Here is a 53,910-nt window from a genome sequence, read left to right as displayed (position 1 = left end):
CACGACCCCGACAGAGTCGCCGAGTACGCGCCCGCGCTCGCCTCGCGGCTCGAACGCGGCACTCCACACGCCAAGTATTACGCGGCGCGAGCGGCGGCCGACCTCCCGCCGGAGGACGCGCCGGACTCCCTTCTCGACGCGCTCGTGGCGGTCGCTCGCGACGGTGGACAGCGCGCGAGCGGCGCCGCTGTAACTGCCCTCGAACGCGTCGCCGAGGCCGACCCCGAGCGCGTCCGTGAGGCAATCTCCGACGCGTATCCCTCCGTCGACGCGACCAGCGATGTCGACGACCTCATTGGCGAACTGACGGGCACTACCGGCGCCAACGCTGTCAACGACTTCGTGGACGCTATCAACGAGGTACTGGAACACCTGCGTGACTTCGAGGGACAGGACCCACCCCTTGACGACCCGCCGCTCGGGGACGAGGCAGCGGACCAACTCCGGCGCACGTTCGACGACGCCACCGACACGCCGCTCCCGGCCCAGCTCGCCACCGAGGCCCGACGCATCGTCGACGTACTCAACGGGCGGCTGAACGCCGAAACGCACGGGTGGAGCCACCCGGAGCCGGTCGACGAACGCGACGGAGACGAGTGCCGGTATGCCTGCGACCACCCCGACGTCGACGGCCGCTGGAACTGCGACCGGTCGACCCACGGCGAATCAGAGTACTGCATCTTCCACGCGAGCGTGACCGAGAAGTCCCACAGTGACGTCCGGGAGGCCCTCCTCGGGGAACTCAACGAGTCGGATAACACTCCGCGGTTCGTCGGCTCGCGCTTCGAACGCCTCGACTTGTCGTATCTTACCCTCGACACCGCCAGCCAGCGCCCCCTCGACTTTCGGGGCGTCCACGTGCTGGGACAGTGTAACTTCACGCAAACCCGCTTCGAGCATGCCGTCTCGTTCGCCGACGCGACGCTGTTCGGCGCGGACTTCAGCCACGCCGACTTCGGGAGTACCGCGAACTTCGACGGCGCCAGCGCCGTCTCGTTCACGTTCGACGGCGCGACGTTCGATGACACGGTGACGCTGACGGACGCGTTCGCGTTCACGGCGGCGTCCTTCCGGGACGTGCTCGCGCGCAACCGGGTGGAGTTCTCGGACGCCGACTTACTCTGTGCAGTCGACTTCTACGACGCGACCATCCGCGGGAAGCTACTGGCCTCAGACGCGACGTTCTACGACCACGCGGAGTTCTCGGGGCTGACGCTTGACGACAGCGGGCTGTTCACCGACGCCGAGTTCTACGAGGACGTGGAGTTCTTCAACGTCACGACCGAGGGGAGCCTGCTCTACCAGAACGCGACCTTCCACGAGGACGCGGACTTCGACGCGGCCGATTTCGGGGACACGCTCAGCTTCTTCGGGTGCACCTTCCACGGGGACGTCGACGTGAGTAGTTCGCGTGTCGAGGGCGTGTTCAACCTCGGCGACGCGTCGGTCGCCGGTGAACTGAACTGCTACGACATCTCGGTAGACGACGCCGTCCACGCACCGGACGCGACGTTCGAGGGCGAAGTCACGTTCGAGCAGTCGACAGTCCGGGGAATGTCTGTGATGGCTACCGAGTTCCGCGGCCCCCTCACGTTCGAGGCCGCGGACCTCCTCGGCGAGTGCGTGCTCCTTCGCTGCACCGTCACCGGCGAGACGTCCTTCTACGGGAGCACCTGCCGGGACGGCCTGCTGCTCGACAAATCCACGTTCGAGTCCTACGTGGACATCAGGCAGGCGTCGATAGCGTCGCTGAGCGCGCTCGACACCAGCACGACGGGTGACAGCGGGTACTTCGACGCCGTCGGCGCGACTGTCGACGACGGAGACATCCGGTTACCGAGATCGAACACGCCCGCCTTCGACTTCACCGAAGCGACCCTCGGCACGGTACGAATCTGGACCGAAGCGCCCTCGGTGACGGTGCTCGACCACGTGAAGCTCATGAACACGAGCTACGAGGGGTTCGATTTCGGTCCGTTCAAGGACGAACTGACCGCGAACCAGTGGCGCATCCACGAAACGGCGGTGGACCTGCAGCGTCCGGAGACGGAGCCCGCGGACCGCGTCGCGGAACTCCGCGAGCTGTTCGGGGCCTTGACCGAGGACAAACCGATAAACTACCGGGAGGATATTCTGGAGAGCCTCTTGGACGAACTGAACGTCCCGGTAGAGGCTGTCGAATCGCTCGTGGCGGACGACTCCGAGGACCTCTCCGCGGAGACCGTCGAGGAACTCGCGGAGGCCGGGATGGGGCCGCTGATCGACCCCGAGACACCGACCGAGTCGCCGCGTGAGGAAACCCCGTCCATCCTCGAGAACACGTACCTGAAGGCACGGAACGCTGCAGCCGGCGCCGGCGACCTCACTGCCCGCCGCGGATTCTTCATCAACGAGATGCGGTACCGACGCCGGCGGCACGGGGAGGCGGCCGTAGACGGTGACGGGGGACTGTTCGAGCGAGGGCGGGCGGCCGGCCGGTGGGCGGGGAACTGGCTGATGGGTGCGACGACGGGGTACGGCCACAAACTTAGTCGCGTTGGCGTGGCGTCGGCCGCTGTCGTCACGCTCTGGGCGGTGTTCTACACCGCGCTGTCGGGAATCAGCGGCGGGAATCAGTTGAACACGCCCGGCGTGTCGAAGTGGTCGGCACTGGCGACGCCGGAGGGAGCGAGCGTCTTCGTGGAGAACCTCTACTTCAGCGTAGTGACGTTCTCCACGCTCGGATTCGGGGGTGTTCGCCCTGTCGGAACGGCGGCGAGACTCCTAGCGGCGGGGGAAGCGATGCTTGGTGCGCTCCTGACCGCGCTGCTCGTCTTCGTTCTGGGGCGCCGCGTCGCCGGCTGAGCGGTTCGGTCGGCGTCGAGAACCCAGCGGCACCGAGTCACCTCCGCTGTCAGTAGAGTTCGCCGCCCAGCGGCACGTCCTCGTCCGGCCCGACGAGCACGGGGTTGCCGTCCGCGTCCGGCACGCCGACGGTCAACACCTCCGACTCGTACCCGGCGATGTTGACCGTGCCGAGGTTCGTCGCGCACAGCACCTGTCGGCCGACGAGGTCCTCGGGGTCGTAGTTGTAGCCCGTCTGAGCGGCCGACTGGACGACTTCGTCGCCGAGGTCGACTTCGAGTTTCGCGAGTTCGGGTTTGCGGGCGTCCGGGAACGGTTCGGCGGCGACGACTTCGCCGACGGCGAACGTCGTCTCGAAGAGGTTCGATGGCACGCCCGAGGCCACGACGCCGGGGGCCAAAACGGTTCGGGACCAACTACTTTCCCGCCGCCCCGCCAAGGGATAGGTATGGGTCTGACACTCTACGAACTGGACGGCTGCCCGTACTGCGAGAAGGCCGCGGACGCGCTCGACGACGCGGGCGTCGACTACGAGACGGTGTGGGTGGACGCGATGCACTCCGAGCGCAACGAGGTCAAGCGCGTGAGCGGCCAGCGCGGCGTCCCCGTGCTCGTGGACGACGACCACGGCGTGACGATGGCCGAGAGCGAGAACATCCTGACGTACGTCGAACGAACGCTCGCATGAAAATCTACACGCGCCGCGGCGACAGCGGGCAGACGGACCTCCGTGACATGACGCGGGTGTCCAAGACCAGTCCCCGCATCGAGGCGTACGGCACCGTCGACGAGGTGAACGCGCTGCTTGGGACGGTTCGACCGACTGGCGTCGACGAACTCGACGAGTACCTGGAGGCCGCGCAGAACCACCTCCACGTCGTGCAGGCGGACCTCGCTAATCCGGAACCCGACGAGGGCGACCCTGTCGTCGACGACGAACACGTCGACGAGGTGGAGGCGTGGATCGACGCCTGCGAGGAACAACTGGAGCCGCTGGAGTCGTTCGTGCTGCCGGGCGGCAGCGACGCGGGCGCGAGCCTCCACCACGCGCGAGCGGTCTGCCGGCGCGCGGAGCGCCGGGCGGTCGCGCTCGCCGACCACGAGGACGAGGTCAACGAGACCGCAATCGCGTACCTGAACCGGCTCTCGGACGCGCTGTTCGTGTTCGCGCGGCTGGCGAATCTGAGAGCGGGTGTCCGCGAGGAGTCGCCGTCCTACTGACGACGTGCGGACGAGATGATGCCTTCGTCCCGGTGCGGGACGTGGTTGTGCCGACGGGTGACAGGCTGGGACAGACGCGGTCGGACGGCCGGCGGCGTCCGCCGCACGAGTTTTAGGTTACCCCAAAACAACTAAAATCTATCGGTGGCGGGCATCGCCGCGTGGTTTCGTGCTCGCGCCCCCGCGACGACTAAACGCAAGTCTTAATGGCGGCCTGCGGGTACTACTTGGTGTACGGGTCGGTGGTCTAGTCCGGTTATGACGGCTCCTTCACACGGAGCAGGTCGGCGGTTCAACTCCGCCCCGACCCACTTCTACCGAAACAACGACCGCGAGCGACCAGCGTGTCGCTCGCGTCGTTCGAGGGTGTGTGCGGTCGGAAGGAGTTGAACCCTGCGAGTCGCGCGCAGCGTAGCGAGCACGTCTCGCTCCGGTTCAACTCCGCCCCGACCCACTCCTCTGATACTCGCACCGCGAAGCGACGCGTGTGTCGCTTCGCGTGAGATAACTGCCGTGGGTGGGCCGCGGAGTTGAACCCTAGCAGACGCAGCGCCGAGCGGAGCGAGGCGACCGTCTTCTTCCGGTTCAACTCCGCCCCGACCGTCTCGCTTCGATTGAACCCCAGCTACTCCTCGTACGGTTCGTGCGTCGCTTCCCAGCCGTCGAGCGTCGGTTCGATGTCGGTGACTTCGTAGAAGCGAATCCCGCGCTCTTGTTTCGTGCGGACGGGCGTGTCGTAGTGGTCGGCGGTGTACTCGAAGTCGTCGTCAGTGTCGTCGACGAACGCGCGGTGGTCGGCGAGGCGGTCGGCAGCGAATTCGCGGGAGAGCGCGGGGGCGTCGCGGATGCGGTCGTCGAAGGCGTCCGCGAGGCCGGCGTCGCGTTCGACGCCGACGGAGTGCCGGCCTGCGATGGCGGCGGCGAGGCTCGTGGTGCCGGTCCCCCAGAAGGGGTCGAGGACGGTGTCGCCGTAGACGGAGTACATGTTCACGAGGCGATAGGGGAGCGCGAGCGGGAACGCCGCCGAGCGCTCGCGCAACTCGGGCTCGGCGAGCGTCTGGTGCTCGCCGTTGAGGTCGTCCCAGACGTCGGAGAACCAGCGGTTGCGTTCCTCCCAGAAGTACGCGGCCTCGTAGCGGCGGTCAGCGCGCGGTTCGAACTCGCGGCGCTGGCCGTTCCGGAAGACGAGGAGGTGTTCGCGTTCGAGCGTGACGTACGCGTTCGGCGGCACCATCCCGCTGCCCATGAACTTCGCAGCGGAGTTGGCGGGTTTCCGCCAGAGCACGCCCGGCAGCGGGTCGAAGCCCAGCGACTGGAAAGCATCAGTAATGCGCGCGTGGTTGTCGTACACGCGGAAGCGCCCGAGGTTGCGCGTGGCGTCCCCGACGTTGACGACGGCGATGCCGCCAGGTGTGAGCACGCGCGCGAGTTCCGCCCACGCGTCGTCCAGCACGGAGAGCATCAGGTCGTGGGCGCGGTCGCCGTCGCCGTCGTCGAGCGCGTCACCGACCGCGGGGTCGAGCGCGGCGAAGACGTCGTCCCACATCTCTATCATCGGGTACGGCGGCGACGTGACCACGAGGTCCACGGAGTCGTCGGCGAGCGGGAGGTCGCGGGCGTCCCCGGCGTGGACGCGGTGGGTGGTCTCCATTCACTCAGTCGTCCGCGCGCCGACACGTAGTCGTTTCGCTGGCGTCAGGCGTCACTCATCCGGCTCGCGTCGGTCGTCTCGCAGACCAGACACCGGCTCACGCGGTAGGGCTCCCGCGAGCAGCCGGGGTTGTCGACGGCCGCGTTCTCGACGCGGAGCTCGATGCGGACTGCGTGGCGGGTAGTTCGCTCGCAGTCCTCACAGAACTCCCGGAGCTTCGAGTCGGGGCTGGCGGTGGTCATCGTGTTCGTGCGGTCGCCCGGCTAGCCCGTAAATGGGGGATTCAGTGGCCTCGGTTTTACGCCGTTTAACCCGAGTTAGGACGGTTTACTGCTCGACCACCGCGGAACCAGAACTGCTGGCCGAGAGCGTTGGACCTAACTGCCAGCGTGGTGTGCGTTAGCACGCTGGTCGCGTGGCTCGGTCAGGGGTGTCCGAGCGCGCAGCGACCTGCGCTCCGTCCTCACGTTTCTCCGCACGCAGCCGCGGCTCTCGGTCGCGCGGCCCGCGAAAGAAAAACGGCGGTGTCCGCTACAGCAGGTCTTCGATGTCGTCCGCGACTTCCTCGGGGGTGTCGCCGACGGAGACGCCCGCTTCGTTGAGCGCGTTGATCTTGGATTCGGCGGTACCGGTGCCGCTGCCGGAGACGATGGCGCCCGCGTGGCCCATGCGCTTGCCCGGCGGCGCGGTGCGGCCCGCGATGAAGCCGGCGACCGGCGTGTCCATGTTCTGCGCGATGTACTCGGCGGCGTCCTCCTCGTCCTCGCCGCCGATTTCGCCGCACATCACGACGGCCTCGGTCTCGGGGTCGGCCTCGAACAGTTCGAGGGCGTCGATGAAGTCCGTCCCGATGATGGGGTCGCCGCCGATGCCGATGGCGGTGGTCTGGCCGATGCCGCGCTGCGTGAGCGAGTCCACGACCTGATACGTCAGCGTGCCGGAGCGGGAGACGAGCCCGACCTTCCCCTCCGAGAAGATGTTCCCGGGGAGGATGCCGAGTTTCGCCTCGCCGGGCGTGATGATGCCCGGGCAGTTCGGCCCCTGCAGGCGCGTGTCGGTCTCCTGCAGGCGCTTGTTCACCTTCGCCATGTCCTGCGTGGGGATGCCCTCGGTGATGGCGACCGCGAGGTCGAGGTCCGTGTCGAGGGCCTCGAAGATGGCGTCCGAAGCGAACGCCGGCGGCACGAAGATGACCGAGGCGTCGGCGTCCTCCTCGGCGACGGCGTCGTGGACGGTGTCGTACACCGGGACGCCGGCGGCCTCCTGGCCGCCCTTGCCCGGCACCGCGCCCGCGACGACGTTCGTCCCGTACTCCATCATCTGTTCGGCGTGGAATTTTCCTTCCCCGCCGGTGATGCCCTGTACCACGACGCGGGTGTCGTCGTCGACTAGAATGCTCATTGTTCTGCCTCCGTGTCAGCGTATTCGACGGCGCGCTGCACGGCGCCTTCGAGCGTTTCCTCGACGGTCACCAGCTCGTCGTTGAGAATCTCGCGGCCCTCCTCGGCATTCGTGCCGGCGAGCCGAACCACGACGCGCTTGGGAATCTCGTCGAACTGTTCGAGCGCGGCGTTGATGCCCTTCGCGACCTCGTCGCCCCGGGTGATGCCCCCGAAGATGTTGAACACGACGCTGTCGACGTTCTCGTCGCTGAACACCATGTCGAGGGCGTTCGCGACGCGCTCGGCTTTCGCACCGCCGCCGATGTCGAGGAAGTTCGCGGGCTTCCCGCCGTAGTAGTCCACGAGGTCCAGCGTCGTCATCACGAGCCCGGCGCCGTTGCCGATGATGCCGACGTTGCCGTCGAGGCGCACGTAGTCGAAGCCGTACTCGTTGGCCTTGGCTTCGAGGTCGTCCTCGGCGGCTTCCTCCTCCATCTCGGCGAGTTCGGGCTGCCGGAACAGCGCGTCCTCGTCGATGTTCATGACGGCGTCCGCGGCGATGACTTCGTCGTCGCTGGTGACCATCAGGGGGTTGATTTCCACGTCGCTGCCGTCGCGGTCCTCGAAGAGGTCGTACAGCGTCGTGAGGATGCTGGCGACGTCGCCGGCGACCTCTCGGGGGATGCCGGCGTCGTAGACGACCTTCCGCGCTTGGAAGGGGTGGAGGCCGAACGCGGGGTCGACGTGCTCGCGGGCGATTGCCTCGGGGTCTTCCTCCGCGACTTCCTCGATGTTGACGCCGCCCTTCTCGGAGACCATCACGACGGGCTTGCCCTCGCCGCGGTCCATGGTGACGCCGACGTACAGTTCGTTCGTGAAGTCGACCGCTTCCTCGACGAGAACCTTGTCGACGGTGTAGCCTTTGAGGTCCATGCCGAGGATGTCTTCGGCGGCCTCGCGGGCTTCGGATTCGTTCTCGGCGAGTTTGATGCCGCCGGCCTTCCCGCGGCCGCCGACGTGTACTTGGGCCTTCACCGCGACGGGGTAGCCGAGGTCATTCGCTGCCTCGACGACCTCGTCGACGGACGTGGCGAGCGTCGACCCGGGGGTCGGAATGCCCGCCTCGGCGAAGACCTGCTTCGCCTGATACTCGTGGAGCTTCATTTTGCACTCGAAACGCTGTCGCGGGTTCGCATAAAGCCAACCCTTCTCACTCACCCCCGCCGCTTTCCTGCGGTCGGGTCGAACGAGGACCGTGAGGGCGCTGCTATCCCGCGATTTCGGCGCCGCTCTCGCGGGCCGGATCCGGCTATCCACGGAACGTCGAACGCGACGGCGGCGACGCCGCGCGTCAAGGGGCCACCACTGCAGTGTCGCGGAGCGGGGACATTCGCGGGCCGGTGGGGTGGCTCCTCCCGCAGACCGTACGTTTTTTAACTGGCGGCGCGGGTACGGCGTGGTACAACATGGCAGAACGAGAGACTTGGACCACGCGAATCGGATTCATCTTCGCCGCCGTGGGTTCGGCGGTGGGGCTCGGGAACATCTGGTCGTTCCCGTTCCAGACGGGGTCGAACGGCGGGGCCGCGTTCCTCGTCGTCTACCTCGCAATCGTACTCCTGTTCGGCTTCCCGGCGATGCTCATGGAGTTCGTCATCGGCCGCGGCAGCAACCAGAACCCAATCTCGGCGTTCCGCGAACTCGGTTTCGGCAATTGGTCGTTCGCGGGGACGCTCGGCGTCGTCTCGTCGATGGTGACGCTGGCGTTCTACAGCGTCATCGGCGGCTGGGTACTCAGCTACATCGCCGGTAGCGCAACCGGCGCGTACTTCGGCAACGCCGGTGGCTTCTTCGGCTCCGTGTCCGCCAGCCCGCTGGCCGTCGGCACGCACGCCGTCTTCATGGCCGTCACCATCGCCATCGTCGCGTTCGGCATCGAGAACGGCATCGAGCGCGCGACCAAGGTCATGATTCCCGCCATCGTCGTGCTGCTCCTCGGCCTCGGCGTCTGGGGGACGACACTCGACGGCGCCAGCGCGGCGTACACGTACTACCTGTCGCCCGACTTCGGCTACATCGCCGACAACCTCGCGTCCATCATCCCGTCCGCCGTCGGGCAGGCGTTCTTCACGCTGTCGCTCGGGTTCAGCGTGATGATAGCGTACGCGTCCTACCTCGGCCGCGACGACAGCCTCCCCGCGGACGGCGGCGCCATCGTCGTCATCAACACGCTCGTCGCGCTGCTCGCCGGCTTCGTCGTCTTCCCCGTGCTGTTCGCCAACGGCATCGACCCGGGCTCCGGCGGCATCCCGACCACGTTCGTCAGCCTCGCAACCGCGTTCGGCGAACTCCCCGGCGGGAGGCTTCTCGGCGTCGTGTTCTTCGTCGTGTTGCTGCTCGCCGCGCTGTCCAGTGCCATCAGCCTACTGGAGACGCCGACGTCGTACATCGTCGACAGATACGACTACAGCCGCAAGACCGTCGCGGGCGTCCTCGGCGGAATCATCTTCCTGCTCGGCGTACCGACGGCGCTGTCGACGAGTACGCTCAGCTGGTACAACGCCATCGTGTTCAGCCTTCTGCTGCCGCTGGTCGTGTTGCTGTTCGCGCTGTTCGTCGGCTGGGTCGCCTACGACTCCTCGAGCGAGGAACTGCAGCTCGGCACGTCGCTGGGCGACGGCTTCGCCACCCTCTGGCTCTGGTGGGTGCGCCTCGTCATCCCCGTCGGCATCGGTCTCACGCTCGTCCTCGGCGTGCAGGACCTGCTCGTGAAGGCCGGCGTGCTCGAAGCCGCGGTCATCCTCGGTTAGGAATCGTCGGCTCGGGCGGCAAATATCGCACCGACTTCACTTCTATAACGGTCGTTCAGGGGCTTTCGGCCGTGTTCTCCGCGATTTGACGGTTCCTCAGACGGAACGCTCAAATGCGGGGGGTTGCTACGGCGTGACAATGGCACGCGAGTCCTGGCAGACGCGAATCGGATTCATCCTCGCCGCCGTGGGGTCGGCGGTGGGACTCGGGAACCTCTGGCGGTTCCCGTGGATGACAAGCGAGAACGGGGGCGCGGCGTTCCTCGTCGTCTACCTCGGCATCATTCTGCTCGTCGGCGTCCCCGGCCTGCTCGCCGAGTTCGTCATCGGGCGACGCTCCCGACGCAACCCCGTCGGCGCGCTTTCCGCGCTCTCCGAGTCGAAGTACTGGTCGGCGTTCGGCCACGTCTTCGTGCTCGCCGGCATCGTCTTGCTGTCGTTCTACAGCGTCGTCGGCGGGTGGATTGTCCGCTACTTCGCGGAGAGTTTCACGGGCGCGTACTTCGCGAACCCCGGCGCGCACTTCAACGCAATCAACTACGGCTTCGAGGCCGTCGCGTTCCACCTCGTCTTCCTCGGCCTCACCGCGCTCGTCGTGCTCCGCGGCGTCCGCCGCGGCATCGAGACGGCGACCAAGGTGATGATGCCCGCCATCGTCGTCCTGCTCGCCGGCCTCGCCGTCTGGGGGGTTTCCCTCGACGGCGCCGCCGAGGGCGTCGCGTTCTTCCTCTCGCCGGACGTCTCGTACCTCCGCGCGAACTTCCTCGACATCCTCCCGCAGGCCGCCGGACAGGCGCTTTTCACCCTCTCGCTGGGCGCCGGGACGATGCTCACGTACGCCTCCTACCTCGGCGAGGACCGCTCGCTCGCCGCCGACGGCAGCGCCATCGCGGTACTGAACACGCTCGTCGGCGTGCTCGCGGGCGTCGCCGTCTTCCCCGTCCTGTTCGCGCTCGGCGCCGGCGCTGGCGCCGGCGGCCCCGGCGCGCTGTTCGTCAGTCTCGCGGGCGCGTTCGCTGCGCTCCCGTACGGACAGGTCGTCGGCGTCGTCTTCTTCGGCGTCGTCTTGCTCGCCGCGCTCTCCTCCTCGATCTCGATGCTGGAGATTCCCGTCTCCTTCCTCGTCGACGAGTACGGCGTCTCCCGCCGAAACGCGGTCCTCGGCCTCGTCGGCCTGTTCGCGGTCACCGGGAGCGTCTGCGCGCTCGACGCCGGCATCTTCGGCACCGTCGCCGGCCCCGTCGTGGACCTCCTGCTGACCGGCGGCCTCATCGGATTCCTGCTGTTCGCCGGGTGGGTGCTCGGCGCCACCGCCACCGAGGAACTCCGGAGCGGCGCCGGGTCGCTGGCGCGCTCGCTGGCGACGCCGTGGCTGTTCGCCGTCGGCGTCGTCATCCCCGTGTTCCTCATCTTCACGTTCGTCTCCGGGCTTGCGGGTGCGCTCGGTGTCGCCGTCGGCCCGCTCTCACTGCTCGGCGTCACGTTCGACCAGACGCGCGTGTTCGTCGTGGTGACCGTCGCCGTCGCCGTCGCGTCGTTCCTCGGGCTCCGGCGCTCGGAGTCCGTCCTGTAGCGCAACCGCCGCCGCGGGTGTGGTCGTCTCGGAATCCTTTTGCCGCCGGTGGGGAAACGATGGCACAATCAGATGACGATGGAAGAGCGCATCGAGGAACTGCGCGAGAAGACCGAGCGCGCACTCCTCGGCGGCGGCGAAGAACGAATCGAGTCCCAACACGACAAGGGGAAGATGACCGCCCGGGAGCGCATCGACTACTTCCTCGACGACGATACCTTCAACGAGTTCGACCAGCTCCGCACCCACCGCAGCCACAACTTCGGGATGGAGGAGAAACAGCTCCCCGGGGACGGCGTGGTCACCGGCTACGGCGAAGTCGACGGCCGCACCGTCTTCGTGTTCGCCCACGACTTCACCGTCTTCGGCGGGAGTCTCGGCGAGGTGTTCGCGGAGAAAGTCACGAAGGTCATGGACAAGGCCGTGGAGGTCGGCGCGCCCGTCATCGGGCTCAACGACTCCGCCGGCGCCCGCATCCAAGAGGGCGTCGACGCCCTCGGCGGGTTCGCGGAAATCTTCACGCGAAACGAGAAAGCCTCGGGTGTCGTTCCCCAGATTTCGGCCATCATGGGGCCGTGCGCTGGCGGCGCGGTGTACTCGCCCGCCATCACGGACTTCATCTTCATGGTGAAAGACACCAGCCACATGTTCATCACCGGGCCGGACGTCATCGAGACGGTCACCGGTGAGGAAGTCGGCTTCGAGGAACTCGGCGGCGCGACCACGCACTCCTCGGAGTCCGGCGTCGCGCACTTCGCCTGCGACAGCGAGGAGGAAGCCCTCGACAACATCAAGCGCCTGCTCTCCTACCTCCCGCAGAACAACGTCGAGGACCCGCCGCGCGTCGAACCCTACGACGACCCCGAGCGCCGCGACGACGCGCTCGAAACCATCGTCCCCGACGAACCCCGCAAGCCCTACGACATGACCGACGTGGTGGACAGCGTCGTCGACGAGAACTCCTTCTTCGAGGTGCAGGAGAACTACGCGAAGAACATGGTCGTCGGGTTCGCGCGCCTCGACGGCCGCTCGGTCGGCCTGGTCGCCAATCAGCCCCGCGTGAGCGCGGGCACCCTCGACATCGAGGCCTCCGAGAAGGCCAGCCGGTTCGTCCGGTTCTGCGACTCGTTCAACGTCCCCATCGTCACGTTCGTCGACGTGCCCGGATTCATGCCCGGCACCGACCAAGAACACAACGGCATCATCCGCCACGGCGCGAAACTCCTGTACGCGTACTCGGAGGCCAGCGTCCCGCTGCTGACGGTCATCACGCGGAAGGCCTACGGCGGCGCCTACGACGTGATGGCCTCCAAGCACCTCGGCGCGGACGTCAACTACGCGTGGCCGACCGCCGAAATCGCGGTGATGGGGCCGAAGGGCGCGGTGAACGTCCTCTACCGCGAGGAACTCGACGACGCCGAGAACCCCGACGAACTCCGCGACCAGCTCATCGACGAGTACCGCGAGGAGTTCGCGAACCCCTACACCGCAGCGGACCGCGGCTACCTCGACGCCGTCATCGAACCGACCGAGACCCGCCCGCGCCTGATTCAGGACTTGGAGATGCTGGCGAGCAAGCGCGAGGACTCGCCCGACAAGAAACACGGCAACATCCCGCTGTAATGGCCGCCGACTACGACGTCTCCGTCCCCGACGACGCGACCGAGGCGGAAGCCGCCGCCATCGCGGCCGCGGTGAGCGCGCACCTCGCGCGCCTCGAAGCCGCAGCAGCCGCCAGCGACAGCGAGGAGTCCTGGGACGGCGAGAAGTGGACGTTCGCCGGCCGCCTCGCCGGCCTCGACCAGTCCCCCGACCGCGTCCCCGACGGCGCGCCGACGGACGCGTGGACCGCCGCAGGACGCAGCGACCGCTTCTGACGTCCCCGACACTTTTGCGCTGGTGCGGAATCTACTTCGAGGATGCCCTCCCGAGACTTCGAGTTGACAGCCCACGGCGAGTCATTCGACGCCGAAATCGTAGTTCGCGACGTCCGTGAGCGCGAGGTCGTCGACCGGGCGCTGTCGTTCCTGCTGGCCTGAGGACACTCCGGAGCCGGTCACGGCGCGCGTTTATTGACGACTGTTGAACAGTCATGTCGTCGTGTGAACGACTCCGACCAACGTCGGGCGCACTCGTTCGGTTTCGTTCGTTGTGTGCGGCTGGTAGGGAGTGAATCCGGAGACGGCCGGGTTCGAACCGAAGGTATGAGTAGGGCGTCCGCAGAACGGTCTTGCAAGAATGTTCGAGAAGGTTCTCGTCGCGAACCGCGGCGAAATCGCCGTCCGCGTGATGCGGGCGTGCGAGGAACTCGGTATCGAGACGGTCGCGGTCTACAGCGACGCCGACAAACACGCCGGACACGTCCGGTACGCCGACGAAGCCTACAACGTCGGCCCCGCCCGCGCGGCGGACTCGTACCTCGACCACGAGGCCATCATCGACGCCGCCGAGCAGGCCGACGCGGACGCCATCCACCCCGGCTACGGCTTCCTCGCGGAGAACGCGGAGTTCGCCGGGAAGGTCGAGGAGACCGACGGCGTGACGTGGGTCGGGCCGTCGGCGGCCGCGATGGAGCAACTCGGCGAGAAGACGAAGGCCCGACAGACGATGCGGAACGCCGACGTCCCCATCGTCCCCGGCACCACCGAGCCAGCCGAGGCCGCCGCGGAAGTCGAGGAGTTCGGCGAGGAGCACGGCTTCCCCGTCGCCATCAAGGCGGAGGGCGGCGGCGGCGGTCGCGGGATGAAAATCGTGCGTAGCGCGGACGAGGCCGACGAACAGTTCGAGTCCGCGAAGCGCGAGGGCGAGGCGTACTTCGACAACGACAACGTCTACTTGGAGCGCTATCTCGAGAACCCGCGCCACATCGAGGTCCAGATTGTCGGCGACGAGCACGGGAACGTCCGCCACCTCGGCGAGCGCGACTGCTCGCTGCAGCGCCGCCACCAGAAGGTCATCGAGGAGGGGCCGAGCCCCGCGCTGACGGACGACCTCCGCGAGCAGATCGGGGAGGCCGCGCGCCGCGGCGCCGACGCCGCCGGCTACACGAACGCGGGCACCTTCGAGTTCCTCGTCGAGGACGACCCCGAGCGCGAAGGCGGCGAGCTGCTCGGCGCCGACGCGGACTTCTACTTCCTCGAAGTCAACACCCGGATTCAGGTCGAACACACCGTCACGGAGGAACTGACGGGCATCGACATCGTGAAGTACCAGCTCCGGGTCGCTGCGGGCGAGGAACTGGACTTCGCGCAGGACGACGTGGAACTGGACGGGCACGCAATCGAGTACCGCATCAACGCGGAGAACGCGGCCGACGACTTCGCGCCCGCGACCGGCGGGGAACTGGAGACGTACGACCCGCCGGGCGGCATCGGCGTGCGCGTCGACGACGCGCTCCGGCAGGGCGACGACCTCGTCACCGACTACGACTCGATGGTCGCGAAGCTCATCGTCCACGGCAGCGACCGCGAGGAAGCCATCGCGCGCTCCCAGCGCGCGCTCGCCGAGTACGACGTCGAGGGCATCCCGACCATCGTGCCGTTCCACCGGCTGATGCTGACCGACGACGCGTTCGTCGGCGGCACGCACACCACGAAGTACCTCGACGAGCACCTCGACCCCGAGCGCATCGACGACGCCCAAGCGAAGTGGGGCACGGAGCCCGCGGCGGCCGACAGCGACGACGAGGACGTCGTCGAGCGCGACTTCACCGTGGAGGTCAACGGCAAGCGCTTCGAAGTCGAACTCGAAGAGCGCGGCGCCGCCGAGCTCTCGGTCAGTGACTCGTCCAGTGGCGCCGGCAAGCCGCCCGAGGCGGTGGGTGGCGACGACTCGTCCGAGACTGTCGTCGAGGGCGGCGGCGAGACGGTCGAGTCCGAGATGCAGGGGACGATTCTCTCCGTGAACGTCGAGGAGGGCGACGAGGTCGAACCCGGCGACGTGCTCGTGGTGCTGGAGGCGATGAAGATGGAGAACGACGTGGTCGCCTCCCACGGCGGCACCGTCACGCAGGTCGCCGTCGAGGCGGACGACAGCGTCGACATGGGTGACGTGCTCGTCGTCATCGACTGAACGACCGAATTTTTATTACCTGCACTATCCCTCTGTGACATAATGCCGAGGGTGGCGGTGTCGTCGTGCGACGAGCTGTGGGCGCTCGTTGACGTATCAGTCGAGTACAGCACGCGCAGTCGAGGGGCCGCGTTGCCAGCAGTTCACGCCACCGGACAGCGTAAGCGTCGTGACCGCGAACGTCAGGTACTGCAACGCGCCACCAGCGCCATGCCACGCTACTTCGCCAACCGCGACGCGATTCGACCGGCGACGCCGTTCGAGCGCTCGCCGAACGAGCGCGCGACCCGGACGCCGCGTCGCCGGCAACAACACGCACGGGGCACGCGATGAGGCCCGAGTTCGACTCGCTGGTCGACCCGGACGGCCTCCTCGTGCGCGACCCCATCGAGAACGCGCAGTTCGAGTTGTACACGGACCGCGTGGTCGACCCCGTCGAAACGAGCACCGACCAGTTCGTCCTCCCCGTGGACAGCGCGGTCACCGTCACCGTCGGGAGTCTCGAAATCCCGCGACTGGTGAACGTCTTCCGCTGGGACGAGACCGAGACGATGGTCGGCGAGTCCGTCAACCAACAGTACACGGAGTACCCCTCGGGGTGGTACTCGCTGGACCTGCCGCTCGGCCCGATGAAACTCCAGATTGTCGCCGAGAGCGCCCTGACAGTTCGGCGTTCGGAGAACGCGACGCACCTCGACTTCGAGGACGAGACGACGCTCGGCCTCGGCGTGCGGTCGCTCCACGAGTCGCCCGCCGGTACCATCACCATTGGCGACGACGTCGAGGACGCGATGCGTGCGGTCGCGCTCGGTAGTTCGGCGCTCAAGACGACGTCCCCCGAGCGGTCGTTCCCGTCGCTCCGCGGCCACCCGCCGCTCATCGAGCGCGGCGACAGTTTCGACGCCCCCGACGCGTTCGAACGCCCCGAGACCGGCGTCACAATCGAGATTCCGCGCGACTACGGCGACCTGTTTCGCGTGAGTTCGCTGGCGTACTACCTCGGCGCGGATGTCGTCCCGGGCGAGAGACGCGTACTCGACGTCGCGGGCGCCCGCTACGACCTCGACACGGAGCGCGGCTTCGAGGCCGAGGTGTCGGCGCTGCTCAAGCACGTCTTCTTCCTCGACTGCGTCACCCGCACCGAGGGGTTCTACCCGGTGAACCTCCACGAGCGCAACGTCGTCGAGGACGACCTCGGGTTCGACCCGGCGGCCGTCTACGACGCGTCGTTCGCACAGCGACTCCGGGCGTACCTCGACGTTCCCTACGAACTCACGGAACCTCACCTCCCGCAGTGGAAGCTCACCGCCGACATCGACCCGGACCCCGACCACGTGGCGGCGATTCCGTTCGTCGCGAACGAACTCGCGACGGTCCGCATCCCCGAGGACGACGAGGAACCGGACGTCCACGACGAACCAGACGCGCTGACCGAGTTCTATCGGGCCGACAGTGCGACCGTCCGGAGCACCTCCGGCGGGGAGTCGGCGACCGACTGGTCGAACGTCGTCAAGCCCGACGAGACGGACGCCATCGAGCACGCGTGGATCGCCGAGGGGTTCCCGCTCGGCGCCAGCAAGACCCGAGTGGAGTCGTACCTGCGCCGACTGAACCGTCCGGTCCGCGACCAACACTCCATCAGCATCGACATCGTCTGCAACGAGGACGAAATGAGCGAGGAGGACATCGTAGAGGAGTTCTACGGGACGCGGGACATCTTCGAGTTCGACATCACGGTCCACTACGACCTCACCGGCGCGGAACTCGCGGACGTCCTGCGGACGGACACCGACTTCCTGCACTACATCGGGCACGTCGACGAGCGCGGCTTCCAGTGCTCGGACGGCATGTTCGACGCGCGAACGCTGGACGAAGTGAACGTCGACGCGTTCCTATTGAACGCCTGCAAGTCCTACGAGCAGGGCGACGCGCTCGTCGAACGCGGGAGCTACGGCGGCATCGTCACGCTCGCGAACATCAGCAACGACCCCGCGGTCCGCATCGGTCGCGCGCTCGCCCGCCTGCTGAACAACGGCTTCACGCTGCAGGCGGGGCTGTCGGTCGCGCGGCACGTGACGCTGTTCGGGAACAAGTACATCACCATCGGCGACGGCACGCTCCAGTTGGTGCAGAGCCAGCAGGGAACTCCGTTGTCGGTGACGCTGAGCGAAATCGAAGACGGGTACGAGGTACAGATTCGGGGCTACCCGACGTCGCAATGTTCGATTGGGTCAATTCTGACGCCGTATATCGACGGGAACGCTACGCGCTACCTCAATTCCGGCGTCATCGACACGTTTGAGGTGTCTACAACTAAGTTACGCGATTTCTTCAACCACGGAGTCGTCCCGGTACTGTTCGATGGAGAACTCACGTGGAGCGACAAACTGCTGGAGAACGAACTTGACTAGGGGCCGGGGTTGGTCGTCGCGTTCGCCGCCGCCGCGGCGCCGGTCGTCGACAGGAACACCATTAGGCTGAACAGCACGCCGATCATCCGGGGGTTGTCCTCGAGGAACTGCGTGAACTTGCTGTCTGACATCGTCTACCTACACCGTACGCCGCCCGTATATTCAATCTATTTGAAGATAACCGAGATAAAATATACCGAAATTACTCGTATGAAAGCGGCTCGGCCGACGCAGACACCGCGAAACGCCCGCTTCGGGGTGCGTCCGGGGGATTCTTCCACGCGTCCCGCGAAGGGCGGGACTTTTGCTGGCAGAGCGGGTAGCTCCCCGCGATGAACGAGACGCGCCGCGCGGTCTTGGACGCGCTCGCCGACGGGCCCGTGGCGGGTCCCGCGCTCGCCGAACGCCTCGGTATCTCGCGGACCGCGGTCTGGAAGCACGTCGAAGCGCTCCGCGAGGCGGGGTTCGCCGTCGAGAGCGCGGCCGACGGCTACGTGCTCGCGTCGGTGCCCGAGTACGGCGCGGAGGCAATCGAGTTCGGACTGGAAGCGCCGTTCGACGTGGAGTACCACGACGCGCTCCCGAGCACGAACGACCGCGCGCGAGAACTGGCTGCCGAGGGCGCCAGTGACGCGGTGGTGCTCGCGGACCGACAGACCGGGGGACGGGGGCGGCGTGGCCGCGAGTGGTCCTCACCGTCCGGCGGCGTCTGGCTGAGTCTCGTACTCCGGCCGGACGTGCCGCCGGCGCGCGCACCGCTGGTGACGCTGGCGGCCGCAGTCGCGGTGACGGACGCGGCGCGCGAGGCGGGCGTCGACGCCGCTATCAAGTGGCCCAACGACTGCATCGTGCCCCGCGAGGGCGCCGAGCGCGGCGGCGACAAACTCGCGGGCGTGCTCACCGAGATGGAGGGCGAAGCCAGTCGCGTCTCGTGGGTGGTCGTCGGCGTCGGCGTGAACGTCGACGTCGACCCCGAGGAACTGGCGGGGGACGCGACGAGCGTGCGCGCCGAGGGCGGGGAGACGGACCGCCGGCTGTTCGTCCAGCGGTTCCTCGAACGCTTCGACGCGCTCCGCGGCGACCCGGAGGCTATTCTCGACGCGTGGCGCGAGCGCGCGGCGACGCTCGGCGAGCGCGTTCGCGTCGAAACTGCTGACGGAGATATCGTCGGCGACGCCGTGGACGTCACCGAGCACGGCGCGCTCGTCGTCGACACCGACGACGGCCAACGGGTCGTCCACGCCGGGGACTGCCAACACCTGCGACCCGTCGACGACGCCTAGCCGTCGCCGTCGACGCGCACCGTCAACACCGGCACCGACGACGACCGAACGACTTTCTCCGCGACGCTCCCGAGTAGCAGTCGGTCGATACCGCCGCGGCCGTGGGTTCCCATCACGACGAGGTCGCAGTCCTCGTCCTCGGCGTACCGGACGATTTCGCGGCTGGGGTTGCCGTCCACGAGCGAGCGCTCGACGCGGACGCCCCGTTCGGCGGCGAGACTTTCGACGTCGTCGAGCGCGGCGGCGCCCTCCTCGTTCATCATCGACGCGACGCTCTCCCAGGAGGACTCCATCGGGAGCCCGGAGAAACTCGCGGAGTTGACGACGTACAGCGCGTGAATCGTCGCTCCGTGTTCGGCAGCGAGGTCGATAGCGTGTTCGACCGCCTCCCGTGTCTCCTCGCTGCCGTCGGTCGGAACGAGGATGCGCTCGTAGCGGCCCATGTGTGTCACAGATTGTCGGGGAACGGCTTAACTTTCGGGGCGGAATCCTGGGCAGTGTTCAGTTACGAAGATTGCAGGACCAGTAACGGTATTTGTTTTCGAAAGCCTCCTCCCGCTCGCGGAGCGAGCCGACGCAAGCACGGCCGCAGGCCGCGCGCAGCGAGGCGCAGCCCGCGAGCGGTCGGCCTAACGAGACGCATGGCGTCTCGTTGGCTATCGGACGACCATAGGTCGTCCGAGAACCCCTTTCGATTTCCCGGCCCGAAGCGGTTGTCTGGCCGGCTCTCGCTTAACTAAGCACAACCTCCTAGACCGAACGCAGTTACTCCGCCAGCGATTCGGGCGTGACGACGCGTTTCACGTCGCTGGCACCGGCGCGGCGCACGACCGCACGGACCGGGTCGCGGACGCCGGTGAGGTTGTCCGAGTCGCCGTCCAGCACGAGCAGGCGCGCCTCCCGGCCGGCTTCGACGACGCCGTGGCTCTCCCCGAGGATTTCGGCGCCAGCGCGGGTCGCCATCCGCAACACGTCGGGCGCGTCGACGTCGAAGAGCTTCGACGCGAACGCCATCTCGCGGAACATCGACGGGCTGTTCGTCATCACGTTGTCCGTGCCGAGCGCGACCGTCGTGCGGTCCAGCAGGTCGCTGACCGACGGCAGGCCGACATCCGTCACGAGGTTCGACCGCGGACACACCGCGACCGGAATCTCGTCATCCTCCACGCGGTCGAGGTGCAGCGACTCGGCGTGGACCATGTGCACGAGCAGGTCTGGGTCGAGGTCGATGGCGGGGTTGATGTCCCGCGCGTCGACCTCGCCGGCGTGGATGGCGAACGGCTTGTCGGCGTCGCGGGCGGCGTTGCGCTCGCGCCCGAACTCGCCGTCGGCGGCGCCGCTCGCCCCGAAGCCGTCCGCGACATCGAGAACGTCGGGTGTCTCCCGGCCGAAGATGAACGGGTCGACGCCGGTTCCTTCGGCGGCCTCGCGGAGCGCGTGGACGCCCTCGACGCCGCCCTCGCGGAACTCCAGCGTGCGCGTGGTGCCCGTCTGGTGCATGAACTGGAGGCTGTGGCGCATCCCCTCGACGAGTTCCTCGCGGCTCGCCTCCCGCAGCAAGCGGTGTTTCAGGCCGTCCGGCGGCGCGACGAGCTCTTCGAGCGTGAGCCCGCGCCCCGCCTCCTTCGCGATGGAGTCCCCGAGGTGGGTGTGGGCGTTCACGAACGCCGGCAACACGATGTCCTCGGAGTCGGTCAACTCCTCGTCCAGTCGGACGACTTCGCCGTCCTCCACGACGAGCGTGCCCTCCACGGGCTCGTACTCTTCGCCCCAGAGGACGGTACCGGAGAGTTCCATACCGGGAGGTGCACCTCCGGTACCGTGAAGGTTACTCGACGCGGCGGGTCGAGCACGCTGCTCGCGCATCGCTTCGCTCAGCGCTCGCATTAACGTGGCCTCCTTTCAGTCGGCCACGCTACTCGAACTCCGCCAGCGACGCGTACCGCCCGGGCGTGTTCACGTCGCTGATGAGCGCGCCGTCGGTTTCGAGGCCGAGCACGCGCTCGGCGGCGTGCCCGACGGCCTCGACGTGCGGTTCGGGCGCGTAGACGCCGAGGCGCCACTGCTCGCGCTGGGCGACCTGGAGCGCGCGCACGAGCGTGGACTGCTCGTCCAGCCGCCGGACTTCACCGCCGACGAGCACGCCGGTCGTGGACTCGCGCATCGACGGCTTGCCGGGCACGTCGAGGATGACGGCGTCCGGGTCGACGTCGGCGTCCGCGGCGACCGCTGCTTCGAACTCGCGGACGGCGTCGTGGTCGGCGTCGAGGAGGTCGTCCCCGACGTCGCCCATCTCCGCCCAGACGGCGCGCTTGTAGAGGTCGCGCTCGGCGAGGCGGCGGCCGAACTCGCGGCTCGCGTCGTGGGTGCGGAGCGCCACCGATAGCTCGTGGTCGTCCATCCGGCGGAGCTGTTCGGCGTCGATTTCGGTGGTGTCGAGGAGGGCTTCGGTGCCGCGGCGCAGCATCGACTTGCTGATGCGGGCGACGTGGTGGCTGTAGACGGTCGGGTTCATCAGCGCGCGCGCCACCAGCAGCGACTCGGCGGTCTGGACGTTGCCCTCGTCGAGCACGAGGTCGCCGTCGATGAACGTCAACTCGCGGACGAGGCGGCCGTGGTCGATGGTGCCGTAGGGAACGCCGGTGTGGTGGGCGTCGCGCACGAGGTAGTCCATGCGGTCGACATCCAACTCGCCCGCGACGAGCTGGGCGAGTTCGCCGTCGCCGCGAATCAGGGCTGCGACCGCCCCGGGGTCGATGTCGTGGTCGTCGAGGACGGCGGCGACGCGGCCGTCTGTGACGAGTTCGTCGACATCGTCGTGTTCTTTCCCGGTGCGGCGGGCGACGACGCCCTCGACGTTGTGGCTGTACGGGCTGTGTCCGACGTCGTGGAGGACGGCGGCGGCGCGCACGCGGTCGGCGCGCTTGCCGGCGATGTCGAGGTGGTCGAGCGCGCGGTCGGCGAGGTGGTAGACGCCGAGCGAATGTTCGAAGCGCGTGTGGTTCGCGGAGGGGTAGACGAGCGCCACCGTCCCCAACTGCTTGATACGGCGGAGCCGCTGGACCGGCGGCGTGTCCAGCAAGTCGGCGGCGACGCCCCCGACCTCGATGTGGTCGTGGACGCTGTCCTTGATGGTCGTCATTGGGCGGGCGTTCGGCGTTCTCGCCTAAAAACCCGTGGAACGGCCGTCTGCGGGCTGTCGACCGCGGTGCCGCGGCGGTGGCGTTCGGAGGGGTTTTCCGCTCGTCCGCCGAATTCGAGAGCATGCGAAAACAGATTGCGGCCGTCGCCGTCGCGGCCTTACTCGTCTTCGCCGGGTGTAGCGCCGGCGGGAACGGCGGCGCGACGACCGCCCCCGAGACGACAGCCGGCGGCGCCGGCGACCCCGTCTACGAGTCGCCGCTCGACGCCCAGACCGTCGCACAGACCCACGAGTCCGTCGTTCGCGACGCAGGCACGTTCACGCTCGTCTCCACGTCCAACCGGACGCAGGGCGGCCAGTCGGTCTCCGTTCAGTCGTCGACTGCGGTCGACCTCGCGACGGGCGCGTACTTCGCCACGCAGGAGTCCCCTATGCAGACTGTCGAGCAGTTCGGCTTCGGGAACGGCACGGCATACCAGCGTGTCTCGACGGCGGACAATCAGACCCGGTACACGATTCCCCGGGAGGCGCCGAACACGTCGCAGTTGGCGGGCAGCCAACTCGAATCGTTCGTTGGAGCGTTCTCGTTCTCCCACACGGGGAGCGAGACTGTCGATGGAACGGACACGCACGTCTACGAAGCCAGCGGCGTCGAGGACCTCAACCAGTCTGCGCCCGGGCTCGGCAGCCTCGACACGGAGAACCTCACGAGCCTGACCGCGGAACTCTACATCACCGACGACGGCCTCGTGAAGCGGTTCGGCTACTCGCTGACGGTGTCCACGAGTAACGGCGAGGCGAGCATCGCCACCGACCAGCGGTACGTCGACATCGGTTCGACGACTGTCTCCGAGCCGGCGTGGCTCGACGAGGCGCGCGCGAACACCTCCGCCTAACTCTCTCCGGTCTACTTCTGCGCTCGTACGCCGGTGACGCAAGGGTTTACCGGACTGCGCCCCGACGACGAGCCATGACGACGTTCCTCGCCGGAGGGACGGGGACGCCGAAGCTCCTCGCGGGCGGCCGCGAGGTCTTCGACCCAACGGAACTCACGGTCGTCGCGAACACCGGCGACGACGTGGAACTCGGGGGCGTGCTCGTCTGTCCGGACGTCGACACCGTGCTCTTCGAGGGCGGCGACGTGCTGGACCGCGAGACGTGGTGGGGTATCGAGGGCGACGACGCGACGACCCACGACTACCTCACCGACCTCTCGCGGGCCGCCGGCATCGAGCCCGGTCCTCGATACCTCCCTGACGGCAGACAGACGGCGGGCCGCGACCTCGCGCGCTGGCGGCGCTTCTCGGCGGCCAGCGAGTTCATGTTCATCGGGGACCGCGACCGAGCGGTCCACGTCCTCCGCACCAGCCTCCTCGACGAAGGCAACTCACTCACGGAGGTCACGCGAACGCTCGCGGACGCGTTCGGCCTCGCGGCCGACGTGGTCCCGATGAGCGACGACCCCGTCGCGACAATCGTCCACACGCCCGACGGCGAACTGCACTTTCAGGCGTTCTGGGTCGCGGAGAACGGCGAACCGACCGTCGAGGACGTGGAGTTCCGGGGCGCCGACCGAGCCGCCCCGGGGGACGCCGCGCTCGACGCGCTCCGCGACGGGCCCGTAATTATCGGACCCTCGAACCCAGTCACGAGCATCGGCCCGGTGCTCGCGCTCGACGGCGTCCGCGAGGCGCTCCGCGAGTCGACCGTGGTCGCCGTCTCCCCGTTCGTCGAGGACGAAGTGTTCTCGGGACCCGCGGCGAAACTGATGGATGCAGTCGGCTACGAGCCGTCGACGGCGGGTGTGGCGGACGCCTACCCGTTCGCGGACGCGTTCGTGCTCGACGACGCCGACGGCACCAGTCTCGACCGACCGGTCGTTTGCACGGACACCGAGATGAACGACGACGCGGACGCCGAGCGCGTCGCCCGCGCCTGCCAGCAGGCAATCGAGCGCGCTGGCGGGGAGGTGGCCTGATGTTCGCGCCGCGCGTCGCGCTCGCGAGCCTCAGCGGCGAGTCCGACGCCGAGTGGGCGGAAGCCTGCGCTCGGCCCGCCGGCGCGGCTTTCCTCGGGGGTATCGCCGTCGACGAGCCGACCCGCGAAGCCGCCCGAGCGATGGTCGACCGCGACCGCGAGGAGTTCCTCCCCGCGGACCCGATTGCGTTCGTCGACGACCAGCTCGGCGAACTCGACGACGCCTTCCTGCGTGCCGGCGTGAACGTCCGCGCGGTCGAACTCGACGCGCTACGGGAGGTTGCCGCGGTCTGCGCCGACCACGACGCGATGCTCGAAGTGAACGCGCACTGCCGGCAGGACGAAATGTGCGCCGCGGGCGCCGGCGAGTCACTGCTGGGAGACACCGGACGGCTCTGCGAGCAGGTCGAGACCGCGAGCGACGCGGGCGCGGCGGTCTCCGTGAAAGTCCGGGCGGAAGTCGAGGGCGCGCACCTGCCGACGCTCGCGAAAGCCATCGAGCGCGCCGGCGCCGACGCGATTCACGTGGACGCGATGGACTCGCGGCGCGTCGTCCGCGACATCGCCGAGGCGACCGACCTGTTCGTCGTCGCGAACAACGGCGTGCGCGGCCGCGAGGACGTCTTCGAGTACCTCTCGTACGGTGCGGACGCGGTCAGCGTCGGGCGGCCGAGCCGCGATGTCGAGGCGGTGCAGTCGGTGTACGCCGCGGTCAAGGAGTGGTTCCTGTGACGCCGCCCGAGCACGCCGAACTCGCGCTGCTCGTGGAGGTCGCGGGGACGCCGAAGCCCGGGAACGTCGACCGCGAGCGCGACCTCGCGGACCTCCACTTCGAGCAGTTCCTCGCCGGCGCGGTCGGCGCACGGGACGGCCTCGAAGCCGCCGCCGACGGCCCCGTCGGGGACGCCTTCGAGACGGCCGTCGCGGGGATGGCCGACGGCAGCGGGACGAACACGCAGTTCGGCTGCCTGCTGTTGTTGACGCCGCTCGTGCGCGCCGCGAGCCGCGGCGACCTCTCGCCCGAGGGCGTCACCGATATCGTGGAGGCGACGACCGTCGCGGACGCCGAGGCGTTCTACCGCGCGTTCGAGCACGCCGAAGTCGCGGTTCCGGACCCGCCAGAGGGCGTGGACGCGCTGGACGCGCGCCGCGGCGCGGCGGCGATTCCCGCGCTCCGCGAGCGCGACCTCACGCTCGAAGACGTGATGGCACTCGGCACCGACCACGACGCGAACGCCCGCGAGTGGCTGCAGGGGTTCCCGCGCGTGTTCCGCGCGGCCGCCCGCATCGAGGCGGAGCGTGGGCCGCTGACCGACCGCGCGGCGTCCGCGTTCCTCACGCTGCTCGCCGAGGACCTCGACACGCTCGTCGTCACGCAGCACGGCGAGGGCGTCGCTCGCGAGGTCCAGGAGCGTGCGCTCTCCCTGCAGCGCGCCGACACCGAGGAAGTCCGGGAGTTCGCCGACGACCTCGTGGAGCGCGGCGTCAACCCCGGAACGACCGCGGACCTCACCGCCGCCGCGGTGTTCGTCGCGCTCGAACGCGGGGTGTCCGTCCGTGGCTGAGTGGCCGGTCGCGCTGCGCGGGACGACGGAGACGGTCGTGACGACGCGCGGGCCCAACGACCTGTGGAACGTCGCTGCGCTGGGCATTCGGGCGTCCGAGGACGGAGAAACGGCGACGGCGACGACGTGGGGGAACACGCGCACGCGCCGGAACTTCCACCGCGAGGGCGGCGGCTACGTCCAGTTCGTCTCCGACCCCGTGGTGTTCGCCGACGCCGCGCTCTCGATTCGCGAGGAGCGCGAGCGCGTGCTCGACGCGGCGGACGCGTGGGTTGAGGTGGAGGTCGAACACGTCGGCACGGACGAGGACGACGGCACGCGACGCGAGCACTGGGAACTCCGTCCCGTCGAGAGCGAAGTCGTGCGGGCGTCGCCGGCCACGATAAACCGCGGGTTCAACGCGGTCGTGGAGGCGACGGTCGCGGCGTCGCGCCTGGACGTCCCCGCCTACGACACCGAGACACTGCGCGAGCGCCTGCGGTTCTTCGCGGACGTCGCGCGCAAGTGCGGCGGCGAGCGCGAACGCGAGGCCATCCAGCGAGTACGCGAGTGCGTCGACGGCGAGTGGTAGGATTCTCCATCAGCCGGACACGGCTGTCGTAGACGGTCGCATGTCGGGACGTTCAAATTCGCGCGGCCACTAGCCGGTGGCATGACCGACGACGACACCCGCGAGAACGTCCTCCCGGGCTCGGACGGCGAGCTGGACACCGAGGACGTCCGCGGCTACGACTTCCGCGGCGACTTCGACTTCTTCGAGATGCTGGACGCGTACGCGACGACGGGCTTCCAGGCCACACACCTCGCGGAGGGCGTCGACATCGTGCAGGACATGCGCGACGACGACGCCACCGTCTACCTCACGTTCACGTCGAACATCGTCTCCTCGGGGCTTCGCGAGGTCGTCGCGCACCTCGTCCGCGAGGGCCACGTCGACGTCATCATCACCACCTCCGGCTCCCTGACCGAGGACGTCATCAAGACCGCGAAGCCGTTCAAGATGGGCGAGTGGGACGCCGACGAGGCCGCGCTCCGCGAGGAAGGCATCAACCGCCTCGGCAACATCTTCGTCCCCTCGGACCGCTACGTCTGGCTGGAGGAGTATCTCTACGACTTCTTCGAGGACTTCTTCGCCGAGGAGAAAGTCCGCACCCCGACCGACTTCGCGCGGGAACTCGGCGAGACCTTAGACGACGAGGACTCCGTGCTGAAGAACGCCGCCGACCAGGACGTCCCCGTGTTCTGTCCGGCGCTCACGGACGCCGAAATCGGGAACTTCCTCTACTACTACCGGCAGGGCTACGACTCCGAGGTCGGCATCGAAATCGTCGACGACTACGACACGCTCATCGAGGAGGGCCTGCTCGCGGACACCACGGGCCTCATCGCGGTCGGCGACGGCGTCCCCAAGCACCACGCCATCATGACGAACCTCTTCCGCGGCGGCGCCGAGTACGCCGTCTACATCTCCACGGGCATGGAAGGCGACGGCTCGCTCTCCGGCGCGCCGCCCGAAGAAGCCGTCTCGTGGGGGAAAATCAAAGACGAGTCCGAGACCAACTACACCCAAATCGAGGCCGAAGCCACGCTCGTCTTCCCGCTGCTCGTCGCCGGCGCGTTCGAGCGCGATTCGGAGTAGCGCGACTGCACGTACTGGTTCGTTTCTGACGCCTCGAAAGCCCCGGGCCGCTCGCGGTCGCTCGCCGGCATATCTGCTCGCTCCGCTCGCAGATAGCGGCCGGCGAAACGACCACGCAGGCGCGAGCGGCCCGCCCCTTTCAGTCCGCCCGTAGCCGGTTGGGCAGCCGGCAGCGGGCGGATTGAAAGGGGCCGTGCTGCCGACGAACCCGGACGACGCAAGCACCGCAGGGAGCGTCGCGACTGAGGAGCACAGCGAGTCCCGGGAGTCGGCAGCACGGGGGCTTTCGAGGTGTCGAAGACGGTAACGTCCCTCACTCAGGACACACCTCCAGAAGTCGAGTCGTGCTCGTGAAACGAATCCTTTTAACGCACGGCGAATGAACCAGACCGTATGGCCATCAAGCCCGACTACGTCAAGAAGACGGGGAACATTCTCATGGAGCGATACCCCGACGCGTTCAGCCGCGAAGACTTCGATCACAACAAGGAAGCCGTCACGGAGCTCACGAACGTCGAGTCGAAGCCGGTCCGCAACCGCATCGCGGGCTACATCACGCACAAGCGCGAGTAGTCGTCCGGCGGCCGCCGCCGGGGAACGTGCTTAATTTTCCACCACCCGAAGGGGTTTCACTACCCGGTTCTGAGAGGGTGGTATGACATCTGTCGGCGTACTCGGTGCGACTGGTGCGGTCGGCCAGCGATTCATCCAACTGCTGGACGGCCACCCGGAGTTCGAACTCTCAGTACTTACCGCGAGCCCGGAGAGCGCGGGGAAGCGATACCGCGAGGCGGCGAAGTGGCGCCTCGACACGCCGATTCCCGAGGACGTGGCGGACGTCGAGGTCCGCGACACCGACCCGGACGAGATTCCCGACGACACCGACCTGCTGTTCTCCGCGCTGCCGTCCAGCGTCGGCGAGCGCGTCGAACCCGCGCTCTGCGAGGCCGGGTTCGTCGTCTCCTCGAATTCGAGCAACGCGCGCGCCGCCGACGACGTGCCGCTCGTGATTCCGGAAGTGAACGCCGACCACCTCGACCTCATCGACGTGCAGCGCGACGAGCGCGGGTGGGACGGCGCGCTCGTGAAGAATCCGAACTGCTCGACGATTACGATGGTCCCGACGCTCGCCGCGCTCCGCCAGTTCGGCCTCGAACGCGTCCACGTCTCGACGCTGCAGGCCGTCTCTGGCGCGGGCTATTCGGGCGTGACGTCGATGGAGATTATCGACAACGCCGTCCCGCACATCGGCGGCGAGGAAGCGAAGATGGAGACCGAGTCCCGCAAACTCCTCGGCGAGTTCGCCGACTCCGAGGTCTCGTGGCACGACGCCAGCGTCTCCGCTTCCTGCAACCGCATTCCGACGCTCGACGGCCACCTCGAGAACGTCTTCGTGGAGACGGCCGACGAGCCCACCCCCGAGGAAGTTGCGGAGGCGTTCCGGGACGCGCCGACGCTGGACCTCCCGAGCGCGCCCGACCAGCTCGTCCACGTCTTCGAGGAGCCCGACCGCCCGCAGCCGCGCCTCGACCGCATGCTCGGCGACGGAATGGCGGTCGCCGCGGGCGGCATCCAAGAGACGGACTCGGGCCTCCAGTACAACTGCCTCGCGCACAACACCATCCGCGGTGCGGCCGGCGCCAGCCTCCTCAACGGCGAACTGCTCGCCAGTGAGGGCTGGGTCTGAGACGCCCCCGCTCGTTTTAACTGTCGGTTCCGCGAACCGACTGTCGTGACCCGCGTCGAGTGGACGTACACCGTCGAAACGAGCCGGCTGCTGCGAACGCTCGCGCTGGTCCCGTTCGGCGCCATCGCGGGTCTCTTCGTCTTCTTCGGCGCGTTCTCGCTGTTCGTGTTCGCCGGCAGCCTGCTTTCCGGGAACTTCGGGGTGCTCGCGCTCCTGCTGGCGTTCGGCCTGCTCGGTGCGCGACGGATGGCGACCCACGCCGCGCTCGCGCGCAGCGGGAACGACGGACTCCGAGAGTACTTCTCCGCGCGCGAACTGGCCGCCGCGAGCGTCGCGTGGGCGGCCGTACTCGGTGCGCTGGTGGCGCTCGACGCGCCGTCGGAGTGTCTGTTCGGCGTCGTCGCCGTCGCTGTCCTCGGGACACTCCCCATCGGTGCGGCGCTCCGTAGCGAGGGATATGTCGATACCGCAGAGGGCGTCCTCCGCGCCAACAACAACGAAACCGTACTCACCGCCGTCGACTCCGTGAGCCGGTACGACCTCGGTTCGGTTTCGGTCCTCCGCGTGCACTACCCCAACAGTCCTGGTGTGAGCGCGCCCCGACTATTCGGCGTTCCCTCGGCGGACGCCGCCCGCATTCGGGAGGCCATCGAGTCCAGTGACGCCGAGCCACCGACTCACGACCGGAATCCGACGATAGCGCGGACGCTGTACGCGTTCGCGGTCGGGTCGGTCGCGCTCGCCGCGGCGTTCGCGTACTTCGCGACCACCGAGTCCGGCGACACCGCCAGCATCGGCGTGCTGCTCGCCCTCTTCGCGGGCCTGTTCGGCGTGTTGTTCGCGTGGCTCGGCTACGTCGAGGGCTAAGCGACGCGGTTCTGCAGTTCCTCGTTAGTGTCGAGGCGCGGGACGTTCGCCGCGAGGATGTCCGCGAGCCGGTTCCAGTATTCGGGCGTCTGCCCAGCCATGTGCGGCGTCACGACGACGTTCTCGAAGTTCCACAGCGCGTGGTCCTCCGGCAGCGGCTCGGGGTCGGTGACGTCGAGCGCAGCGCCCCGAATGTGTTCCCTGCGCAGTGCTGAGATCAGTGCGTCCGTGTCGACGACGCCGCCGCGAGCGACGTTCACGAGCACGCTCTCCGGCGGCAGCGTGTCGAACGCGGCCTCGTCGACGAGATGTTGTGTGGTGTCCGTGAGCGGGCACGCCAGCACGAGGTAGTCCGTGCGAGCGAACGCGTCGTGGAGCGCGTCGTCGTCGAACCCGACGACTTCGTCGGTCGGCCCGCCCTTCTCGGGCGTGTATCGCACGCCGATGGTGTCCACGTCGAACCCTTGGAGACGCTGGACGACGCCCTGCCCGATAGCGCCGAGGCCGACGACGGTCACCGTCGAACCCTTCAGTTCGTGCGCTCGGAAGTGACGGAACTCGCGGTTCTGCTGGCGCCGCCACCCCTCGTGGAGGCGGCGCGCGAACGTCAACAGGTAGCCCAGCACTTGCTCGCCCGCACTGGGCGCGTGGACGCCCGCGGCGTTCGTCACCGCCACGCCGCGCTCACGGAACACGTCCAGCGGCAGGTGCTCGTAGCCGGCGTACGCACCCGCAAACAGCTCCAGTTCGTCGGCGTGCGAGAGCAGTTCCTCGTCGACGTCGACGCCCGTCACGACGCGCGCGTCCGCCACGAGTTCGCGCTCGTCGGCGGGCGTCCGCGCGAGCGCCACGTCGTACTCGGGCAGTCGCTCGCGGAGCGCGTCCGCGTACTCCGACATCGGCGTGCCGTGGGCGCCGGTCCGCAGAACTGTGATGTCTGTCATCGCCTCGCTGGTCGGCGCCGACGACAGTAAGCGTTGTGCGACAGGCGTCCTACTCGCCGCTTTACGAAGGGTTTTTGACTCGTGTCAACTACGCCGAAGTGATGAGTGAGTCCGAGGCGCTGTCGTGCGCGGCGAAACTCGCGCGCGTCGTGCTCGACAACTGCGGTCCGCTCTCCCCGGCCGAAGTGGCCGAAGAGGGGCGCCTCTCGGAAGCCGACGCCGCCGACGCGCTCGCGGAACTGGAGGACGCCGGCCTCGCGGAGTGCGTCTGCGGCCTCTGCGAGACCAAAGAACAGGTGTACGCGCTCACCGAGACGGCAGAGGCGTAACCCTCTTTCTACGCGGCCGCCTACGACGCTACGCGCGCCGTTTGTCCCCGGCCGAGTTCGTCCATTCGGACGCGATGACCGCTCGGAGAACCCCGGCGTGCAACACGTGCGGCAGCCACACGCTGCCCGGCTGGTGGCGTCACACACCACGCAGCGAGTCGGTTTCGCCGGCTCGGTACTCGGAGTGCTCGTCGAGCACTCCCGCCGCAGCGGCTGACGCCGCTTCGGCAATTGGTGGCTTCTGACGAAGCCACCCGCCCGCCACGAGGGTTTCCCGGCCAACGGGGCACACTGCCCACGGATGAGGTCGGTCGTTAGTGTCGCGGGCGTACATTTCGACCTTTTACGCTGCGCGCTGGCGGAGCCAGCGCTCGGTAAAAGCTCGGCCAAAAGCACTCCTCGCTCCAGCGCGCCTTCGGCGCTTAGTCGCTCGTCGGCCTGCGCTTGCTCACTTCGTTCGCTCGCGCAGTGAACCGGCGACCTTCCGGGGTCCTTCGGACCACTCGGTCGCCGGACGCTGTACCGTGTTAGTTTCACCAAGACTACTAGTAGGTTGTCGCCCGGTAGTGTCGCGGGCGTACATCGACCTTCTCAGCGCTTGCTGTGTTCGTTTCCGTGTGCAGCCAAACACTCAAGAATCCCGTACGCCTACCTCCGGGTATGGCGACGATCGAGATCGACGACGACGTCTACGAGGCGTTACAGCTCCCCGAAGGGGAGCGCTCGCCTGCGATGAAGCGGGAGTTGGCGGTCTCGTTGTACGCTCGTGACGTTCTCTCGTTCGGGAAGGCGCGTGCACTGGCGGGCCTCTCGAAGCGGGAATTTCAGACTCTCCTCGGCGACCGCGATATTTCCCGGCACTACGGTGAGCGGGAGTTAGCAGAAGACCTCGAGTATGCCGAATAGTAAGCTCGTGGTCTCGGATACGTCCCCACTGCTGAATCTCGCGCTCATCGAACGGCTCGACCTCCTCCAGTCACAGTTCTCCGAAACCACGATTCCGCGCCAGGTATGGAGTGAACTCACCGACGGGGGGATGGATTAGAGGGACTTCGGGAGTTGCGTGACGACGAATTTCTGCGCTTAGTCGAGGTGGAGCGTTCGGACCTGTTCGTCGAAATCTTCCACGAACCCCTCCGCGAAGCCGGGTTCTGGATCTCCGACGACCTGTACGCACAAGTGCTCTCCGAGGCCGACGAGTAGTCGTTGCATCTCTTCCGGGCGGGAACTTCCGTGTGTTGAGCGGCCTGCTCCTCCTTCACTGTCCCTACTAGTAGATTGTCGGCCGGTAGTGTCGCGGGCGTACACTTTCGAACTACCGCAGATACGTCTCCAGTGAGTCTACGACGCGATCCACGAATTCGTCAGTAACTCGGCCCTGCCACGCGACGAGGTCTTCGCTCCGGGCGAGTGGATCGCCCACGGCGAGAGGAACGACTCTCATGGAACACCGCCCGTTTCCCAGACGTCCTCCCCGAGACGAAGCGAGTCGTCGTATTCCTTCGTCGAGATAGCGACCGCGACGTGTTGCTCGTCGGCGAACGGGTGGGAGCTGTTGTTCACGACGAGCCACGGTCGCTGGCGATCAGTGCCGAGTTTGAACGGGTCGGTACTCCTGACGACATCGCCGCGTTCCGGCTCCATCGATTACTCGCCCTCACTTGAATCCTGCTCGCTCGGATGCAGTTGGTCGGGGGCGACGGCGTCCCAGTCCCCCGAGTCGATTCCGCCGTCGGCTTCGTCGAGTCGTTCGCTCACGTCGTGGAGGTCGTAGGCGGCGGCGACCCGGTGTTCGTCTTCCGTGATCGCCCAGTACTGCCCTCGATGGCGGACGAGGTCACGCTCTTTCAATCGCGTGAGAGCGGTGCCAACCGTGTTCGGGTCCTCGCCGATGGCAGTAGCTATCTCCGACCGGGTGAACGCCGCGTCCCGGTGCATGTGTAGGTACGTAATCACCTGCTCGGGCACGCTCGGCCCCTCCGGCAATTCCCCCGATTCGAACTCGTCGATGCTCACGGGCATACTGTGAGATTGAAGTGCTGACGTAATGAATGTACTGCCGTACTTCAGTACGTATTCATTAGTAGATTGTCGCCCGGTAGTGTCTCGGACGCACACCTCGAAATTCCCCGGAGAGACGGCTCTTCGACCGCTCAGGTGTCGAGAAGTCGCCGGAATAGGATCTAAATGTACTCACGCATCGCTAAGTATAGCGAGTGCTGGTACCGGATCTGTACGGTTACTCTGAGGAGTCAAGTGCTCATGAATACCTCTTTGATAAAACCGACGAGGCGGGCGGAAACCTCTGAGTCTTGTCGCAGCAGAATCAACAGCCCGACGGTAAGAAGACCGATACCGACGACTATCGAACTCAAACCCTGCCATCCGAATCCGGTGAAGTAAGCTCCGATGAACAGTAGGCTAATTCCCCCGATGGAGAGGAGCACTGCGACTGTGAGCAGAAGGCACTCTCGCAATCGGCCACGGAGACTCATATAACTGCCAACTGTGTCGTGGACCATCTAATTTTGCCGGTCGGAAGTACTCGATACGCAGATTGACTTGCTGGCTATTTCACTGCCACTCATGCCGGACTTTACTTTCACCGAGCCTACTAGTAGATTGTCGCCCGGTAGTGTCGCGGGCGTACATTTCGAGACCGAGAAGCGGTAGCGATGTAGAATCCGGTATCGAACTGTTGGCCGCTGATCACTCGTGGAGCCAGTCGTACCACTCGTCGAGATCGATAATTTCGTTCTCGATGCCTGACGTTCTGTACTGGTTGAACACTTCGTCCACGACTCGTGCAAGGCCTTCCGGATCCTCGTCGGGGCGGTTCTGATCGTAGTAGAGCAGGAGCCCGGCGTGGTCGGTCTCCCGGTGAAGCTCCTCGAAGTCTCGTGCGTTGTTCGTCATCAGCGCGACGCCGTGCTCGCCACACCACGCCAGTAACTCCGCGTCCTCGGTGAGTTCGCCGAACACGTCCTTCGCTTGCTCGACGTCGTAACCCCGTTCACTGAGCACGCGCTCGAACACTCGTCCGACGTGCTCGTCTAGGAGAATCCGCGTTCCCGTCACTGAATCGTTTCCTTCGGCTTCAGCGAGGACTCGTGAATCCGATCGAAGGCGGCCTCGTTTTCGCGCTCGAATTCACGCATCTCCTCGACGTGCGCGTAGTAGTACGCGAGTGCCTCGTAGACCTCGGAGAGAGAGACGTCGAGTTGGTCCGCGACGTGTGGTGGCGATCGGTCGCCGTCGAGAACTCCTGCCGCGACGTGTCGGACGCCGACTCTCGTCCCCTCTATTCGGGGTTCGCCCCCGAGGACGCCCTCGTCGCGGGTAATGGTCATACGAATCTGTTAGTCGCGTTCTCGTTTATATCTTTTCGGCAGTCACTCGTCGCTCACCGGATAGTTTCACCTCCACCGAGCCTACTGGTAGATTGTCGGCCGGTAGTGTCGTGGGCGCACATCTCGAAATTCCACGGAGCAACGCTGTTCTCGTCCGTGCAGTCGATTCGAGTGCGACGGAGTGCAGTGTGAGTGTGTGAACTGTGCTCTGCCGTTCCCTCCTTCGGCTACTACTGGTTAGCGGTGGGTGACTCGGCGTGACTAATTTGCCCCGAGGACTCCCGGATAGCGCTGCTTCAGAACCCAGCGGAGCGCGAGTCCACCCGGAAGACTGAGCAGGGACAGCGCGAAAAGCCACCAGTCCGCTTGGCCAGTTAGCACGAGGAAGAGCGCGAGGAACCCGAAGGCGATTCCGCCGGAAATCACCACGAGTAGTTGCCCGCCCTCGCTCTCGACTCTCAGGTCGCTCCCTGTCACGTATCTGGTAGCGGCCATCAGGAGGGTGATACCGAGGGCTGTCACTGCGGGCAACCCGAATACGGCACCCGGTGAGGTCGCAAAGCCGGTGGTTTGGTTGGCGACGACCGACCACGCGATGAGGCTCAGAGAGTACCACGCGACACCGCGCATGAGTTCTTCGCCCAGGACGTGATATGCCGACGCGTAGGCGGTGGTGTGGGTGAGGTATGCGCCCCCGAAGTAGAACAGGCCGAGCGGGCCCGCCCACCCCAAGAACAGGAGGGCGACGGAGCCAATCGGCCCGCCCACGACGGATGCGAGGACGGCGAGCGCGGTGGCGACCACGGACAGCACGACCCCGTACTTGTGGATAGCCTCGAACGTGGCCCCGTCCATACTTCACCTTGGGACGCTGCCATGTTAAATGTCGATTGCTCGCGCAGGGTTCATTCAGTGCGGCGTCAGAACCGAGGGGGCGATTGCACGCCGAGCGAGTCAGTAGTCGTCGTCTACGCGAGCGCAATCCCGGCATCGACGGCAGCACGGGGCAACGCGAGACCAGCGAGCGCGACTGCTGTCCGGTCGTCGTGTTCGTCGAGGTCGTCGGCCTGCTGCTCGCGGCAGTCGGCGCACTCGTGTAGCTCACCCCACAGATTTATCGGCGAAATACGCTTGTACTTCGACATGGGATTCGACGTCGAGGCGGTACGGGAGGACTTCCCGGTGCTCGACAGAGATGTCGGGGGAGAGTCGCTGGTGTACCTCGACAACGCGGCGACGACGCAGACACCCGAGTGCGTGTCGGCCGCCGCGAAAGCGTACTACGACGAGTACAACGCGAACGTCCACCGCGGCATCCACACGCTCAGCCACGAGGCGTCGGTCGCGTACGAGAACGCCCACGACCGCCTCGCGGAGTTCGTGGGCGCGGACGGCCGCGAAGAGATGGTGTTCACGAAGAACGCCACTGAGGCCGTGAACCTCGTCGCGTACGGGCTCGCTCACCGGCTCGGCCCAGGGGACGCCATCGTCACGACGGAGATGGAGCACCACGCGTCGCTGGTGACGTGGCAGCAGCTCGCGGAGCGCACGGGCGCCGACCTCCGGTACGTCGAGGTCGACGACGGCGGCCGTCTCGACATGGAGCACGCGAAAGCGGTCGTCGACGATGACGTCGAAATCGTCTCCGTCGCGCACGTCTCGAACGTTCTCGGCACCGTCAACCCTGTCCGAGAAATCGCTGAGTTGACACACGACGCCGGCGGCGTCGTGGTCGTCGACGGCGCTCAGTCCGTGCCCACGCGGCCCGTCGACGTCGACGAGTTGGGTGCTGACTTCCTCGCGTTCTCCGGGCACAAGATGGCTGGGCCGACCGGTATTGGCTGCCTGTACGGCCGCCGCGACCTCCTCGCGGACATGGAGCCGTTCCTCTACGGCGGCGAGATGATTCGCCACGTCACCTTCGACGAGGCGACGTGGAACGACCTCCCGTGGAAGTTCGAAGCCGGTACGCCGCCCATCGCGGAGGGCATCGCGCTCGCGGAGGCCGCCGACTACCTCGACGACCTCGGGATGGATGCGGTCCGCGACCACGAGAACGACCTCGCGCAGTACCTCCTCGGGGAACTCGCCGACCGCGAGCACGTGGAGACGTACGGCCCCCCGCCGGGCGTCGAACGCACCGGCCTCGTGGCGTTCAACGTCGACGGCGTCCACGGCCACGACCTCTCCGAACTGCTGGACGACGCGGGCATCGCGGTGCGCGCGGGCGACCACTGCACGCAGCCCCTCCACGACATTCTCGACGTCCCGGGGTCCGTTCGGGCGTCGTTCTACGCGTACAACACCCGCGACGACGTCGACGCTCTGCTGGACGCCATCGAGGACGCGCCCGCACGCCGCGACGAACTGCTCGCGTCGGCGCGCTACCACGACCGCGTCCGCGACCACTTCCAGCGCCAGCCGAACGCGGGCGGCCTCGACGACCCGACGTTCAGCAAGCACTCCGCGGAGACTAGCTGCGGCGACGACGGCGAGTTCCACGTCGACGTGGCCGACGACGGCACTATCGCGGAAATCGGGTTCGTGAGCGAGTCGTGTGCGGTCTCCAGCGCGGTCGCGAGTCTCCTCGCTGACGACCTCGAAGGCGAGCCAGTCGAAGCCATCACGAACCTGGCGGGGCGCGTCGAGGAACTGCTGGACGGCCAGTACCCGGATATGCGCGAGGAGTGTGTGCGCGGCCCCGAGGACGTCATCCGGGAGGGCGCGACCGAACACCTCGATGCGATGCGGGCGGACGGGGCCGGCGAGTAGCGCTTACTCCTCGTCGAGTTCGCGCTCGGCGTCCTCGATGGCCGCTTCGATGTCCGCGAGCATCGCGGTCTGTTGCTCGTGGGCGGCCGCGAGGCTCGCGGTCTCCTCGGCGACGTCGTCGACGACGGTCGCGATTTCCTCCGCGCTGGCGGCTTGGTCGTCGGTCGCGTTCGCGATTTCGTCCATCCCTTCGGCGGTCTCCCGGACGAGCGTCTCGATTTCGCGCTGGTTCTCCACGAGCGCTTCGGCGGCCTCGCGAGCGTCCGCGACGAGGTCCGTGGCGTCGGCGACGCTTTCGGCGGTCTCACGGCTGTCGGCTTTGATGTCGTCGACCAGCGCCTCGATTTCGCCGACCTCGGACTGGGACTGCTCGGCGAGTTCCTTGACTTCGTCGGCGACCACCGCGAACCCGTCGCCGTCCTCGCCGGCGCGCGCGGCCTCGATGTTCGCGTTGAGCGCCAGCAGGTTCGTCTGGTCGGCGATGTCGGTGATGACGTCGACAACGCGGTCGATTTCGTCGAGGCGGTCGCGGAGTTGCTCGGTGTTCCCCTCTACAGTTTCGGCGGTCTCGGCGAACGCGTCGATGGCGTCGAGCACGCGCTCGGCGGCCTCCCGCGACTCGCGGGCGCGCTCCATGGCTTCGTTGCTCTGCTGGCGGACCTCGTCGGTGCTGGCGGCGACCTCCTCGACGGTCGCGCTGAACGTCGACACTTCCCCGGAGACTTCGCCGAGGTCGTCGGCTTGGCCCTCGGCGAGGTCGTGTATTTCCTCGCTGGACTGCGCGACGTCCTCGCTGGCCTCCCGCAGTTCCTCGACGGCGACCTCGACTTCCTCCGAGAGCGTCTCTTGGACGCGCTCGACGCGCTCGCGCTGCTCGACCACGTCGGTCACGAGCGTCAACACTTCGACCGCGCCGACGACGTCGCCGTCGGATCGCTGCAGCGGCGTCGCGGACGCTTGCGCGTGCAACTGCTGGCCGCCCATCTCCGCGGAGCGAATCGTGTCCTCGCGCACCGCGCTGCCCGAACGCATCACGGCGTCCGCGAGCGTTTCGGTCTGCCCCTCGGTCCCGAACACGTCGATGGCGGGCACACCCACGGCTTCCTCGCGCGGGAGCCCGGTCATCTCCACGATGGCGTCGTTCCAGAGGACGATGTGTCCGTCGTCGTCGACGACGAACAGCGGCTCCGGGTAGTCCGCGAAGAACTGTTCGGTGAGCGGCTGCCACGCCGTGCCGTCGGCGTCGTCGACGAGTGTGCCCATGTTCATGCCCCTCTCTCGGAACAGCCGCCTGATAACGTCTCTGGTCCGTTCCAGCGCTGTACCCCCAGTGTGATAGTTCATACGTGTGCACTCCACACGGATGGAAACGCCTTTTCGCCGCCCGCGCCTACGGTGGGTATGGACTACGAAGCCGTCGCGGACCTCGGGCCGGACCGCCGCCGCGCGCTGTTCGAGCGCACGGCCGGCGTGGAGTCGGTCCGGTCGACGGTCCGGGACATTGTCGACCGCGTGCGAACGGAGGGCGACGTGGCGCTCCGAGAGTACGCCAGCGAGTTCGACGGCGTGGAACTCGGGAACGTGGACGTCACCGACGACGCCGAACGCGCCTACGAAGAACTCGACGACGAGACGCGGGACGCCATCGAGGCCGCCGCCGGGAACATCCGGGAGTTCCACGAGGCGCAGGTGCCCGAGGACTGGCGCCGCGAGTTCTCCGAGGGTCGCGAGCTCGGCCGGCGGTTCCGCCCCATCGAGCGCGTCGGCGTGTACGCGCCCGGCGGCACCGCGGCGTACCCGTCGTCGGTGCTGATGGGCGTGATTCCCGCGAAGGTCGCGGGCGTCGAACAGGTCGCGGTCGCGACGCCGCCCGCCGAGGAGATGAACCCCGTGACGCTGGCGGCGATGCACGTCGCTGGCGTGGACCGCGTGTACGCTGCGGGCGGCGCGCAGGCCGTCGCGGCGCTGGCGTACGGCACCGAAACCGTCGACCGCGTGCAGAAAATCGTCGGGCCGGGCAACAAGTTCGTCACCGCGGCGAAGGCCGAAGTCCGCGGTGACGTGGACATTGACTTCCTCGCCGGCCCCTCGGAGTTGCTCGCGCTCGCCGACGAGACCGCAGACCCCGGGTACGTCGCGGCGGACGCGCTCGCGCAGGCCGAACACGACCCCGAATCCAGCGTCGTCGCCGTCACCGACGACGAGGCGACCGCCGAAGCGGTCTGCGAGGAAATCGAGGCCCGCATCGGAGAGCACGAGCGCGCCGACACCATCCAAGAAGCGCTGGACAGCGACGCCAGCGGCGTGTTCGTCGCGCGCTCGATGAGCGAGGCCGTGCTGTTCGCCGAGGAGTACGCCGCCGAACACCTCTCGATTCAGGCCGCCGACGACGAGGCGCTGCTGGACCGAATCGACTCCGCCGGCTCGGTGTTCCTCGGGCCGTACGCGCCCGTCGCAGCGGGCGACTACGCGACCGGGACGAACCACGTGCTCCCGACGAACGGGAAGGCGAAGGTCGCTGGCGGCCTCTCCGTGGACACGTTCGTCCGGTCGACGACCGTCCAGCGCCTCGACGAGGACGCGCTCGCTGACCTCCGGGAGACCGTGACGACGCTGGCGGACGCCGAAGGGCTGGACGCCCACGCGGCGAGCGTGGACGCGCGCTTCGAGGACGACTAACCGAAAACCCCTCGGGGCTCGGACACGACGCGTCAGTCGATGCCCTCCCTCCGACGCCGCGGCTTCCTCGCCGCGTGTGCGGCCAGCGCCGCCGCGGGCTGTCTCGGCTCCCCGCCCGAGTACGACCCGGCGAGCGCCGACACCTGGCCGATGGACCGCTACGACCCCGGCGGCACGAACCACACTCCCTCGCCGGGGCCGCGAACCGACCCGAGCGTCGCGTGGCACCGCGACGTCCGCTCGCTGTTCGACGTGCCGACGCCGCTCGTGCGCGGCGACACCCTCTACCTCGGTACGTTCGACCGTTTCTCGGCGTTCGACGCGGCGACCGGCGAGCGCCGCTGGCAGCTCCGCGAGGACGGCCGCTGGCTCGACGGCGCGCTCGCGGCCGCGCCCGCGTACGGCGACGTGATGCCCGTCGTCGCCACGCAGAACGGGTACGCCGCGATAGCGCCGTCCGGCGGCCTCGACGTGTTCGGGTTCCGGCGCGCGTTCGAGACGCGCTGGCAGCGCACCGGCGTCGAGCCGGACCGCATCGACCGCCTGCTCGCGTTCTCCCGGAGTTCGGTTCCGCCGGTCGTCGCCGACGGGCGCGTCTACGTTGTCGCGACCGCCGACGAGTCCACCGTCGCCGCCATCGACGCGGCGACCGGCGAAACCGCGTGGTCGACGACCGTCCACCGCGCCACCGACGCGCGGGTCGCGGTCGCCGGCGGCCGCGTGTTCGTACCGACGTTCGGGGAAGGACTCGTCGCGCTCGACGCCTCGACCGGCGAGTACCGCTGGACGGCACCGGTCGTCGAAACCCACGTCTACCCGCCGACCGCGACCGGGAGCGTCGTCTACGCGCACGACCGCGAGTTCGTCTACGCGTTCGACGCCGCCAGTGGCGACGAACTGTGGCGCGGCAACCGCGAGGACGCCGCGCGACGGCTCACGGACACCCGTACCCCCCTGACGACCGACGGCGAGCGCGTGTACGCGGTCGGGAGCATTGACGACGGGACGGCAGTCGTCGCGCTCGACGCGGACACGGGCGATTTCCGGTGGGCGCACGCCGCGGGGACCGAGGAGGTGTCGCCGGTCGCCGCCGACGGCACGCTCTACGTCCCCGACGCCGACGGCGTGGTCGCGCTCGACGCCGCGTCCGGGGAACGGCGCTGGACCCGCGGCGACGGCCGCGTGGCCTCGCTGTCGGTCGTCGGGACGACCGCGTACGCAGCGACGACTGGCGGACGGCTGTACGCGCTGGAGGGGTCGGCGTGAGACAGCGTCTCCGCGCGCTCGCGCCGCTTGCCGCGCTCGGCGTCGTCGGCGCGGCCTTCGACGCGGTTCGCCGCCTCGACCCGGTTCCGGTGCGGGAACTCGGCGGCTTCTACGCGGGCGACCTCTCGGTTCGCTTGCTCGGCTTCCCGACCGGCGTCCACGCCGCGTCTCTCTGGCCGGGGACCGTGGTGGGCCTGCGGCCCGTCTTCGTGGTCGAACTGCTCGTCCTGTACGCCTGCCTGCACGCGGCGGCCGCGGTCGCGGCGGGCCGCGCGTTCGCGCACGCTCTCCCGGACGCCGACCCGCCGACAACGCGGACGTACGCTCGGCTGTTCGCCGTCTCCGCGGGCGCGGCTACCCTGCTCGGGCCGGTGACGTGGGTCGTCGAACTGGAGTTCCTGCTCGCCGTCCCGTACCTGCTCGTCGTCGGCCTCGGGGTGTTGCCCGTGCTGGTCGCGGTCCCGCCGGTCCTCGTCGCGGAGCGCGCGACGCTCCGCGAAGCCTACGGCCGCGCGAACGATGTCGTCGCGGGCCAGTACGTCCGCGTACTCGTCGGACTCGCCGTGGTCGGGTTGCTTGCGGACGCGCTCGTCTCCCTCCCCGCCGCCGGCGGGTTCCTCGGGACCGCGGGCGGCGCGGCGGCGTACGCGGAACTCGGGCGACGCGTCTACCGCGCGGACTGACGCGGGTCGCGGCGGCCCTGTCGGGTGGCACCACGCTTATGACTGCGGGACCCGAACGTATTCGACATGAGCGCGACCGTCGAGAACGGGGACGGAGACACGGTGGTCACCGCCACGGAGGCCGCGGCCGAGCAGGCCCGCGACCTCATGGAGGGCGAAGACATGGACGTCTCGGAGGCGGGCCTGCGGCTGTACGTCCAGCAGGGCGGCTGCGCGGGGCTCTCCTACGGGATGCGCTTCGAACCCGAACCCGAGCCCGAGGACCAGATCTTCGAGAGCAACGGTATCCGGCTGTTCGTCGACCAGTCGAGCCTGAACTACGTCGGCGGCAGCCGCCTCGACTTCGAGGGTGGCCTGCAGGGCGCCGGCTTCCACGTGCAGAACCCGAACGTCGAGAGTGAGTGCGGCTGCGGCGAGTCCTTCCGGACTTAGTCCTCGAGTTCGAACGCGATTTCTACTTCGACCTGGTACTGGCGCCCCTCGACGCCCGCTATTTCGACGCCTTGTTCGATAACTTCCGCCCACTTGACGTTGTTCAGCGTGTCCTCCGCGCGGTCGATTGCGTCGTCGGCGGCTTCGTCGAAGCTCTCCTCGCTCGTACCGATGAGTCGAATCTTCTTGAACACCATCACGTCGTGGTTTCCCGGCGAACCGCATAAAGCTACCCGCCGGCTACAGGTGCGCAGTCACTCGCGCGCGGCGTCCTCGATGTTCGCGCGAACGGCGTCGGTGACGGCACCGAGGTACGCAGTCCCCCAGAGGCCGACGACGACCGCGCCGACGGTGTTGAACGCGAGGTCGAGTGTGACATCGTCGACGCCGTAGATGGTGAGGACGGGCGCGCCGACGGCGCCCCCGAGCGTCCACGCCGCGTACTCCAGCAGCTCCCAAAGGACGCCCAGTGCCATCACGAACAGGACGACGAACACGAACGTGAGCTTCGGCGGGAACGCGACGTCGTCGTGGTGTTCGTCGAGCGCGCGAACAGTGGCGTAGCCGGCCGCGGCGACCACCGTCGAGGAGAGGAAGTGCGTGAGGTGGTCCCACCAAATCGGCGGTCTCGGGCCGTAGAACTGGTCGGTGAGGCCGGGGACGCCGAGCGTGCCGAGCACGTGCAGGAACACCGCCGTCGTAATCCACAGCGTGAGGCCGGCGTCCATCGGGATGCTGTAGTCGCGTTCGAGCACCGCAGGGAGGTGCGTGACCGCGAGCGCGGCGGCGGCGTTGACGATGACGGCGACGTTCCACGAGAGGACGCCGACGGCCACGAACGACGCGAGCGCGAACTGCATGACGCGGTTCGCCTGTCGCTGGCGGCGCTCGGAGATACCGAGTCGGTCGCGGAGCTTCACTCCGCGACCCCCTCCAGTTCCTCGGGGAGTCGGAGGCTGGCGTCCGCGCGCCGCCGGAAGTACCAGACGAACACCGCTGCCGCGAGCACGCCGGCGACGGTCGCCGCGGCGAAGTCCTGCACGAGCGCGGTCACGGCGGCGTGCTCCTCTGCGGGCGTCAGCGGCGGCGTCGGGAGGACGAACGTGGTGCCGAGCGCGAGGTCCGAGAGCCACCCGAGCACGGCGAGAAAGCCCGCTGTCGCCATCGTCGCGACGACGACGAAGACGACCGAGAACCAGTTCGCGAATCGGACGCGCGTGAACACGTCGAGTTCGACGGCGACGACGAGCGCGAGCGCGGCGACGCCGACGTAGGTCGCGACGTCGCTGGTCAGCCCGGTGGCCGAGAGCGCGCGCCCGACGACGGGGAGTGCGGCGAGCGCCAGGACTTCCCACGGGAGCATCGCGCGGACGTTCCCGAACGCGACCGGCGGGATGACGGCGACTCCGGCGGCGAGGAGCGCGAACGCTGCCCAGACGGGGTCAGTGAGCGCGCTCTCGGCTGCGGACGCGACGACGACGGCGACGAGCAGCCACGACAGCGCGGCGTTCGAGCGTTCGGAGCGAACGAGCGAAGCGAGGTGTGAGTCGCGGGCCACGGCCGCCTATTCGGGCGCCTGCTTAACAAGTGCTGAGGCCGCCGCACCGCGTCACGCGAGACCCGTCGTGTACGCGACAGCGTACGCGGCCCCCCCGAGCGTCACCGCGGTCAATCCGGTGACGAGCGCGGTGGGAAGCGACGGCCGCGCCAGCGAGCGCTGGCCGAGTCTCGGGGCCGGGACGGCGCCGACGAAGCCGACGGCGACGACGCTGAACACGAACTGGTAGGAGGCGTCGATTGTCGGCGGCGGCAACACGAGCACGGCGAGGGCGTACGCCGTACCGAACGCCGCCCGCGGGTTCACGTGGTCGGTGAAGCGGCGGCCGGTCAACCGGAGCGCGGCGACGACGCCCAGCCAGATGGCGAACAGTTCGACGCCGAACGCGCCGAGCAGGTGGAGGGTGGGGTCCGCGGAGAGCGCGACGCGGCCGTCGAAGACGGTGACGCCGAGCGGGTAGAGCAGCTCCGGCGGCTTCCCGGTGAACAGGTCGCCGAACGGGTGGCTGACGAGGCCGACGAGCGCGGCCGCGAACAGGCTCGCGCCGCGGACGCGGTACGCGTGGGCGGCGCGCGCGACGAGCCAGCCGCCGGCCGCGAACAGGCCGACGATGACGGCGGGGAGCGGGCCGGACACAGCGACGACGACGGCGACGAGCGCGGCGAGCGCCGTCGCGGCAATCCGGCGGTGCGTGGGCGCGAGCGCGAACGCAGCGGCGGCGGGCACGGCGACGACCAGCGAGTGCGTGACCGCGCGGTGGACGACCGTCGACGCGCCCCAGAACGACTGGGCGAGCGCCATCGGACTCGTCGGGTCGACGGCGACGAGGCCGACGAGGGCGTACGCCATGTCGACGTCGGGGACGGCGGCGAACAGGCCGGCGGCCACGCCGAGGGCGAGCGCGCGCTCACGGGACGCCCCCAGACCGGCCGCAGCGAGCGCGACGACGCCGAACGCGAACGTCGCGTGCCCTACGAACATACCCTGAGTACTCTACGAAGCGGGATAAACTCGCGGGTGCCCCGCTAGCACGGCGCGTTCGGGCTTCACTCGGCTTTCTTCGTCCACTTCTTCTCGACGTCGGCGTTCGCGCGAACGACCGTGTCCTCGCCCACCCGGAAGCGCGTCTTCCGGAGTTCGATGGCGGTGACAGTCCCCGTCACGTCGCCGGCGACCACGGTGTCGCCGGGGTTGAAGTCGGGGTCGCGGAGGAGGTAGATGCCGGCGACGGCGTCCGCGAGCATCCCCGAGAGCGCGTACGAGACGCCGAGCGCGAGGAAGCCCGACGCGGTGCCGAGCGCGGCCGCGATTTCGGGGAGACCGACCGCCGACAGGAACCCCAGCAGCGCGCCGAACCACAACACGACGGCGGCGAGCGTCCCGCCGAGTTGGACGTAAATCGGTTGGTCGGCGTAGACGCGCCGCAGGACGATTCGGACGGCGGCGACGACGACGCGAATCAGAACCGCGGCGAGCACGAGGAAGACGAGGCCGGTGAGCACGCGCGGAATCGCGGCGGCGACGTTCCCGACGAACTCGTCGACGGTGCTGTTCAGAAGCTCGGAGAGCGACGACGGCGACTCGGTCTGCATACCGACTCATCACGCTCCGGCCACGTAACTTCTGTCGCCGGTGCCGATTCCCGAAGCTTCTTGCTGGCGCCCGTCTCCGAATCCCACATGACGGACGCGCCAGACGTCGGTGAACTGAATCCGCCGCAGCGAACGCTGATGGGGCCGGGGCCGAGCCCGGTCCACCCGCGCGTACTGAAGGCGATGAGTACGCCGCTGGTGGGGCACCTCGACCCGTCGTTCGTGGAGATGATGGACGAGACGCAGGCGCTGTTGCGGTACGCGTTCCGCACGGACAACGAGTGGACGATTCCCGTCTCGGGCACCGGTTCCGCCGCGATGGAGGCCGCCATCGGCAATCTCACGGAGCCCGGGGACACGTTCCTCGCGCCGACGAACGGCTACTTCGGCGACCGGATGGCGGAGATGGCGCGGCGTGCGGGCGGTGACGTTGTGCGCGTGGACGCGCCGTGGGGCGAGCCGCTTCGGCCCGAGGACGTCGCGGACGCCTTCGACGAGCACCAGCCGGATGTCTTCGGGTTCGTGCACGCGGAGACGTCGACGGGCGCGAAGCAGACGAACGTCCCCGAACTCACGGACATCGCCCACGAGCACGACGCACTCGTCCTCGCGGACACCGTGACGAGCCTCGGCGGCGTCGAACTCCGCGTCGACGAGTGGGGCATCGACGCGGCGTACTCCGGCCCGCAGAAGTGCCTGTCGTGTCCGCCGGGCGCGAGCCCGCTGACGCTGAACGACGACGCGATGGACAAAGTACTCTCCCGCGACGAGGACCCGCGGTCGTGGTATCTGGACCTCTCGCTGCTGGAGGGCTACTGGGGCGACGAGCGCGCGTACCACCACACGGCGCCCGTCTCGAACGTGTACGCGCTCCGCGAGGCGCTGCGGCTGGTCGCCGAGGAGGGCATCGAGGCGCGCTGGGAGCGCCACGAGCGCGTCGCGGGCGCGCTGAAGGCCGGCGTCGAGGCGATGGGCCTCGGCCTCAACCCCGAGGACGACTACTGGCTGCCGAGCCTGAACGCCGTGCGCGTGCCCGAGGGCGTCGACGACGGCGACGTCATCGACTACGTGCTGGAGCACTACGACCTCGAAATCGCGTCCGGTCTCGGCGCGCTGGAGGGCGACGTGTTCCGCATCGGCTGTATGGGCCACGGCGCGCGCCCCGAGAACGTCACGCTCGTCGTCGCGGCGCTCGCTGACGCCTTCGACGCGCTCGGTGCGGACGTGGACGCGGCTGCCGGGCTGGCGGCGACGCGGGAAGCGCTGCGATAAGAGAACTGCGCCCCTAACTGACCGGCGGGGCGCGCGCTACTTCGTAGTCACCGTCCTCCTCGACGCCCATCACCGCCCACTCGTAGGGCGGGTCGAGCCGACGCAGCTGTCGTTCGAGCGCGTCGGTGTTCTCGGCCCACGTCACGAAACAGCGATAGCCGCTGTCGTGGTCGGCCTCGACTCGGTCTGTGACGGCTGTGACGCGTATCTCTTTCCAGTCGCGCGTCGCGGAGAACTCCGCGCCGTCTCCTGCGAGGCTGTACCCGAGGTCGTCGAATATCGACCGGGCCTGCTCGTCGGGAGGGGTGGTAACAGTCCCCATGCACTCGTACCGTGGACAGCCTACGTAATAAGCTTTCCTGCCGTTCCCGAATCCGGCGAGAATCGGGACGCGCGTACAGAAATCCCGGGGGAGGAAGTACGAGTTGGCGGTTCCGGCGCTACTCGTGGGCGGAGTCCCACTCGTCGGGCTTCGTGAAGTTCCCACAGCCGTTGCACTTGATGCGCCGCATCGAGTCCATCGCGACGTCGATGGACTCGCAGTTCGAACAGTAGTAGCCGTACCGCCGCTGTCGGTCCGCCGTGCGGTAGACGACGTAGAACGTGCCGTCTTGCCCGCGCTCGCCCTCGTCGTCGGCGACGTGCAGCGTGCCGTCGTCGGTCGTCACCGTGAACATACAGTCCCGTAGCCCGGTGGGCCATTTATCGCTGTCCGTCCCCCGTTGGCGGCGGAGACGCCGCTCACCGAAGCGCTCTTCCCCGCTGGCGGCCTCGATTCCGGTAATGGCGGCCCGGATTTTCCACTACTCTGATTTGGAGAACGTCTACGACTCGCCCGCGAACGCCGGTCGACTCGCGTCCGTGCTCCGCGACCGCGGCGCCGCGATTGCAGCGGGTTCGGGCGACAACACGGCGCCGGGCGTACTCTCGCTGGCGACCGAGGGACGGCAGGCGCTCGACTTCTACGACGCCGTCGACCCCGACGTGGAGACGTTCGGCAACCACGACTTCGACTACGGCGCCGACGTCACCGGCGACATCGTCGCGGCGTCCCCGCAGACGTGGGTGTCCGCGAACGTCTACCGGGACGGCGACCGCGTCGCCGGTGTCGACCCGTGGACGATTATCGAGGTCGACGGCACGCGCGTCGGGTTCGTCGGCGTCCTCGACGACGCCACCCCGTCGCTGAATCCGATGGCCAGCGACCTCACCGTCACCGACCCAATCGAAGCCACACGGGAGGCCAACGAGGAACTGCGGGACGCGGGCGTCGACTACGTGGTCGCGCTCTCGCACCTCGGCCGCGGGGACGAGGAACTCGCCGCTACGACGGACGTGGACGCGGTGCTCGGCGGCCACATTCCCGCCGAGCGCGTCGAACGCCTCGACGACACCCTGCTCACGCGCCCCGGCTCCGGCGGCGATGTGGTCCTCGAAGTCGACCTCGACGCCGGCGAAGTCACGCGCCACGTCGTCGCCGACGCGCCCGTCTACGAGCCGCTGGCGGAGCGCCTCCGCGAGCGCATGGCCGAGACCGGACTGAACGATACCGTCGGCCACGTCACTGAACCGATGGAGCGCACCGAGTCGACGCTGTTCCGCGGGGAGTCCCGCATCGGGAACTTCGTCGCGGACGCCTACCGCTGGGCGGCCGGCACGGACGTCGCGCTCCAGAACTCGGGCGGCGTCCGCGACGGCCCCGAACTTGCCGGCGACGTCACCGTCGCGGACCTCGTCAGCGTCGTGCCCTTCGAGGAGTCCGTCTCTGTCGCTGAGCTGTCGGGCGCGGAACTGCTGGACGTGTTCCGCGGGGCGAAAGGCGGGTCGCTGGGGTTCGCGGAACCCGACTGGTGGCACGCGCACGTCTCCGGCGCGGAACTCACGTGGGACGAGACCACCGACGAACTGCTGGAGGTCCGCGTCGCCGGCGAGCCGGTCGACCCCGGCGCGACGTACACGCTCGCGACCACGGACTACCTCTTCTACACGGACGACGAGTTCCCGGCGCTCGACGAAGCCCACCGCGTCGACCGCCTCGACGTCCAACACGAAGTGCTCGCCGACTACGCCCGCGAGCGCGGCATCGACCCCGAAATCGAGGGCCGCGTGACGATGCACGCCGACGACTGACCGAACCGATAAGGGGTTGGTCGCCGTCGTCCCGGTATGGTAGACGCCGATGCGGCACCATCCCCGGGCCGCAACACCCCCGAGTTCGAGTTCACACACGACACCGAACCCAGCGACGCGCTCGTCTGCGGGTTCTCGGAGTTCGGGCTGGCGGGCCTGACGGCCGCGGACTTCCTCGTCGACCACCTCGAACTCCAGCAGACGGGCCACGTCGCCGTCGATGGCCTCCCCGCGATTACGCCGTTCGAGAACGGCACGCCCCGCCACCACACGCGGTTCTTCTCCGGGCCGGACGTCGACATCACCGTGCTCGTCGGTGAACTGTTCGTTCCGGTCTCGGTCTCCGCGGCGTTCAGCGACGCGCTCGCGGCGTGGCTCGACGGCAACGACATCGAGGAAACCGCGGTGCTGTCCGGCGTCCCGGTCGCGCACGGCCCGGACGAACACAAGACGTTCTACATCGCGACCGACGACTACCGCGAGGTGCGGCTCGCGGACACCGACGTCCCGCCGATGGGCAACGGCTTCCTCGACGGCCTCAAAGCAGAGTTGCTCGCGCAGGGCATCGGCAGCGACCGCCGCGCGTGCGTGTTCTCGACGCCGGTCCACGCGCAGGCGCCGGACGTGGAGGCCGCGATTCGGCTCGTCGACGCCGTCAGCGATGTCTACGACCTCGACGTCGATACCGGCCCGCTGGAGGCGTTCGCGGCGGAAGTCGCCCAGCACTACGCCGAACTCGGCGAGCGCGTCGAGCGCGCTGCCGAAGAGGAGCGCGCCGACGACCGCATGTTCATGTAGCGCGCCGGGACCCGCCGCCGACCGCAGGCTAAAAGACCGGGGTCACCGTGGATGACGGTATGAGCGACGAGGACCTCCGCGAGACGGTCGAACGAGTCGGCGCGGGGTTCGACCTCGGCGAGTACGAAATCGAGGCGTACCTCACGGTGCTACAGCACGGCGAACTCACGGCCAGCGAGATCGCCGACCGCACCGAAATCCCCCAGCCGCGGGTGTACGACACGGTTCGGAGCCTCGGCGACCGCGGACTCGTCGAACTACGCGAGTCCCGGCCGATGAAGGTCGTCGCCATCGACCCCGAAGAGGCGTTCGCGGACCTCCAGACGAACTTCACGGAGATGGTGGCGTCACTCGAAGAAGCGTACACGACGCCCGCCCGCGACACCGAGGCGGTGTCGCTGGTGAAATCCCGGTCGACGATTCTGCGGTACTTCGGCGACGTCATCGACAGCGCGGAGTTCGAACTCGTCTGTTCGCTGACGCCGGCGCTGCTGGAGCGATTCGCGGACGACCTCGCGGCCGCCCGCGAGCGCGGCGTCAGCGTCGACCTCGTCGTCGCGCCGGTCCGCGACGCGCCCGACCCCGAAGAGTACGACTACGGCGAGGTCGCCACCACCGCGCGCGGCCGCCGCGGCGTCACCACGCCCGTCGTCGCCGTCGCAGACGGCCAGTACTCCGTGTACGCGACGCAGGGCGCGGTCCGCGACGACCCCGAGAAGTACGGCGTCATCTTCAACCGCTCGGCGCTGGGCTTCCTCGTCTCCGGGTTCTTCGGCACCGTCATCTGGTCGACCGCCAACGACGTGCTCTACACGGGCGAAGCCGCCGACGTCGACCTCCCGCGGACGTACGCCTCGATTCGGCGCTGCGTGAAAGACCTCCGGACGCTCGACGGCGACGTGTACGCGACCGTCCGCGGCCGCGACGTGCTCTCCGGCGACGCGCGCACGGACCGCGGCCGCGTCGTCGAGACGAAATTCGAGGAGACCGAGGAAGTCGCGACGCTCGTCCTCGAAACCGACGCGGGCCGCGTCGACGTCGGCGGCCGCGTCGCCGCCTACGAGGACGTCGAAGCCCACGAGATCTCGCTCGCCCGCGACAACCCGCCCCGAAAGTAGCGTTCTCGTGCTCTTGTACGACCGCTGAACGCGCTCAGAACTCGCGGACGCCCTCGTCGGTCACGACCGAATCCAGCAGCCGCGTCGGCGTCGCGTCGTACGCCGGGTTCTTCACCTCGAAGCCCTCCGGCGGTTCGCGGATGACCTCGCTTGCGTCCCGGAAGTCGTTCTCGAAGCGGAACCCGTCGTCGACGAGTTTCGCGCTCGACCCCGCGACGGTCACCGGCGTTCCCACGTCGTCGGCGGCCGCGGCCAGCGGGTACGTGCCGACCCGGTTGTAGTACGTGTCCCCGACGATGCAGTCCATCCCGAGCAGTACGCGGTCGCACTCCCCGAGGTAGTAGCCCGACGCCCCGTCCACGATGAGCGTCGGTTCGATGCGGTCGATGGCCGCCAGCGTGCGCGCGGTCTTCCGACCGAGGTGGCGGGGTCGGGCCTCCGTCACGTACACGTCGAGGTGCTTGCCGTCCTGCGCGGCGGTCTCCAGCGCCTCCAGCACCGTCGACGAGTAGTCGTGGGTCAACACCGTCTGCCCGTCCTCCACGCGGTCGGCCAGCGTCGCCGCCGCTTCGTGTTTCGCCTCCTCGACGTCGGCCACCACGTCGTCGATTGCCGCCGCAGTCACCTCCTTGGCCTCCACGACTGACGCCGCCTCCGCGTCCCGCACGCGCTCAACGATGTCGCGCTGCGTCGTCACCAACGACGCGTGCGACGGGTTCGCGCGCCGGAGCGCGTTGCTGTTCCGCTCCAGCGCCCGCACGTACTCCTCGACGGTCGGGTAGTCATTGTCGATGAGGTCCGCGAGCGCGCGAGCGGCTTTCACGGCGACGACCGAGGAGGAGTGCGTCCGCATCTCGCGAATCTCCTCGGCAGTCTCGTCTATCATGTCTGGTGCATCCGCCGATTCGGGCAAAGGTCTTCCGGAGTCAGCCACTCGTGAGCCCTCCTCCCTCGCGAGCGCCGTACCGCGCTCGCTCGGTCGTCGCCCTCACAGTCCACCAGGACACTGGCTCGTCAGATGACAGCCGATGTCGAATCTTCGGCCGGCTACCTCATCGCCGAGCCGGCAGCGCGTCAGTCGTTCCGCATGGTCGCGTAGCCGGCGTACGCGAGCAGACTGCTGCCCACGGCGAGCGCGCCGAGTCGCGTGAGGATGTCAGTTGCCGACGGGCCGGGGTCTCTATGGAACGGGTGCGTGAGGTACAGCGTGCCGTCGTACTCGACGACGTACGCGCTCGTGACGGCCTCCGAGCTCTCGTTCACCTGCGTCGCCCACGGGTCGGGCGCGTCCGCGAGTCGACGGGTCGCGCTTCCGTTCGGCGCCGCCGCGTCGAAGAACGACTGCGCGTCCGGCGACATGGACTCGTAAGTCTGTTCGGCCCTGTAGTTCCGGTCTGTCGGCGCTGGGTCGATTTCGAGATGCACCTGCTCGCCCGGGTCCGGTGGCGGACTCGCGAGCGGGTACGCGAACAGCGATACGCCGAGGAGGACGGCGAGGAGGACGCGGGGGGACGGGCGCATAGTCGTCGGTGCTCCGCCCACGGGCTTATCGGTTTTGGTGTCCGTGAGATGTCACGTTTCGCGGGCGATTTACGACTGCACACCCAATTCCGGCGCATGGTCGCCGTCTCGTACTACTGCCCGCGCTGTGGCGCCGTCGCCGAGTTGGACCGCGACCCCTACCTCGCCGACAAGTCCGTGACGCCGTTCCCGCTGGAAGGGTGGACGTACGTCTCGCCCGCGGACGAGAGCGCGGAACGTAGTTCCGCGGAATCCGCGAGCGGTGACAAACCGCGAGCGTACGAAGGCGAGGACGCTGACGGCGTGAAGTTTGTCTGCGGTGCGGACGCCGCGGCGTGGTCACATCCACCCGAGTCAGACGCGGACGGCGAGCCGGGCTGCGGGGAGCCGTTCTACCTGAACTTCGTGCGCTACGAGAACGGCGAGGAAGTGAGCGGTCAGCCCGAGTCAGAGTACGTACAGTTGGCGGAGGGCACGGCGCCGAGCGGCCCGCAGGGGCCGAACGGACCCGGGTTCTCGCGGTAACTACCCCTTGATGTTCGCGATGGGGAACGTGCGCACGACGAGGTCCCCGATGTCGAGGGCGTCGGAGACGCCGACCACCTCGTCGACGTCCTTGTAGACGCCGGGCGCCTCCTCTGCGATGGTCTCCCCGGAGGCGGCTTTCACGTGGATTTCGTTCTGCTCGTGGAGGTCCGCCTGCACCTCGCCGCCGCCGTACTCGCGCTTGGCCTGCGTCCGGCTCATCAGGCGGCCGGCGCCGTGCGCTGTCGACCCGAACGACCGTGTCATCGACTTGTCCCCGCCCTTCAGAATGTAGCTGCCGGCGCCCATGCTGCCCGGGATGATGATGGGCTGGCCGACGTTCCGGTACGCTTTCGGCACCTCGGGGTGGCCCGCGGGGAACGCGCGCGTCGCGCCCTTCCGGTGGACGTAGAGGTCGCGCTCGACGCGGCCGCCGTCGCCGTCGAGGCTGTAGCCGTCCTCGGTGTCGGGGTCGGCGGCTTCGCCGCCTCCCAGTCGTCGAGCCTCCGGCTCGACGTAGACGTCGTGAGACTCCTTCTTCGCGATGTTGTGCGCGACATCGTACAGGAGGTCCATCTCCAGGGCCTCCCAGGAAGTGTCGAAGACGTCCGCGAACGTCTCCCGGACGGCGTGCGTGATGAGTTGGCGGTTCACCCACGCGAAGTTGATGGCGGCGCACATCGCGCCGTAGTAGTCGTCGGCGAGTTCGGAGCCCGCGGGCGCCGCCGCGAGGTCCTTGTCCGGGAGGTCGTCGGTGAAGTCCGGGTACTCCTGCTCGATGCGCCGGAGGTAGTCCGAGCAGACCTGGTGGCCGAGCC

General features: G+C 68.2%; 60 protein-coding genes and 1 tRNA gene (2 of these 61 cut by a window edge). 34 read left to right on the top strand and 27 right to left on the bottom strand.

Features of this window, described 5'->3' with window-relative positions; all coding sequences use genetic code 11:
• Positions 1 to 2,844 carry the 3' portion of an ion channel gene (locus AVZ66_RS09135; protein ID WP_058983770.1) on the top strand. 387 nt of this gene lie to the left of the window's left edge, so 2,844 of the gene's 3,231 nt are visible here — the last part of the coding sequence; its start codon lies off the left edge, out of view; the stop codon is at positions 2,842 to 2,844.
• 49 nt (positions 2,845 to 2,893) lie between these two features.
• On the opposite strand, the gene AVZ66_RS09130 is transcribed toward AVZ66_RS09135, so the two are convergent.
• Positions 2,894 to 3,217 (bottom strand): tRNA-binding protein, encoded by a 324-nt coding sequence (locus AVZ66_RS09130; RefSeq protein ID WP_058983769.1) that lies wholly within the window; start codon positions 3,215 to 3,217, stop codon positions 2,894 to 2,896.
• Between the two features lie 75 nt (positions 3,218 to 3,292).
• Between AVZ66_RS09130 and AVZ66_RS09125 the strand changes: the two genes are divergently transcribed.
• The 3 genes from AVZ66_RS09125 (at position 3,293) to AVZ66_RS09115 (ending at position 4,376) form a co-directional block, all read left to right on the top strand.
• A complete protein-coding gene (locus tag AVZ66_RS09125) occupies positions 3,293 to 3,532 on the top strand; it encodes a glutaredoxin (protein WP_058983768.1) in 240 nt (79 codons plus the stop codon).
• Positions 3,529 to 4,065, top strand: coding sequence for a cob(I)yrinic acid a,c-diamide adenosyltransferase (locus tag AVZ66_RS09120; protein WP_058983767.1), 537 nt, complete (start codon positions 3,529 to 3,531; stop codon positions 4,063 to 4,065). The genes AVZ66_RS09125 and AVZ66_RS09120 overlap by 4 nt, the downstream gene beginning before the upstream one ends.
• Before the next feature lie 236 nt (positions 4,066 to 4,301).
• Positions 4,302 to 4,376, top strand: a tRNA-Val gene (locus AVZ66_RS09115).
• A gap of 314 nt (positions 4,377 to 4,690) precedes the next feature.
• Here AVZ66_RS09115 and AVZ66_RS09110 read toward each other — a convergent pair.
• From AVZ66_RS09110 to sucC, 4 genes are all read right to left on the bottom strand, one after another.
• On the bottom strand, positions 4,691 to 5,716 hold the full coding sequence (locus tag AVZ66_RS09110; RefSeq protein ID WP_058983766.1) for a site-specific DNA-methyltransferase: 1,026 nt from the start codon (positions 5,714 to 5,716) through the stop codon (positions 4,691 to 4,693).
• A gap of 44 nt (positions 5,717 to 5,760) precedes the next feature.
• Positions 5,761 to 5,958, bottom strand: coding sequence for a hypothetical protein (locus AVZ66_RS09105; RefSeq protein ID WP_058983765.1), 198 nt, complete (start codon positions 5,956 to 5,958; stop codon positions 5,761 to 5,763).
• A gap of 289 nt (positions 5,959 to 6,247) precedes the next feature.
• A complete protein-coding gene (gene sucD, locus AVZ66_RS09100; RefSeq protein ID WP_058983764.1) occupies positions 6,248 to 7,117 on the bottom strand; it encodes a succinate--CoA ligase subunit alpha in 870 nt (289 codons plus the stop codon).
• Positions 7,114 to 8,262, bottom strand: coding sequence for an ADP-forming succinate--CoA ligase subunit beta (gene sucC, locus AVZ66_RS09095; protein ID WP_058983763.1), 1,149 nt, complete (start codon positions 8,260 to 8,262; stop codon positions 7,114 to 7,116). The genes sucD and sucC overlap by 4 nt, the downstream gene beginning before the upstream one ends.
• A 302-nt stretch (positions 8,263 to 8,564) precedes the next feature.
• On the opposite strand from sucC, the gene AVZ66_RS09090 reads away from it, so the two are divergent.
• The 6 genes from AVZ66_RS09090 to AVZ66_RS09065 all read left to right on the top strand — a co-directional run bounded on the left by AVZ66_RS09090 (position 8,565) and on the right by AVZ66_RS09065 (position 17,963).
• The gene (locus tag AVZ66_RS09090; RefSeq protein WP_058983762.1) at positions 8,565 to 9,908 is read left to right on the top strand and encodes a sodium-dependent transporter; all 1,344 of its coding nucleotides are present in this window, start codon (positions 8,565 to 8,567) and stop codon (positions 9,906 to 9,908) included.
• 139 nt (positions 9,909 to 10,047) lie between these two features.
• On the top strand, positions 10,048 to 11,481 hold the full coding sequence (locus AVZ66_RS09085; protein ID WP_058983761.1) for a sodium-dependent transporter: 1,434 nt from the start codon (positions 10,048 to 10,050) through the stop codon (positions 11,479 to 11,481).
• A gap of 78 nt (positions 11,482 to 11,559) precedes the next feature.
• Positions 11,560 to 13,104, top strand: coding sequence for an acyl-CoA carboxylase subunit beta (locus AVZ66_RS09080; protein WP_058984693.1), 1,545 nt, complete (start codon positions 11,560 to 11,562; stop codon positions 13,102 to 13,104).
• Positions 13,104 to 13,358 (top strand): hypothetical protein, encoded by a 255-nt coding sequence (locus AVZ66_RS09075; RefSeq protein WP_058983760.1) that lies wholly within the window; start codon positions 13,104 to 13,106, stop codon positions 13,356 to 13,358. The genes AVZ66_RS09080 and AVZ66_RS09075 overlap by 1 nt, the downstream gene beginning before the upstream one ends.
• Positions 13,359 to 13,719: 361 nt before the next feature.
• Positions 13,720 to 15,552, top strand: a complete 1,833-nt coding sequence (locus AVZ66_RS09070; protein WP_058983759.1) for an acetyl-CoA carboxylase biotin carboxylase subunit — start codon at positions 13,720 to 13,722, stop codon at positions 15,550 to 15,552.
• A gap of 329 nt (positions 15,553 to 15,881) precedes the next feature.
• Positions 15,882 to 17,963 carry a hypothetical protein gene (locus tag AVZ66_RS09065; RefSeq protein WP_058983758.1) on the top strand — a complete coding sequence of 694 codons (2,082 nt, stop codon included), beginning with the start codon at positions 15,882 to 15,884 and terminating at the stop codon, positions 17,961 to 17,963.
• On the opposite strand, the gene AVZ66_RS17060 is transcribed toward AVZ66_RS09065, so the two are convergent.
• Complete coding sequence (locus AVZ66_RS17060; RefSeq protein WP_269432475.1) at positions 17,960 to 18,094, bottom strand: hypothetical protein; 135 nt, start codon at positions 18,092 to 18,094, stop codon at positions 17,960 to 17,962. The two genes, AVZ66_RS09065 and AVZ66_RS17060, sit on opposite strands and share 4 nt — an antisense overlap.
• A 201-nt stretch (positions 18,095 to 18,295) precedes the next feature.
• Here AVZ66_RS17060 and AVZ66_RS09060 point away from each other — a divergent pair, with 201 nt between their 5' ends.
• The gene (locus AVZ66_RS09060; RefSeq protein ID WP_058983757.1) at positions 18,296 to 19,246 is read left to right on the top strand and encodes a biotin--[acetyl-CoA-carboxylase] ligase; all 951 of its coding nucleotides are present in this window, start codon (positions 18,296 to 18,298) and stop codon (positions 19,244 to 19,246) included.
• On the opposite strand, the gene AVZ66_RS09055 is transcribed toward AVZ66_RS09060, so the two are convergent.
• The 3 genes from AVZ66_RS09055 to AVZ66_RS09045 form a co-directional block, all read right to left on the bottom strand.
• A complete protein-coding gene (locus AVZ66_RS09055) occupies positions 19,243 to 19,689 on the bottom strand; it encodes a universal stress protein (protein WP_058983756.1) in 447 nt (148 codons plus the stop codon). The genes AVZ66_RS09060 and AVZ66_RS09055 overlap by 4 nt on opposite strands.
• A 322-nt stretch (positions 19,690 to 20,011) precedes the next feature.
• Positions 20,012 to 21,043, bottom strand: a complete 1,032-nt coding sequence (locus AVZ66_RS09050; RefSeq protein WP_058983755.1) for an amidohydrolase family protein — start codon at positions 21,041 to 21,043, stop codon at positions 20,012 to 20,014.
• 118 nt (positions 21,044 to 21,161) lie between these two features.
• Entirely contained in the window at positions 21,162 to 22,388 is a 1,227-nt protein-coding gene (locus AVZ66_RS09045) for an HD domain-containing protein (RefSeq protein WP_058983754.1), read from the bottom strand.
• 122 nt (positions 22,389 to 22,510) lie between these two features.
• On the opposite strand from AVZ66_RS09045, the gene AVZ66_RS09040 reads away from it, so the two are divergent.
• From AVZ66_RS09040 to AVZ66_RS09000, 9 genes are all read left to right on the top strand, one after another.
• Entirely contained in the window at positions 22,511 to 23,284 is a 774-nt protein-coding gene (locus AVZ66_RS09040) for a hypothetical protein (RefSeq protein WP_058983753.1), read from the top strand.
• A 74-nt stretch (positions 23,285 to 23,358) separates the two neighbouring features.
• Complete coding sequence (gene cofD, locus AVZ66_RS09035; RefSeq protein ID WP_058983752.1) at positions 23,359 to 24,366, top strand: 2-phospho-L-lactate transferase; 1,008 nt, start codon at positions 23,359 to 23,361, stop codon at positions 24,364 to 24,366.
• On the top strand, positions 24,366 to 25,097 hold the full coding sequence (locus tag AVZ66_RS09030) for a tRNA-dihydrouridine synthase (RefSeq protein WP_058983751.1): 732 nt from the start codon (positions 24,366 to 24,368) through the stop codon (positions 25,095 to 25,097). The genes cofD and AVZ66_RS09030 overlap by 1 nt, the downstream gene beginning before the upstream one ends.
• A complete protein-coding gene (locus tag AVZ66_RS09025) occupies positions 25,094 to 25,930 on the top strand; it encodes a triphosphoribosyl-dephospho-CoA synthase (RefSeq protein WP_082678819.1) in 837 nt (278 codons plus the stop codon). Before AVZ66_RS09030 ends, AVZ66_RS09025 begins: the two co-directional genes overlap by 4 nt.
• On the top strand, positions 25,923 to 26,501 hold the full coding sequence (locus tag AVZ66_RS09020) for a DUF447 domain-containing protein (protein ID WP_058983749.1): 579 nt from the start codon (positions 25,923 to 25,925) through the stop codon (positions 26,499 to 26,501). Before AVZ66_RS09025 ends, AVZ66_RS09020 begins: the two co-directional genes overlap by 8 nt.
• Before the next feature lie 81 nt (positions 26,502 to 26,582).
• Positions 26,583 to 27,569, top strand: coding sequence for a deoxyhypusine synthase (locus AVZ66_RS09015; protein WP_058983748.1), 987 nt, complete (start codon positions 26,583 to 26,585; stop codon positions 27,567 to 27,569).
• 393 nt (positions 27,570 to 27,962) lie between these two features.
• Entirely contained in the window at positions 27,963 to 28,142 is a 180-nt protein-coding gene (locus AVZ66_RS09010) for a 30S ribosomal protein S17e (RefSeq protein ID WP_058983747.1), read from the top strand.
• An 82-nt stretch (positions 28,143 to 28,224) separates the two neighbouring features.
• Positions 28,225 to 29,256 carry an aspartate-semialdehyde dehydrogenase gene (asd, locus tag AVZ66_RS09005; RefSeq protein ID WP_058983746.1) on the top strand — a complete coding sequence of 344 codons (1,032 nt, stop codon included), beginning with the start codon at positions 28,225 to 28,227 and terminating at the stop codon, positions 29,254 to 29,256.
• Positions 29,257 to 29,301: 45 nt separating this feature from the next.
• The gene (locus tag AVZ66_RS09000; protein WP_058983745.1) at positions 29,302 to 30,123 is read left to right on the top strand and encodes a hypothetical protein; all 822 of its coding nucleotides are present in this window, start codon (positions 29,302 to 29,304) and stop codon (positions 30,121 to 30,123) included.
• Here the strand turns inward: AVZ66_RS09000 and AVZ66_RS08995 are convergent.
• Positions 30,120 to 31,067, bottom strand: a complete 948-nt coding sequence (locus AVZ66_RS08995; RefSeq protein ID WP_058983744.1) for a D-2-hydroxyacid dehydrogenase — start codon at positions 31,065 to 31,067, stop codon at positions 30,120 to 30,122. The genes AVZ66_RS09000 and AVZ66_RS08995 overlap by 4 nt on opposite strands.
• Positions 31,068 to 31,168: 101 nt before the next feature.
• Between AVZ66_RS08995 and AVZ66_RS08990 the strand changes: the two genes are divergently transcribed.
• From AVZ66_RS08990 to AVZ66_RS16895, 4 genes are all read left to right on the top strand, one after another.
• Positions 31,169 to 31,396 (top strand): hypothetical protein, encoded by a 228-nt coding sequence (locus AVZ66_RS08990; RefSeq protein WP_058983743.1) that lies wholly within the window; start codon positions 31,169 to 31,171, stop codon positions 31,394 to 31,396.
• Positions 31,397 to 32,056: 660 nt separating this feature from the next.
• The gene (locus AVZ66_RS08985) at positions 32,057 to 32,302 is read left to right on the top strand and encodes a UPF0175 family protein (RefSeq protein WP_058983742.1); all 246 of its coding nucleotides are present in this window, start codon (positions 32,057 to 32,059) and stop codon (positions 32,300 to 32,302) included.
• A complete protein-coding gene (locus AVZ66_RS16900) occupies positions 32,292 to 32,441 on the top strand; it encodes a hypothetical protein (protein ID WP_231727100.1) in 150 nt (49 codons plus the stop codon). The genes AVZ66_RS08985 and AVZ66_RS16900 overlap by 11 nt, the downstream gene beginning before the upstream one ends.
• 14 nt (positions 32,442 to 32,455) lie before the next feature.
• The gene (locus AVZ66_RS16895; RefSeq protein ID WP_231727099.1) at positions 32,456 to 32,599 is read left to right on the top strand and encodes a DUF3368 domain-containing protein; all 144 of its coding nucleotides are present in this window, start codon (positions 32,456 to 32,458) and stop codon (positions 32,597 to 32,599) included.
• Positions 32,600 to 32,836: 237 nt separating this feature from the next.
• Here AVZ66_RS16895 and AVZ66_RS16620 read toward each other — a convergent pair whose 3' ends face one another.
• The 6 genes from AVZ66_RS16620 to AVZ66_RS16235 all read right to left on the bottom strand — a co-directional run bounded on the left by AVZ66_RS16620 (position 32,837) and on the right by AVZ66_RS16235 (position 35,891).
• On the bottom strand, positions 32,837 to 33,040 hold the full coding sequence (locus AVZ66_RS16620; RefSeq protein WP_197407746.1) for a hypothetical protein: 204 nt from the start codon (positions 33,038 to 33,040) through the stop codon (positions 32,837 to 32,839).
• 3 nt (positions 33,041 to 33,043) lie between these two features.
• Entirely contained in the window at positions 33,044 to 33,418 is a 375-nt protein-coding gene (locus AVZ66_RS08975) for a helix-turn-helix transcriptional regulator (protein ID WP_058983741.1), read from the bottom strand.
• Positions 33,419 to 34,105: 687 nt separating this feature from the next.
• Positions 34,106 to 34,474 carry a DUF5615 family PIN-like protein gene (locus tag AVZ66_RS08965; RefSeq protein ID WP_058983739.1) on the bottom strand — a complete coding sequence of 123 codons (369 nt, stop codon included), beginning with the start codon at positions 34,472 to 34,474 and terminating at the stop codon, positions 34,106 to 34,108.
• Positions 34,471 to 34,746: a DUF433 domain-containing protein gene (locus AVZ66_RS08960; protein WP_058983738.1), complete on the bottom strand. Its 276-nt coding sequence runs from the start codon at positions 34,744 to 34,746 to the stop codon at positions 34,471 to 34,473. The genes AVZ66_RS08965 and AVZ66_RS08960 overlap by 4 nt, the downstream gene beginning before the upstream one ends.
• A 261-nt stretch (positions 34,747 to 35,007) precedes the next feature.
• A complete protein-coding gene (locus tag AVZ66_RS08955) occupies positions 35,008 to 35,601 on the bottom strand; it encodes a hypothetical protein (protein WP_058983737.1) in 594 nt (197 codons plus the stop codon).
• Positions 35,602 to 35,714: 113 nt separating this feature from the next.
• Entirely contained in the window at positions 35,715 to 35,891 is a 177-nt protein-coding gene (locus AVZ66_RS16235; protein ID WP_157575641.1) for a hypothetical protein, read from the bottom strand.
• On the opposite strand from AVZ66_RS16235, the gene AVZ66_RS08950 reads away from it, so the two are divergent.
• Entirely contained in the window at positions 35,890 to 37,518 is a 1,629-nt protein-coding gene (locus tag AVZ66_RS08950) for a SufS family cysteine desulfurase (protein ID WP_058983736.1), read from the top strand. The two genes, AVZ66_RS16235 and AVZ66_RS08950, sit on opposite strands and share 2 nt — an antisense overlap.
• 3 nt (positions 37,519 to 37,521) lie before the next feature.
• Here the strand turns inward: AVZ66_RS08950 and AVZ66_RS08945 are convergent, their stop codons facing one another.
• A complete protein-coding gene (locus tag AVZ66_RS08945) occupies positions 37,522 to 38,787 on the bottom strand; it encodes a methyl-accepting chemotaxis protein (protein ID WP_231727098.1) in 1,266 nt (421 codons plus the stop codon).
• 132 nt (positions 38,788 to 38,919) lie between these two features.
• Between AVZ66_RS08945 and hisD the strand changes: the two genes are divergently transcribed.
• The 4 genes from hisD to AVZ66_RS08925 all read left to right on the top strand — a co-directional run bounded on the left by hisD (position 38,920) and on the right by AVZ66_RS08925 (position 42,578).
• Entirely contained in the window at positions 38,920 to 40,197 is a 1,278-nt protein-coding gene (gene hisD / locus AVZ66_RS08940; protein WP_058983735.1) for a histidinol dehydrogenase, read from the top strand.
• Positions 40,198 to 40,236: 39 nt separating this feature from the next.
• The gene (locus AVZ66_RS08935) at positions 40,237 to 41,463 is read left to right on the top strand and encodes a PQQ-binding-like beta-propeller repeat protein (RefSeq protein ID WP_058983734.1); all 1,227 of its coding nucleotides are present in this window, start codon (positions 40,237 to 40,239) and stop codon (positions 41,461 to 41,463) included.
• Positions 41,460 to 42,146 (top strand): hypothetical protein, encoded by a 687-nt coding sequence (locus AVZ66_RS08930; protein ID WP_058983733.1) that lies wholly within the window; start codon positions 41,460 to 41,462, stop codon positions 42,144 to 42,146. The genes AVZ66_RS08935 and AVZ66_RS08930 overlap by 4 nt, the downstream gene beginning before the upstream one ends.
• A 66-nt stretch (positions 42,147 to 42,212) precedes the next feature.
• Complete coding sequence (locus AVZ66_RS08925; RefSeq protein WP_058983732.1) at positions 42,213 to 42,578, top strand: iron-sulfur cluster assembly accessory protein; 366 nt, start codon at positions 42,213 to 42,215, stop codon at positions 42,576 to 42,578.
• Here AVZ66_RS08925 and AVZ66_RS08920 read toward each other — a convergent pair.
• The 5 genes from AVZ66_RS08920 to AVZ66_RS08900 form a co-directional block, all read right to left on the bottom strand.
• The gene (locus AVZ66_RS08920) at positions 42,575 to 42,775 is read right to left on the bottom strand and encodes a dodecin (RefSeq protein ID WP_058983731.1); all 201 of its coding nucleotides are present in this window, start codon (positions 42,773 to 42,775) and stop codon (positions 42,575 to 42,577) included. The two genes, AVZ66_RS08925 and AVZ66_RS08920, sit on opposite strands and share 4 nt — an antisense overlap.
• A gap of 57 nt (positions 42,776 to 42,832) precedes the next feature.
• Positions 42,833 to 43,498: a hypothetical protein gene (locus AVZ66_RS08915; protein WP_058983730.1), complete on the bottom strand. Its 666-nt coding sequence runs from the start codon at positions 43,496 to 43,498 to the stop codon at positions 42,833 to 42,835.
• A complete protein-coding gene (locus AVZ66_RS08910; RefSeq protein ID WP_058983729.1) occupies positions 43,495 to 44,136 on the bottom strand; it encodes a hypothetical protein in 642 nt (213 codons plus the stop codon). Before AVZ66_RS08910 ends, AVZ66_RS08915 begins: the two co-directional genes overlap by 4 nt.
• A gap of 51 nt (positions 44,137 to 44,187) precedes the next feature.
• Positions 44,188 to 45,117 carry a metal-dependent hydrolase gene (locus AVZ66_RS08905; RefSeq protein WP_058983728.1) on the bottom strand — a complete coding sequence of 310 codons (930 nt, stop codon included), beginning with the start codon at positions 45,115 to 45,117 and terminating at the stop codon, positions 44,188 to 44,190.
• A gap of 65 nt (positions 45,118 to 45,182) precedes the next feature.
• The gene (locus AVZ66_RS08900; protein ID WP_058983727.1) at positions 45,183 to 45,728 is read right to left on the bottom strand and encodes a mechanosensitive ion channel domain-containing protein; all 546 of its coding nucleotides are present in this window, start codon (positions 45,726 to 45,728) and stop codon (positions 45,183 to 45,185) included.
• A gap of 87 nt (positions 45,729 to 45,815) precedes the next feature.
• Between AVZ66_RS08900 and AVZ66_RS08895 the strand changes: the two genes are divergently transcribed.
• Positions 45,816 to 47,000: an alanine--glyoxylate aminotransferase family protein gene (locus AVZ66_RS08895; RefSeq protein WP_058983726.1), complete on the top strand. Its 1,185-nt coding sequence runs from the start codon at positions 45,816 to 45,818 to the stop codon at positions 46,998 to 47,000.
• Positions 47,001 to 47,013: 13 nt separating this feature from the next.
• Here AVZ66_RS08895 and AVZ66_RS08890 read toward each other — a convergent pair whose 3' ends face one another.
• Positions 47,014 to 47,322, bottom strand: a complete 309-nt coding sequence (locus AVZ66_RS08890) for a hypothetical protein (RefSeq protein ID WP_058983725.1) — start codon at positions 47,320 to 47,322, stop codon at positions 47,014 to 47,016.
• Between the two features lie 118 nt (positions 47,323 to 47,440).
• Entirely contained in the window at positions 47,441 to 47,677 is a 237-nt protein-coding gene (locus AVZ66_RS08885; RefSeq protein ID WP_058983724.1) for a DUF5816 domain-containing protein, read from the bottom strand.
• A 106-nt stretch (positions 47,678 to 47,783) separates the two neighbouring features.
• On the opposite strand from AVZ66_RS08885, the gene AVZ66_RS08880 reads away from it, so the two are divergent.
• From AVZ66_RS08880 to trmB, 3 genes are read left to right on the top strand one after another with little or no spacing between them, the layout of a single operon-like run.
• Positions 47,784 to 49,130, top strand: a complete 1,347-nt coding sequence (locus tag AVZ66_RS08880) for a bifunctional UDP-sugar hydrolase/5'-nucleotidase (protein ID WP_058983723.1) — start codon at positions 47,784 to 47,786, stop codon at positions 49,128 to 49,130.
• 36 nt (positions 49,131 to 49,166) lie between these two features.
• Positions 49,167 to 49,928 carry a proteasome assembly chaperone family protein gene (locus AVZ66_RS08875; protein ID WP_058983722.1) on the top strand — a complete coding sequence of 254 codons (762 nt, stop codon included), beginning with the start codon at positions 49,167 to 49,169 and terminating at the stop codon, positions 49,926 to 49,928.
• Between the two features lie 59 nt (positions 49,929 to 49,987).
• Complete coding sequence (gene trmB / locus AVZ66_RS08870; protein WP_058983721.1) at positions 49,988 to 51,046, top strand: HTH-type sugar sensing transcriptional regulator TrmB; 1,059 nt, start codon at positions 49,988 to 49,990, stop codon at positions 51,044 to 51,046.
• A gap of 34 nt (positions 51,047 to 51,080) precedes the next feature.
• Here the strand turns inward: trmB and AVZ66_RS08865 are convergent, their stop codons facing one another.
• Positions 51,081 to 51,932, bottom strand: a complete 852-nt coding sequence (locus tag AVZ66_RS08865; protein WP_058983720.1) for a translation initiation factor eIF-2B — start codon at positions 51,930 to 51,932, stop codon at positions 51,081 to 51,083.
• A 188-nt stretch (positions 51,933 to 52,120) separates the two neighbouring features.
• Complete coding sequence (locus tag AVZ66_RS08860; protein WP_058983719.1) at positions 52,121 to 52,567, bottom strand: hypothetical protein; 447 nt, start codon at positions 52,565 to 52,567, stop codon at positions 52,121 to 52,123.
• A 96-nt stretch (positions 52,568 to 52,663) separates the two neighbouring features.
• Between AVZ66_RS08860 and AVZ66_RS08855 the strand changes: the two genes are divergently transcribed.
• The gene (locus AVZ66_RS08855; protein WP_058983718.1) at positions 52,664 to 53,092 is read left to right on the top strand and encodes a hypothetical protein; all 429 of its coding nucleotides are present in this window, start codon (positions 52,664 to 52,666) and stop codon (positions 53,090 to 53,092) included.
• Here the strand turns inward: AVZ66_RS08855 and AVZ66_RS08850 are convergent, their stop codons facing one another.
• A protein-coding gene (locus AVZ66_RS08850) for an RtcB family protein (RefSeq protein WP_058983717.1) crosses the window boundary here: on the bottom strand, positions 53,093 to 53,910 show its final stretch. It continues 2,161 nt past the right edge of the window; the window shows 818 of its 2,979 coding nt (coding positions 2,162–2,979); the start codon falls outside the window, past its right edge; the stop codon is at positions 53,093 to 53,095. It abuts the gene before it with no gap.

Origin of the sequence: Halobacterium sp. CBA1132 (assembly GCF_001485535.1) — an archaeon.
Classification (GTDB): domain Archaea; phylum Halobacteriota; class Halobacteria; order Halobacteriales; family Halobacteriaceae; genus Halobacterium.
This window is presented reverse-complemented; position numbering and strand designations above follow the sequence as displayed.

Excerpts from the sequence above, each read along its gene's own strand:
- AVZ66_RS09060 (WP_058983757.1), top strand. The coding sequence starts at position 18,296 with ATGAACGAGACGCGCCGCGCGGTCTTGGACGCGCTCGCCGACGGGCCC.
- AVZ66_RS09065 (WP_058983758.1), top strand. The coding sequence starts at position 15,882 with ATGAGGCCCGAGTTCGACTCGCTGGTCGACCCGGACGGCCTCCTCGTG.
- AVZ66_RS09085 (WP_058983761.1), top strand. The coding sequence starts at position 10,048 with ATGGCACGCGAGTCCTGGCAGACGCGAATCGGATTCATCCTCGCCGCC.
- AVZ66_RS08905 (WP_058983728.1), bottom strand. The coding sequence starts at position 45,117 with ATGTTCGTAGGGCACGCGACGTTCGCGTTCGGCGTCGTCGCGCTCGCT.
- AVZ66_RS09050 (WP_058983755.1), bottom strand. The coding sequence starts at position 21,043 with ATGGAACTCTCCGGTACCGTCCTCTGGGGCGAAGAGTACGAGCCCGTG.
- AVZ66_RS08865 (WP_058983720.1), bottom strand. The coding sequence starts at position 51,932 with ATGATAGACGAGACTGCCGAGGAGATTCGCGAGATGCGGACGCACTCC.
- AVZ66_RS08955 (WP_058983737.1), bottom strand. The coding sequence starts at position 35,601 with ATGGACGGGGCCACGTTCGAGGCTATCCACAAGTACGGGGTCGTGCTG.
- AVZ66_RS08860 (WP_058983719.1), bottom strand. The coding sequence starts at position 52,567 with ATGCGCCCGTCCCCCCGCGTCCTCCTCGCCGTCCTCCTCGGCGTATCG.
- AVZ66_RS08880 (WP_058983723.1), top strand. The coding sequence starts at position 47,784 with ATGGCGGCCCGGATTTTCCACTACTCTGATTTGGAGAACGTCTACGAC.
- AVZ66_RS08920 (WP_058983731.1), bottom strand. The coding sequence starts at position 42,775 with ATGGTGTTCAAGAAGATTCGACTCATCGGTACGAGCGAGGAGAGCTTC.
- AVZ66_RS16620 (WP_197407746.1), bottom strand. The coding sequence starts at position 33,040 with ATGGAGCCGGAACGCGGCGATGTCGTCAGGAGTACCGACCCGTTCAAA.
- sucD (WP_058983764.1), bottom strand. The coding sequence starts at position 7,117 with ATGAGCATTCTAGTCGACGACGACACCCGCGTCGTGGTACAGGGCATC.
- AVZ66_RS08995 (WP_058983744.1), bottom strand. The coding sequence starts at position 31,067 with ATGACAGACATCACAGTTCTGCGGACCGGCGCCCACGGCACGCCGATG.
- AVZ66_RS08900 (WP_058983727.1), bottom strand. The coding sequence starts at position 45,728 with ATGCAGACCGAGTCGCCGTCGTCGCTCTCCGAGCTTCTGAACAGCACC.
- AVZ66_RS08855 (WP_058983718.1), top strand. The coding sequence starts at position 52,664 with ATGGTCGCCGTCTCGTACTACTGCCCGCGCTGTGGCGCCGTCGCCGAG.
- AVZ66_RS09110 (WP_058983766.1), bottom strand. The coding sequence starts at position 5,716 with ATGGAGACCACCCACCGCGTCCACGCCGGGGACGCCCGCGACCTCCCG.
- trmB (WP_058983721.1), top strand. The coding sequence starts at position 49,988 with ATGAGCGACGAGGACCTCCGCGAGACGGTCGAACGAGTCGGCGCGGGG.
- AVZ66_RS09045 (WP_058983754.1), bottom strand. The coding sequence starts at position 22,388 with ATGACGACCATCAAGGACAGCGTCCACGACCACATCGAGGTCGGGGGC.
- AVZ66_RS09015 (WP_058983748.1), top strand. The coding sequence starts at position 26,583 with ATGACCGACGACGACACCCGCGAGAACGTCCTCCCGGGCTCGGACGGC.
- AVZ66_RS09080 (WP_058984693.1), top strand. The coding sequence starts at position 11,560 with ATGGAAGAGCGCATCGAGGAACTGCGCGAGAAGACCGAGCGCGCACTC.
- AVZ66_RS09090 (WP_058983762.1), top strand. The coding sequence starts at position 8,565 with ATGGCAGAACGAGAGACTTGGACCACGCGAATCGGATTCATCTTCGCC.
- AVZ66_RS09010 (WP_058983747.1), top strand. The coding sequence starts at position 27,963 with ATGGCCATCAAGCCCGACTACGTCAAGAAGACGGGGAACATTCTCATG.
- AVZ66_RS08990 (WP_058983743.1), top strand. The coding sequence starts at position 31,169 with ATGAGTGAGTCCGAGGCGCTGTCGTGCGCGGCGAAACTCGCGCGCGTC.
- AVZ66_RS09070 (WP_058983759.1), top strand. The coding sequence starts at position 13,720 with ATGTTCGAGAAGGTTCTCGTCGCGAACCGCGGCGAAATCGCCGTCCGC.
- AVZ66_RS09040 (WP_058983753.1), top strand. The coding sequence starts at position 22,511 with ATGCGAAAACAGATTGCGGCCGTCGCCGTCGCGGCCTTACTCGTCTTC.
- AVZ66_RS08895 (WP_058983726.1), top strand. The coding sequence starts at position 45,816 with ATGACGGACGCGCCAGACGTCGGTGAACTGAATCCGCCGCAGCGAACG.
- AVZ66_RS08935 (WP_058983734.1), top strand. The coding sequence starts at position 40,237 with ATGCCCTCCCTCCGACGCCGCGGCTTCCTCGCCGCGTGTGCGGCCAGC.
- cofD (WP_058983752.1), top strand. The coding sequence starts at position 23,359 with ATGACGACGTTCCTCGCCGGAGGGACGGGGACGCCGAAGCTCCTCGCG.
- asd (WP_058983746.1), top strand. The coding sequence starts at position 28,225 with ATGACATCTGTCGGCGTACTCGGTGCGACTGGTGCGGTCGGCCAGCGA.
- sucC (WP_058983763.1), bottom strand. The coding sequence starts at position 8,262 with ATGAAGCTCCACGAGTATCAGGCGAAGCAGGTCTTCGCCGAGGCGGGC.
- AVZ66_RS08950 (WP_058983736.1), top strand. The coding sequence starts at position 35,890 with ATGGGATTCGACGTCGAGGCGGTACGGGAGGACTTCCCGGTGCTCGAC.
- AVZ66_RS16235 (WP_157575641.1), bottom strand. The coding sequence starts at position 35,891 with ATGTCGAAGTACAAGCGTATTTCGCCGATAAATCTGTGGGGTGAGCTA.
- AVZ66_RS08975 (WP_058983741.1), bottom strand. The coding sequence starts at position 33,418 with ATGCCCGTGAGCATCGACGAGTTCGAATCGGGGGAATTGCCGGAGGGG.
- AVZ66_RS08885 (WP_058983724.1), bottom strand. The coding sequence starts at position 47,677 with ATGTTCACGGTGACGACCGACGACGGCACGCTGCACGTCGCCGACGAC.
- AVZ66_RS08925 (WP_058983732.1), top strand. The coding sequence starts at position 42,213 with ATGAGCGCGACCGTCGAGAACGGGGACGGAGACACGGTGGTCACCGCC.
- hisD (WP_058983735.1), top strand. The coding sequence starts at position 38,920 with ATGGACTACGAAGCCGTCGCGGACCTCGGGCCGGACCGCCGCCGCGCG.
- AVZ66_RS09105 (WP_058983765.1), bottom strand. The coding sequence starts at position 5,958 with ATGACCACCGCCAGCCCCGACTCGAAGCTCCGGGAGTTCTGTGAGGAC.
- AVZ66_RS09055 (WP_058983756.1), bottom strand. The coding sequence starts at position 19,689 with ATGGGCCGCTACGAGCGCATCCTCGTTCCGACCGACGGCAGCGAGGAG.
- AVZ66_RS17060 (WP_269432475.1), bottom strand. The coding sequence starts at position 18,094 with ATGTCAGACAGCAAGTTCACGCAGTTCCTCGAGGACAACCCCCGGATG.
- AVZ66_RS09075 (WP_058983760.1), top strand. The coding sequence starts at position 13,104 with ATGGCCGCCGACTACGACGTCTCCGTCCCCGACGACGCGACCGAGGCG.
- AVZ66_RS08875 (WP_058983722.1), top strand. The coding sequence starts at position 49,167 with ATGGTAGACGCCGATGCGGCACCATCCCCGGGCCGCAACACCCCCGAG.
- AVZ66_RS09030 (WP_058983751.1), top strand. The coding sequence starts at position 24,366 with ATGTTCGCGCCGCGCGTCGCGCTCGCGAGCCTCAGCGGCGAGTCCGAC.
- AVZ66_RS08945 (WP_231727098.1), bottom strand. The coding sequence starts at position 38,787 with ATGAACATGGGCACACTCGTCGACGACGCCGACGGCACGGCGTGGCAG.
- AVZ66_RS16900 (WP_231727100.1), top strand. The coding sequence starts at position 32,292 with ATGCCGAATAGTAAGCTCGTGGTCTCGGATACGTCCCCACTGCTGAAT.
- AVZ66_RS09125 (WP_058983768.1), top strand. The coding sequence starts at position 3,293 with ATGGGTCTGACACTCTACGAACTGGACGGCTGCCCGTACTGCGAGAAG.
- AVZ66_RS09120 (WP_058983767.1), top strand. The coding sequence starts at position 3,529 with ATGAAAATCTACACGCGCCGCGGCGACAGCGGGCAGACGGACCTCCGT.
- AVZ66_RS08985 (WP_058983742.1), top strand. The coding sequence starts at position 32,057 with ATGGCGACGATCGAGATCGACGACGACGTCTACGAGGCGTTACAGCTC.
- AVZ66_RS08960 (WP_058983738.1), bottom strand. The coding sequence starts at position 34,746 with ATGACCATTACCCGCGACGAGGGCGTCCTCGGGGGCGAACCCCGAATA.
- AVZ66_RS08890 (WP_058983725.1), bottom strand. The coding sequence starts at position 47,322 with ATGGGGACTGTTACCACCCCTCCCGACGAGCAGGCCCGGTCGATATTC.